Genomic DNA, 57,671 nt, shown 5'->3' with positions numbered 1-57,671 from the left:
GCTAGTGACTATGATTATACAATTAGACCGAAAGCGGGAACGAATCTTACAGTGAAATTAAGTGAAGTGACATTGCCAATTGTGAAATAAATAGTTACGGATAAAGAGCTTACTGCATAGTAAGCTCTTTACATTTTGAGATAGGGAATTTAATGTGAATTTTTATTGGTGGATACAAAAATGCTTACAATAAATAAAAAAATTGCATTTATGATCAATAAACTACTAAAGGCAAGCCCAGCAAAACCTCCAGCAAATCCATCTCCTACTTTTTCACCAATTACGTGTAAAGCGGTGAAGAAAACAATGGGGGAAGAAAGAATGAAAATACCACTAGCTATTTTCCATATTCGTGGATATTTCTTTGCTATAATGAAAATCAGTATATTAAAAGAAATAAGAAGAAAAATAAACCCAATTAATGAATTCATCATATCCTCCTTTCAATATAAGTCTGAATTTTCATGTATTAATTTCGGGTGGAATATTATAAAATATAATTATATTTTATGGAAAGCGAGTGATATATTATGACAGTCAGCTCTTTCGAATTTTTATTAAAAATAAAGGTACAGGAAGATTAATTGAATGAAAATCTTCCGTACGTAAAAAACGGAGGAGAAAATAAATGTTTAGTTTTTATAGTACACTTTGCACGGAACTGTATGATTACACAAAGCCTGTCGGTTATTCTTTAAATGGTGATATTGAGTATTACGAAGAACGTTTAAAAAATTGCACCGGAAGAATTCTCGAAGCGGCAGTTGGATCAGGGCGTGTTATCATACCACTTCTTGAGGCTGGTTTTACAGTTGATGGGATTGACTATTCGCCTGAAATGCTAGAATCGTGCCGCATACGATGTGAAGAAAGAAGCTTACATCCTCATTTATATGAAGGAAGCTTACAACAATTTTCACTGCCACATAAATATGAGGCAATTATCATTCCAACTGGATCTTTTTGTTTAATTGAAAATCGAACGGATTCTATAAACGCATTGAAATGTTTTTATGAACATCTTAATCCAGGCGGGCGATTAATCGTAGATATTATGCTTCCGCATGACTGGAAGACTGGGGAAATTCATACATCGACTTTTTCTTTGCCGAGCGGAGACGGAATTACATTAGAAAATAAATCAATTGAAATAGATTGGCTGAACCAAGTTACTCTATCCTATTTAAAATATGAAAAATGGAGTAAAGGACAGTTAGTACAAACAGAACTACAACGCTTCGCGCTGCGCTGGTATGGAATAGAAGAGTTTAAACTTCTGTTAGAAAGTATAGGTTTCTCCAACATTACTTGCTCCGCTGAATATGTTTATGAAAAAGAACCGTCAAATGCAAATCAAATGTTTACTTTTGAAGCTGTGCGAAACAAAAAATAAAGAACTATGTATGAAAACAAGGGAGTCGATATTATATCGATTCCCTTGTTTTAGTTGTGAGGTTATCATAAATGCATTGTCCAAGCATTCTTCTACTAATTACATATACTATTTATGTTAAAGTCAGTCATTATTTTAAATAGGGCTGTTATTTTATTATAAATGATATTTTAGTGAAGGGAGAGGAATCAAATTGGAAAATGAAGAACAAGGTAGAATTGAAGATCAAGTGTATTCAAACCGGGTAGTAAGATCAGAATTTGATGCGAATTGGGAAACATGTATTTCAAAAAGTGGTTATGTAATTTATGTAGCAACGAGTAATAATGCTGAAGTAATAGTACTTCTGGCTGATGGTTCAAGTAAATTATTAATTTTTGAAAAAGGTGGAAAAGTAGCAGTAGGTGGCGGTGGAACAAGTCATTACAGTAAGCCGCATATTGTAAGAAATATATAAGGTAGAACATATTAATTGAGAAGAAGCTGGAAGACGGTTAGTCATTTAGAATGACTAACCGTTTTTATTTAAATCATTTTAAAAGAACTTGATTTGTTATAAATACTTTTAGATGACCAGAGAAATTAGGAGGGAATTGTACGGGTAAGAGTTTAAGAAATAATGTAGGTTTGGAAGTACCATATTAGTGACATAGAAAAAGCATTTCCTATTTCGGGAAATGCTTTTTCTATGTTATAGTATAATAGTGTTTTAAAACGATGTTATTTTAATATACTTCAAATTTTGTTGTGTATTATTTTTATATTAAATTAGAGGTGTAAGTATTTTTTTATATAAGGAGTCATAAATAGAGAAATGAAAAATATAGACTTTATACTAGAAAGTGACGAGGCATTAAAACCGTCTGAGCGATTAGTACTATTATTATTAGAGAAGCATAGAATGTTATATACGAACGATCTATTAGCATTATCTAATTTATCATATAAAACATTAACGGATTCATTAACGGCGCTAGTTTTAAAATCATATGTGTTAAAGGAAACGGGTAAGGGAAGAAGACAGAATTGTTATAGATTGGTATGATAAGACTTCTGAATTTAGAGAGTTTATAATAAGTTTTTTCAAATGTAATGAGAAATATTGTTTTTATTTTCAAATGAAAAACGTACTACAATGCGTGCTTTAATATTCGGATTTCATTTTTGTTAATGATAATTCTATTAGTGTTAAAAATAGAAAAATATAATACACTGCATAAAAAAGAAATGAAAAAACAATCCGTTTTAAAAAATGGATTGTTTTTTTATTGGAATAATATTATTTGATATGTTGAGAGTATGAATGATTATTCTACTTCACTTGTATACTTTTCAGGTAATAATTCCATTACGTTAGATTTTACAAGTTTACCATTATAAGAAAGTATAATATTCGTATTTTTTCCATAATCACTTATCAATTCTCGACACATACCACACGGAGCAACAACCCAACATTTTTCTATATCTTCATGAGGCTGTGGGTGAGCAACAGCTACAATGGTATCAAATTCATGATCGCCTTCTGAAATAGATTTTCCAATCGCCATAGCTTCACCACACACTGTTATTCTTCCAAGATTCGCTTCAACATAATTATTTTATTTTAACGGAAAATTTTAATATTTAAAATAAAAGATATGAATTAGTCTGATAATATTATTATGTAAACTTCTATTTTAACAGGAAAATAGCATAATCAATAGAACATATAGAAGAGTATGCTTAAATATTTGAAAGATAGGAGATTATTATGGGAATTTTACAATTAATAGTACAAGCTGTTATAAGTGGTAATAAGGAAGAAGTGGTGGGGTTTATAAAAACGAATCCAAGTGCTGTTAACGAATTTAGTGACGATGGCTGGACTCTCCTTCATTTAGCGTGTTATTTTGGACAAAAAGAGATAGCAAGTTTTCTTTTAGAAAGTGGAGCAGATATACATAATAGAGCAAAAAACGAAAATGAAAATACACCTTTGCAAGCTGCCATCGCGAATAAGCAAAGTGAACTTGTTGCTTTCTTAATTGAAAAAGGGTCGGATGTAAATGTTATACAAAGTGGTGGTTGGACAGGATTACATGAAGCAGCATTATTAGGAAGTGAAGAAATAGTTATGCTACTTCTTGAAAATGGAGCTAATAAAGCGATTAAGAAAAATGATGGAAAAACAGCGTATGATATTGCGTTAGAAAAAGGATATGATCAGCTTTTACATCATTTAAAACCGGAAGTGAACGTATGATAAATAAATGGAGCGTAGGCATATTTTTATTTAATGATGTAGAAGTGTTAGATTTTGCAGGACCATTTGAAGTTTTTTCTGTAACCGAAGCGGATAAAGAAAAACCATTTACTGTTTATACAGTTAGCCAAAATGGAGAAATGATTACAGCAAGAAACGGATTAAAGGTACAGCCGGATTATAGTATTGAAGATTTACCACCAGTTGATATTTTAATCATTCCAGGTGGTAAAGGCGTTAGGGAAAATGAAGTGAAAAATGAAACTATAATAAATTGGGTTCGACAGCAAATGAAAGAAGTAAAGCTAATGACTTCAGTTTGTACTGGAGCGCTATTACTCGCGAAAGCTGGTTTACTGGAAGGGTTACAAGCAACAACGCATTGGGCTAGTATTCAAACTTTCAAAAAAGATTTTCCCCGTGTAGAAGTAATGGAGAATGTAAAATTTGTAGATGAAGGACACATTATAACATCGGCAGGTATTTCAGCAGGTATAAACATGTCATTTCATATTGTGAAAAATTTGTTAGGTGTGGAGGTTGCTGAGGAAACAGCAAAAAGTATGGAATATGATATTGATTTACAAAATTAAAAAAGCCCGATTTGGGCTTTTTTATATTGAATGTATATAGGTAATTGCCTTTAGAGTTGATCTATGGTCCAACTTCTAATTCTGGATCAGTAATTCCAGTTTTATCGAATGTACGAAAATGCATCTTTTTTCTCCTTGAATTATGTGAAACCGAGGAGAAATTTCGTATGTAAAAAAACTCTTCTACAATAGTAGAAAAAGAATAACAGGAACTACTATTTTATGGCAGCATACATAAAAAAATTTAATGTAAATATGGAAATGTCGTCGAATGTTATCTTTAATTGGTTAATTTGTGAGATATTTTTGTGAAGGAGCTTATTTTATAAGAATAGAATTACAGTTAGTAAGAGATCATGCCGATGGTAGTGAAAATATATGTGTTAGGGGGATTTCATAATGAGGAAACTCAAGCGAATAAATGTTCCTAATATACAAGAACAACTATCACAGTCTAATGAGAACCGGGCAGTTAATAAGAAAAAACTAAGGCGATTTATATTCATGTTTATATTTATTGCGGCGGCTACTTTGTACGTTCAATTTATTTTAACGAAACAACAAGAAATAATCGTAGAAAAAAAGGATACAATAACGAATCAAAAAAAGCAATTGGTTTCTTTAAAGAAAGATAAGACATCTTTAAAGACTAACATAGAAAATTTAACAGATGATGAGGAAGAAATTTTAAAATTTGCGAGAAAAGAATATCAATTTTCTAAGTCAAATGAAACTATATTTGTGTTGCCGAAGTAGTGTCATAGAACAGTTAGCGATTGCTAGCTGTTTTTTCATGTATGGATGGCATGGTACAAGAAACAATCACATATTGTAAAAATGAAGAGTTTGAATTGTTTTCATAATTATGGAATATATACCGAAATAAATGTTGTTAAAATTCTGTCAATTGTATTATAATACAAGGTAAGCGGATACATTTCTTAATCAACGTTGAGTTTATCGCTCATACGACTATTAAGAAAACCGTTATCCCGTATTAGAAAGGAAGATAGCTGTGTACGCTTCAAATACAATTTATGTCGTAGGGGATGCGAAAGCACCTCAAAATAATCCTATTACCGAAAAGTTCAAAAGTTATTTTGTAGCATTTGTACTTGTTAAGGAAACAGGGGAAATTGTAGATGCAGATTGCTCAGCGACAATTGCATTAACATCAAAATTTGTTAAATATTTGTTTCTACATAAAAATATTAATGATCCACTATTGGTAACAGAAATAAAAAATAGATATTTTGGTTCGTCTCAAAAAGCACTCCTTGTAGCATTAAAAGATGCGCAGAAAAAATATAATCAAATCGCTGCTTTGTCTACCCATTCCTAGACGAAATCCAGCCGTAAGAATCTTCTTATGGCTGGATTTTTTTATTTCACATTAACCTTTTACATGAAAAGTAAGTGAAAGAGGAGATTTATTACTCCAAAAAAATTGGGAATTAAGGTTCCACTTTGTCAGAGAACGAAAGGATGAACAATATGAAAATTACCGATGTAAAAGTAAATCGTAGACGTGTTAATCTTCATACACCGTTTAAAACGGCGCTTCGTACCGTAACGGAAATAGAAAGTATAGATGTATATATTCATACAGATGAAGGAATTGTTGGCAAGGGTGCTGCAGCCGCAACACCAGTTATTACGGGTGATTTTGCTAATGGGATTGAAGCAGCAATTTTAGGGCCGATGCGTTCCTGTTTAATTGGTCAAGATATCATTCAGTTTCAACAGTTACTACAGCACATTCAAATGAGTTGTATTGGAAACCCAAGTGCGAAAGCGGCAGTAGATATCGCTTTATATGATGTGTATTGTCAATATCAAAACGTTCCACTTTACGCATTATTAGGCGGGAAGAAAGAAATTCACACAGACATTACGGTGAGTGTAGATGAGCCTTTCGTTATGGCAAAAGAGGCAAAGCATCATGTAGAAAAAGGATTTCAAACTTTAAAAATTAAAGTGGGGAAATCTGCTCATTTAGATTTAGAACGTATTGAAGCGATTCGAAATAGTGTACCCAAAAATACGACGTTACGATTAGATGCAAATCAAGGGTGGAATCCAAAAGAAGCGGTTACGATTATTAAAGAGATGGAAAATCGTAATTTAAATATCGAATTTATTGAACAACCTGTTCATGCGAAAGATTGGGATGGGTTAAAGTACGTCAGAGATCATGTACAAACGCCTATTATGGCAGATGAAAGTATATTTTCAGCAAGTGATGCATTGAAAATTGTTCAAGGAGGATATGCAGACTTAATCAATATTAAATTAATGAAATGTGGTGGCATACGTGAAGCGTGGCGTATTGCAGATATCGCTGAAACAGCGGGTGTAAAATGTATGGTCGGTAGTATGATGGAATCTTCCACTTCCGTTAGCGCTGTAGCCCATTTAGCTGCGGCACATCCTAATATTCATTACTTCGATCTAGATGCACCACTTTGGTTAATGGAAGAACCGGAAGGAATGACTTATTCAGGGTCAAAGGTAAACCTTCAATCGACAGTGAATAGTAAATCTTAGGAGAAGAGACTAGTAAACTATCTTTTAAGGGGGATATGTATGAAAAGAGTAGTAGGAACTGCATTTTTAACAACTTTATTTATATTTTCATCGTTTGCATCAACACATGCTGAAGAGAAGAAGGATAGTAAAGCATTTATCGATGTATCTGCGGCAACACTTTGGACTGCACCTGATTCATTACGGCCAATTGATGCACCGAGTGCTACAAATCCAGTTGATTTGTGGAAGTGGACGAAATCAATGACGCTTGATGAAAAGCTTTGGTTAACAAATGCAAATAAATTAGAAACGCAAGCGTTATTAGGTCAAGAAGTAACGGTTGTAGATAAAAAAGGAGACTGGGTGAAAGTGCTAGTCCATGGTCAGCCAACACCACGAAATGAAGAAGGTTATCCAGGTTGGATGCCTGAAAAACAGTTAACATATAATCAAGAATTTGCAGATAAAACAAACGAACCTTTCGTTTTAGTAACGAAACCGACAGCCATTTTATATATAAATCCTTCTGAAAAACATAAATCGCTTGAAGTGAGCTATAATACGCGACTGCCACTACTTAGTGAAGATACAATTTCATACCGTGTGTTGTTACCAAATGGGCAAAAAGCTTGGCTACGAAAAAATGATGGAACGGTTTATCGCTCTCAAAATGATATTCCAACCCCGGTGGCTGATGATTTAATAAACACAGGGAAAATGTTTTTAGGATTACCATATATATGGGCTGGTACAAGTGGTTTTGGATTTGATTGCTCTGGATTTACACATACAATTTATAAATCGCACGGTATTACTATTCCGCGAGATTCTGGTCCGCAATCGAGAAATGGAGTTGCGGTTGATAAAGAAAACTTACAAAAAGGAGATTTAATTTTCTTCGCACATGATCAAGGAAAAGGTAGTGTTCACCATGTTGCTATGTATATTGGTGATGGAAATATGATTCACTCACCGAGAGCTGAAAGATCGGTAGAGATTATACCGCTAAATACACCAGGATATATAGAAGAATACGCTGGTGCTCGTCGTTACTTACCTTAAAAAATAAAGGGGGTTTTCAAATGAAAAAAGTTGTTCGTTACTCATTAGTTAGTACACTCTTAGTTTCTTCATTTTTAGTTGGCTGCGCAAAAGAAAAAACAACAACAAAGCCGAAAGATGAGAAGAAAGTATTACAGTTACTAGAAACGGGTGAAATTCCGTCGTTACATTCAGGGAAAGTAACAGATGCGGTATCGTTTAACGTTTTGAATAACGTAATGGAAGGATTATTCCGTTTATCAAAAAATGATGAACTGATTGAAGCTGGAGCACAAAAATATGAAGTGAGTCAAGATGGAAAAACTTATACATTCCACTTGCGTGATGCGAAATGGTCTAATGGAGATCCAGTAACAGCACAAGATTACGTATACGCTTGGAAGCAGCTTATTAATCCGGATACAGCTTCCCAATATGCTTACATTGCGTACGATGTAAAAAATGCGGAGAAAATAAATAAGAAACAACTAGGGCTAGAGGAATTAGGAGTGAAAGCAAAGGATGATAAAACGTTCGTAGTAGAGTTAGAACATCCTGTACCGTATTTTACGAAACTACTTATTTTACCATCTTTCTATCCAATTAATGAAAAATATGCGAAAGAACAAGGTGATAAATACGGATTAGAAGCAAATAAAGCGGTATATAATGGGCCATTTACATTATCTGATTGGAAGCATGAAGCGAGTTTTACAATGAAGAAAAACGATAAGTATTGGGATAAAAAAGAAGTGAAGCTTGATGAAGTAAATTATCAAATCGTTAAAGAAATTTCAACCGCGGTAAATTTATATGAAACAGATAAAGTTGATAGAGCTGTCATTTCAACAGAATTCGTAGATAAATATAAAAATAATAAAGAACTAAAACAGTATACAGATCCGGTTATGTACTTCTTCCGATTCAATGAAAATGTACCGATTCTTAAAAATAAAAATGCAAGGCTCGCGCTAAGTACAGTGTTTGATAAGAAAGGGCTTGCAACTTCATTTTTAAATGATGGTTCGGTTGCTGCAAACTATTACGTGCCAAAAGGATTTTTAAAAGGTCCAGATAAAAAAGACTTTAGAAGTACGGCTGGTGAGTTTAATAAGACAGATGTAAAACAGGCGAAAGAATATTGGGAAAAGGCGAAGCTAGAAACAGGTACAAATGAAGTGACGCTTGAGTTATTAAACTATGACTTAGAAAACTTCAAAAAAGTAGGAGAATACATTAAAGAAGAGCTAGAGAAAAACTTACCAGGCTTAAAAGTAAATGTAAAATTACAACCACATACGCAAAAACTGGCGTTAGAGAAGAAGAAAGAATATGAAATGTCATTATCACGTTGGTTACCGGATTATCCAGATCCAATGACTTATTTAGAAGTATTCCTTTCTGGAAGCAGTGTAAACAATACAGAATATGCAAATCCGGAATATGACGCGTTAATTAAGAAGATTAAAACAGAATTAGGTAATGATGAAAAAGCTCGTTGGAAAGCAATGCAAGATGCGGAAAAAATGCTGCTAGATGATGCAGTAATAGCACCGGTATTCCAGCGCGGATTATCATACTTACAAAAACCATATGTGAAAGATTTGTATGTACATCAATTCGGTCCGGCAACAAGTTTAAAATGGGCAGATGTACAAAAATAAAAGTATGGAAAAACAGACTTCACATGTGTGATAGTCTGTTTTTCTTATTTAAAGTTAGAAAAATAGTACGTGGTATAATTTACTAGTCTATATAAAACGTTTGGATGGGAATGATATTTATGTTGGAAGAAAAGGAAGTAATATGTACAAATAGATTGTTCATGAGGAGACCAACTATAGAATATGTTGATCAATTTTATAACATATTAAAGAAAGAAGCTGTTGGCAAATGGCTTGCTAAATCAAGAGGAATGTCAAAAGAAGAAGCAAATAATTATATCAGGAAGCTTATATTACATTGGGAACAGTATAATTTTGGTGTATGGCTGTTATTCAATAGTGAAACAGGAAAGCTTTTAGGACATTGTGGTTTAAGAAAAGTGGATGAAACTGATGAAATAGAGATTATGTATCTACTTGATCCGGAGTATTGGGGAAATGGATATGCGTCAGAAGCAGCAGGGGCTTCTATTCAATATGCAAAAGAGACGATGGATGTAAAAAGAATAATTGCTAGGGTGAAAATAGCAAATGACAATTCGAAAAATCTTTTACGAAAGTTAGGTTTTACATATACTCATGATGTTGATTATAGTAGACGTACCTTATCTTATTTTGAATTTAATATAGCTCCTGATGAATTATAGACATTTTATATGTTTTTTCATGTCTTAATAATAAAATTATTAGTAAAATTCCAGTGTGAAATTTATGTAGAATCTTGTATAATTAACGTGTTTCTATGGAAACATTTTCTTGTGATATTTCTATAGGATTGAATAGAACAAGGAAAGAAATACATACATGTATATAATAGATAAATAGAATGGAACATGTATAGAGAAAAAGGAGAGAAATGATGGCGTGTCAAAAACAAGGGTTACAATTTAATAGCAATAGAAAGAGGAAGAGACGATGAAAATGAAGCATGCTTTTGGTCCGATAATTTTAGCGTGTGTGCTTTTTTTCATTATCATACTCATTCCATCAAAAAGTTTAGTATCACTTATTAGTGATAAGAAGGTAGAAGATGCGGCAACTTCCTTACAAAAAGAAAAATTACAAAGTGTTTTCTTACAGCAAAAAATGTTAGAGAATTCGCAGTATTTACCGATGTATGGTTCATCTGAATTTTTACGAATGGATGCATATCACCCGTCTAATTACTTTAAAGTAAATCCGGCAGGTTTTACACCATATTTAATGGGGATTGGCGGTACGCAAAGTTTAGCTCATATATTAAATATGACGTCTACAATGGATGAATTAGAAGGTAAAAAAGTAGTCTTTGCTTTATCACCACAATGGTTTACAAAGACTGGTGTATCACAAGGGGATTTTACTAACAATTTCTCCAAACAACAAGCATATCATTTTATTTTTAATGATGAGATAAGTGTTGAAATGAAGAAGCAAATTGCGAAACGACTATTAGACTATAAAGTTGTTCAAAAAGATGATATATTAAAAAATTCATTAGAAGGTATTGTATATAATGATACGAAACATAACGTAAAAGCAGGTTTAGTTAAACCACTCGCTTATATGCATCGTAATATTTTAGATCATAGAGATTTATTTAACTCCTTATTTAAGATTGAACCGATGAAAGAAAAAACAAATATGGGATTACGTTCAATTTCTTGGGTAGATGCACGTAAACATGCAGAAGAAGAAGGGAAATTGGAATCTACTACAAACACATTCGGAATTGAAAATCCGTATTACTATAAACATAATTTAAAGAAAAAATTAAAAGGGTTAAAAAACTTTAGAGCAAATGAATCGTATGAAGAATCACCTGAATATGATGACTTACAAATTGTTTTAAATATTTTTAAAGAGAAAAATGTCAAGCCACTCTTTATTTCTGTACCTGTAAACGGACCGTGGTATGATTACGCTGGTTTCCCTAAAGAGCGCCGTGAAGTATATTATAAAAAAGTTCGGGAACAAGTTGAGAATGCAGGATACCCAGTAGTTGATTTCTCTGGCCATGAATATGATAAATATTTCTTAAAAGATACAATTCATTTAGGTTGGAAAGGCTGGATTTATTTTGATGAAGCAGTGCAAAACTTTTATACTGAAAAATAAGAGTGGAGAAAAAGGAACGGCTATAAGCTGTTCCTTTTTTAGTATAGAGTATTTTGATGTGGGCAATTCGGGAAGGCATGTATATCTTGAATTTGTCTAAAATCATAATGCTTCATTGCGAACTGCGCTTGATAAAGGTATTCATACACATATAATTGACCATCATGTGCTGAACATAATACACCAGAAGTTCCTTGGCCGTTCATGAAGGAAATGCCGATAGGGCGTCCGATTAAGTATTGTATTTTTTGTTGCCAATGCATAGGGGAATCACTCCTTTTTGAGATAATATACGAAATCAATGAGTGAAAGGTTGCTTATCCATTTAAATGTTAAACTGAAGGACTTTCTTGTCATTTTTAAAGATTAGTCAATTTTAATAAATAAAAACCGCTAACATTCGTAATGAATTTTTAGCGGTTTTTTTATTTTAGGCAAGATTTTTACGTTTTTTTGTCCATTTTTTAATGACGAAGTATAAAAGAATAAGTATGACGCCGCCAATTGCGAACAATTTCACATACGGTCCAGCAACATCGTTAATATTCTCCCAATTCTCACCTAGTTTTTCACCTAAATAAATGAAAATGATAGACCAAGGGATGATTGCGAGTGCTGTTAATGTAGTGAAACGTAGGAATGACATTTTTGTAATACCAGCAGGAATTGAAATTGCATGGCGTACTACCGGAATAAAGCGTGCTGTAAAAATTACGCCAGTTCCGTAACGGTTAAACCAATCTTCAGCTGCATCTATTTGTTTTTTATGAATGAAAATATATTTTCCATATCGTTCTAATATAGGACGTCCACCGTATCGTCCAAGCCAATAAATAAAGATTTGGGCAATAACACCACCAATTGTCCCAAATATAACTGCGCCTACAAATGAGATACTACCGTTGAATACTAAGTAACCTGCATAAGCAAGGACGATTTCACTTGGAATAATCTCAATCATAAGTCCAAGCATAATGCCCCAATAACCTAACCCTTCAAAAAACGTTAATACTGAGTGAATAAAACTACTTAACATTGTTGCACCTTCTAATTTATGGATTTTTGAATATATGCCCCTTTATTTAACAATATAAAAGGTTCACCATATGTAGATTATACCTTATTTGTATAGGGGATTGCTATTTCAATTCTTTTATGTCTCTATAGTAAAGCATATAAGCTCCGTTTTCATGAAGAAAAAATGAAAAGATTATTAAGAATTTCTCATATATAAATGATAATGTAATGGGCTTTTTATTTACAAAGTGAGAAGAGTAATGTATGCAAAATAAGAATCCAATTTATGGACTATTTTATATTTGGGATAGAGATATGATTCGGTTGATAAAAACAAAAGTATTTCAAAGGTTGGCTTATAGGTTCAAAAATATAAAAATAATTCAAGGAGAATAAAAACATAAATATTCTCTTATCACCTAGACAGGTACTTCACTTTCAAATAACGAATTATAATGTTAATAAAATTTTTATAGAAAATTAACATGATGAAGGTGAAAATATGAAAAAAGCATTATTAGAAAAGGCCTCATATCTACATAAAGAAGAAGTAGAACAATTAAATAAAGCTATATTAGTTTCCGAGAAAGCACATGAAGGACAATTCCGTGTTTCCGGTGAGCCGTATATTACTCATCCATTTGCAGTTACAGAAATTTTGTTAGATTGTAAGGCAGATATTATAACTTTAGTTGCAGCATTACTACATGATGTGGTGGAGGATACAGATTATACAATTGACTATATACGTGATATATTCGGTAAAAAAGTTGCAGATATTGTAGAAGGATTAACTAAAATTGATAAAAAACAAATCCCTAATAAAGAAGAGTATGAAGCAATAAATTTAAAGAAGTTATTATTAGCTACGCAAGGAGATATACGAGTAGCTATTATAAAAGTGATAGATCGTCTACATAACATGAGAACTTTACAGGTGAAAGCTGTAAAGAAACAAGTTCCTTATGCAAATGAAACACTCAAAATTTTCGCTCCGATTTGTAAAAGACTAGGGCTATTACATATCCAACACGAGTTAGAAGATTTAGGTTTTTATTATCTTAACCATTCTAAATATAAGGGAATGAAAATTCTTTTACAAAATTATGTTAAGTTATTAGAGGGTTTGTCTCAAAATATCATGCAAGATATAAATAATTTTCTAAATCCATCTTTAATATTTGAAGTTAACTATGAATTAAGCCCTATTTATACAGCTTATTCTCGTCTCCAAGATATTCAGGACATTACAGCAGTGTCAAAAATAATTATCACGGCCTCAAATAATTTAGACTGTTATAAAATATTAGGAGTTATACATCAACTATACCAACCAATTCCATATCAATTTGAAGATAATATAGCAATTGAAAGTGATGTATTAAACAAATACTTAAAGACTAAAGTGGTGATCAATAACCATGAAATAGTGATATGTATTGAAACAAAAATAAATCAGGAGATACGAGATAAAGGAGTATTTCATGTACTTACAAAAAGTATAACTGAAAAGGAGATGCAAAATATAATTCATAAATTGATGGATCATTTTATTAAGACAAATGATCTAGTAACTCAAGATGCGATTGAATTTTATGATTTAGTATCATATGAACTATTCCAAGATAATATTGTTGCATTTACTCCTAAGTTAGATTCCGTGAACTTACCGCAAGGTGCTACTGTAATTGATTTTGCTTTCGCATTAAATCCTGAGATTGCTAAGTATATGTCAGGTGCTAAAGTTAATGGTATAAATAAATCGATAATAACGAATGTTTCACATCTAGATATAGTTGAACTTTTGGTAACTGAAAACATTAGTAATGTGAGACAGGGTTGGTTAAGTTTTGCTAATAGCTCAAGAGCTCAAATCGAAATTTATAAAGAGTTACAAAGATGAAGGAATTAAATTTATCCCGCTTTAATGGGCAGTAAGACCCCCACCTCAAAATGCAGCGAAAGCAAAGAATTTAGGTGGGGGGATCAACTGTCCATAAAAGTCCGATTGGTGAGGGCTAATAATCAGTGGGGGATGAAGAAAACCCCCACTGATTAAAGTTTCACTTTATCGAGAAAACTTGTTCGAAATATAATAGAATGAAATGATCATTTTTGAATCAATAATAGGCGATTATGGTTTTTTATAATTAATATCTAGAGAAACAAGCATCAACCTGTTCTAAGTATGTAACAGGTTGATGCTTGTTTTCGTTATAAAAAAATAGAAGCATTTCTGCTCCTATTTTTTAAGGCTTCACATCTAAATTTTGTAAAAATAAAGTTGCTGTTACGTAACGTTTTGCTAACATTTGTACATAAGCGGTATGGACAGATAATGTGGCAATAATAATCGCGTTACGAATCGCTTCACGTTGCTCGTTATTAATTTGATCGAACTTACTTGCGATTTTATCAGCTTTTTCTTTTACGATGTTTTCAATTGTATGAACTGTATCTGTTGCATTTAGTTGTAAGCAGTTCCCTTGATTGAGTTCTTCAAATAGAGAAGAGTATGCTCCATATAAATGAACAGGATTGATTAAGTCATCACTCCGATCGGCTGGGTCATTTACGATAAGGCGTAATAGCTTACGAATGGATTCAAAATCAAGTGCTGTTTTTAAATCTTCGACAATGAATAGTAAGGCAGCTTGTTCAATTGAATATTTTTTCCCTTTTTGAGGAGAGCCAATCATTTCTTTAATATCTCGTTTTACCCAGTTTTGCATGGCTGTGACTGAGAAACTTGTATTTTCAATTTGATTTCCAAGCGCAACGATTTCATTTAATGAAAAACCGACGTCTGTATCGTCAATTTTAATCAGTTTTTCAAAAATAGGTGAAAGTGCGGTAGTAATAAAAGCAGTTACGCTTTGTCCGCTTTCAATATCTTTTTTATGTGACTTTGCCCACGCTTCTTGTAAAATACCGAGAGGCTTTTTCGTATTCCATCCTCTTAATGATAGAAGAAGGGTAGCCATTTCGTTTCGTGTGAGATGAAATGTTTCCATCTTTTCACCTCCAAAAATAATAAAAAGTTCTTATGAACCTATAATATGTTTTGTTTCATTTAAAGTCAATTCTGTTTTGCTTAATTTTTCCTTTGTCACCAAACTATCGTAAGTAAATAATGCTTGCATATTTCGACAAAAGTTCATATAATAAGTTCATAAGAACCTTTAAAATGTTTTTAAAAACAAATCTATCATTCTGAATTTACTAGAAAGGTAGATTTCACATATATCTATATAAAAGGAGAATGGATATAATATGTTGAAAAAACTTGTAGCAGTCATGACGGCATTCATGGTTATCTTTGGAGCTAGTAGCTTCATGTTTGTAGATCACGCAGCAGCGAAGAGTTACAAATCTGGTAAAAAATCATACACACCAAGTTCTGGTCAAAAGTCAAAAGTTGATTTGAACAAAAAAGATAATAACGTGAATTCACAAAAAACAACAACAGATTCAAAAACAAAAGCAACAAACACAGCACCAAAAAGTAATAAAGGAAGCTTTATGAAAGGTTTATTACTAGGTGGTCTTGGTGGTTTACTAATGGGTAGCTTATTTGCAAATATGGGAGCTCTTGGTTCTGTATTAGCGTTTATGGTAAATATGTTAGTAATGGCTGGTATCGTAATGTTAGCAGTTCGTGCATTTAAATACTTCAAAGATCAACGTAAGAAAAAGGAAGATGAAGTAGCATGGAAACAATAAAAATTTCTGAACAAGAACTTATCAATGCACTTTGCGTATATATTGCTGAAAAAAGACAAGTCGGTCCAGAAGAAGTTCTAGTTGAACTAATGTATGACGATGACTACGGTTTCTCTGCTGAAGTAGAGGTAAATGGTCGCAAACAAATTTTAATTCAAGCGAACTTAATCGAAGCATTACGCTTATTGCTTGACAGAGAATATAATGTCAATTCATTCGCAGCAAGATTACAACTTGAATTAGACGATGAAGAAGGCATTTACGCATTAGCGAAATTTAATAACTCAGAAGAGTAGAAAAAAGAGCTGTTGAGAGTAATCTCAACAGCTCTTTTTAGTATGTGCATATGCCAGGGAATAATCACGCCAAATTTCATTCATTTTTCGTCTACCAACATCAATCATCGGATTAAATTGAATGGCAGCTTGTTGTCGTACGGTATGTACATGTTGCATCGCCTGTTGCAAGTGTTGTTCAACCGAATGAGATTTTGCATTTGCTTGTTGTACAATTGAATATCCAGCAACAGTTCCTTGTGCCATTGCGATTTTCCCGCTTTCAATACCAGTTATATTACCGGCAACAAATAAACCGGGAAGAGGGGTTTCCATCGCTTCGGAATGAAGAGGAACATGCCCACCTAATTCCGGAATGTAACGGAAAGGACAACCAGCTACAGCTGCTAACTCAGCAAGAGGGTATAAGCCGCCGGCAATACAAACGAAGTCTGCCTCATATATTTGTTCCGATCCAGTTAAGATGTTTCCTTTCGTATCAATATTAGCAACGCGTACACCTTCAACTTGATCTGTACCGATAATTTCAAGAGCTGCTTTTCGAAGGTGAAGGGGTGTACCATTTATTTTCATACCGCTATTTGGATAGAAGTTTAATCCAGCTTGTTTCGCCCAATTATATTTCATCAATCGACTACCTATACGTAATAAAGGTGATGGAGCAAGGTGAGCAGCATGTAATAGAGAGTTTAAAACTTCTTCTGGTTCACCAGCTCTTTGACTTAATTCACTTTTTTCAGGAAGTACGATATGTTCCACTTTAATTCCCGCTAATTGTAATTCATTTAAAATAGCGAATGACAAAATGTTAGCACCAATAATTACTCCTTTTCGCCCAACTTGAACGCGATGTACATTTGTCATTACTTGGGCTGCCCCGATTGACATAACTCCTGGAAGTGTCCAACCAGGAAGGGGAATAGAGTACTCAGCAGCACCAGTAGCAAGTAAAACGAACGGTGCTTCTAACGTACCGATATTTGTATGTACGTACCAAGAACTTTCATCTTTATCTAAATTATAGACGGAAACACCACATCGAATATCAATTGAAAGTGATTTTGCTTCTTCGTGAAGGCGTTTTGACTCTTCTATACCATTCCACCATTCTCCAGTAGGTTCTTGATGTAATTGTCCGAGCAACCTTCCGCCAGGCTTCATAAATTCATCAATAACAAGTACATTTAGTCCAAAACGAGCACAAGAGATGGAGGCTGATAAACCTGCTGGTCCAGCTCCGATAATGATGACATCGTTCATCGCTTTTTCACCATCTCTCTGACGATATTGGGATGCTGTTTGCCGCTATCAACTACCATATCTTTTTCAACAACAGTTAAGCATGCTCGTACGTTCGTTTGATTGTCTACTGTGACGCGGCATTCAGAACAATGTCCAATATTACAGTAAATACCTCGTGGCGTTCCACTATCTTCATGCACTCTTAAAGTTCTTATTCCGTTTGCAAGTAAAGCAGCCGCAATCGTTTCATGTTCATATGCTTCATATTGTTGTCCGTTAAATTGGAAAGTGATGCGCTTACTACTATTTAAACTCCCTAAAATAGGATGATGTGTAATTCTATTCATTGATTTTCACCTACCGCTCCAAAGGTAACTGCTCGCACAGGTGGTTGATATTTTAATGGGATTTCATTAGTAGTTACGTCAGGGTTTGCACTTTCAATCATTCGATCTATCATCATTCTACATGTGCGGCCACCGCAAAATCCCATGCCAGCACGTGTTCTTAGTTTTAATTCTCTTGCCGAGCATTTATATTCAGCAATTGTCGATTGAAGTTGACCGTATGTAACTTCTTCACATCGACAAACAATCAAGTGATCTTTATTCGTCATATGAATTCCTCCTCTAGTTCGGTTTGCACAAATTATCATGCAAAAACTATGCCAATATAAAGGAGGAAATGGTTATTGTAACCCAAGTTTTTTTAAACGATTATATAAAGTAGCCCTCGTAACACCAAGCTGTTTCGCGCATTCTAATTTATTCCCATTCAAAATACGTAATGCTCTCTCGATTACTTTTTTCTCATGTTCATCCATCTCTTCTTGTAAAGAGAGGATTGTATGATTGTTGCTGAGTAATAGGGAATGAGTCATATGATTGTCTAACGTTTCAGTTGTATGAAATGGTAAATATTCTTGTTTTATAATACCGTCAGTCGCAAATACGACAAGTCTTTCAACAACGTTACGAAGCTCGCGAATATTACCTGGCCAATTGTAATGAAGCAGTTCATGCATAATGCTTGAAGGTAAGTCACGGATTGGTCTGTTGTAGTTGATTGAAAAATCGTTTAAGAAAGAGTAGGTTAATTCAATAATATCTTCGCGTCTCTCGCGCAGCGGTGGAATATGCAAGCTAACTACATTTAGGCGGTAGTATAAATCTTCTCGGAATGTGCCTTTTCTCATTTCTTCTTGTAAATCACGGTTTGTAGCAGCGATAATACGGAAGTCAATATTAATCTCTTTCTCGCCACCAACTCGGTAATATTTTCGTTCTTGTAGTACACGCAAAAGCTTTACTTGCATATCAAGCGGCATTTCTCCTATTTCATCAAGGAATAATGTACCGCCCTGTGCGAGCTCTATTTTTCCTTTTTTCCCTTTACTATTTGCACCAGAAAACGCCCCGCGTTCATACCCGAATAATTCACTTTCAAATAACGCTTCTGGAATGGCGCCGCAGTTAATTGAAATGAAAGGTGCCTTAGCTGCCTCACTAGCTTCATGTATCGCCTTTGCAAAAACTTCTTTTCCAACTCCACTTTCTCCAAGTATTAAAACAGTTGATTTCACTGAACAAACCTTTCTAGCTAATTGTATTGTTCTTTGTATAACAGGGCTCTTTCCATTCATTGCAAGGAAAGGATCTGATTCATCTTTATATTTTGCGACTTCTTGTTCTAATCGGTGCATTTCATGTGACATATTGAATAGTTTTTCGTTTAAAGCAACTTGATTTGTAACATCAGTTTCTGAAACGACAGCCCCTATAATTTCATCGTTACAATACACTGGGTTTGAATTTATTAATACGAACAAATCTGGGCGAGGCTGATGGAACTGAGCGATTATGCTTTTTCCGTCATGTAATGATTGCAAAATTTCCAAATCTTTATAGTCAAAAAATCGAGTGATAGGTTGTCCAATAATTTCATTATGATTGACTGAAAAAATCTTTTCAGCGCCATCTGTCCAAGTACGAACATGTTCTTTCTCATCGATGACTGTAACGGAAGAATCAGTTGTTTGTATTACGGCGTTATAAAAAGATTGCAGTTCATTGTACGACTTAACAAGAAACGGAATGATTTGCTGAGTCGTTATACAGCATAGCGGCTCTTTATTTTCGTTCATTATGATAACGACTATTTCATTGGAAAACGCGTCAATTAAAGCGGTGAATGAGTCATCTTCATATATTACTGCGCAGTTATATTCTTCTGTAGTAGAAGGGCGGTAATAATACTTTTCGTGAACTTGCTGGGTATGTTGCAAGCTGTATGTATGATCAATTGATAAAGTTTTTAGAAATTCTTTTATTGTGGGAAATGAGAATGCCATATTGTCCTCCTGTTATGTATAAAAATTTTGACAGTGATAAAAAAATAATACACCTATTTACGATAAATTTAAAATATTTTTACAAATAAAAATATTATTTATAAAAAGTGTATATATGTACAGTTGGCACGTCAATTGCATAAAAGAAAGTGAGGGATGAAAAAGAAAGAAGGGAGGGGTGCTACGTGAGGCACTGTGACGTTTTAATAATAGGCGGTGGTATTATAGGCTGTTCTATCGCTTATTACACATCAAAATACGGAAGAGACGTAACAATCATTGAAAAAGGAGAATTTGTCAGTGGGACGTCTTCACGGTGTGACGGGAATATTTTGGCTATTGATAAAGACCCAGGATTTGATAGTCAAATGTCGTTAGTAAGTCAAAAATTAGTTACTGATTTAAGTGAAGAGTTAGAGCACTCATTTGAATATAGGGCGCCAGGAAGTATTCTCGTATGTGAGTCAGACGAAGAAATGGAAGCAGCGCAGCAATGGGTGAATCGTCAAAAAGAAGCTGGTTTACCGTTTCGAATGCTCGATAGGCAAGATATAAGAGAGGAATCGCCATTTTTTGCGGACGATTTATTAGGCGGGTTAGAATGCGCAACGGATTCGACTGTAAATCCATATCTTCTTGCTTTTTCACTTCTTGCAGAATCGAAGAAGTTTGGTACGAAAGCTTTTAATCATACAGAAGTAAAAGAAATGAAAAGAGATATAGACGGTTCCTTTGTTGTAGAAACGACTAACGGGACGTTTACTGCGAAGCAAGTGGTGAACGCAGCTGGTGTGTGGGCTCCGAAAATCGGAGAAATGTTGGATGTAAATATCCCAATTGAACCGAGAAAAGGGCATATTATTGTAGCTTCAAGGCAACAACACGTTGGTTGCCGTAAAGTAATGGAATTTGGTTATTTAATTTCTAAATTTGGCGGAAAACGAAAAGTGGATGCTTTAACTGAGAAATATGGGGTTGCTCTTGTATTTGAGCCGACAGAAAGCCAAAATTTTTTAATTGGTAGTAGTAGAGAGTTTGTAGGTTTTCATACGAAGATAAACAACGAAGTTATTAAATGTATTGCAAACAGAGCAATTCGTTTTTATCCGAAAATGGCGGATATGATGGTGATTCGTTCATATGCTGGATTACGCCCGTGGACAGAAGACCATTTGCCAATCATTTCACGTGTGGAACATATCCCGAACTACTTTATAGCAGCGGGGCATGAAGGGGATGGCATTAGCCTTGCAGCGGTTACTGGAAAAGTGATTGAAGAGTTATTAAATGAAAAAGAAACAATCATTCCAATTGAACCACTTCGTTTGAGTCGTTTTACAGAAAGGGTGTTAAACGGATGAGGTCACAAAGAGTCTTTACGACGATTGATACACATACGGGCGGGAATCCAACGAGGACATTGATAAGCGGACTTCCAAAGTTAATTGGAGAGACGATGGCAGAGAAGATGTTACATATGAAAAAGGAGTATGACTGGATTCGCAAATTGTTAATGAATGAACCGCGTGGTCATGATGTAATGTCAGGCGCATTATTAACAGATCCATGTCATCCTGAAGCTGATATTGGTGTTATTTACATAGAGACAGGTGGATATTTACCGATGTGTGGTCACGATACAATTGGTGTATGTACAGCTTTAATTGAATCAGGTTTAATTCCGGTAGTTGAACCGATTACTTCGTTAAAGTTAGACACACCAGCTGGCTTAGTTGAAGTGGATATCTTTGTTCAAGATGGAAAAGCGAAAGAAGTCTCCTTCTGTAACATACCAGCTTTTTTACTTAAACATATCACTGTACAAGTCGAAGGAATTGGAACTGTAGAGGCCGATATTGCGTATGGAGGGAATTTTTATGCCATTATCGATGCGAAATCAGTAGGTTTAGAGTTAGTACCAGAAAACGCATCTACAATCATCGATAAGGCAATTCATATTAGAAATATCATAAATGAGAAATTTGAAATCGTTCATCCAGAGTATTCGTTTATTAGAGGATTAACCCATGTTGAATTTTATACAGATCCTACTCATGAAAGTGCGCATGTGAAAAATACAGTTGTCGTTCCGCCAGGAGGAATTGATCGTTCTCCTTGTGGTACAGGAACATCAGCGAAATTAGCGGTATTATACGCTAATCAAAAAATCGAGATTAATGAAGAGTTTATTCACGAGAGTATCGTTGGCTCTCTATTTAAAGGGTGCGTCATTCATACGACAAATGTTGAAAATATGGAAGCTGTCGTAACAAAAATTACAGGTTCAGCTTGGCTTATGGGAATGCATAGATTTTTTTACAATGAAAAGGATCCACTTAAAGAAGGCTTTTTGCTAATTCCGCCGATGGAACATGAAACGGAGGATGTAAAATGAACATTCAAAAAATGTATACAGCAGTAGACGTACATGTAAATGGTGAAGCATTTCGTGTAATAAAAGATGTACCATGCAAATATTACTACAGTTTAGAACATTTAAATGAACAATTTTCAGGTGAATTAGCAGAAGAAATGAAGCTTTTATTAAATGAACCACGTGGTTTTATCGGTTTAAATGGATGTATCGTCGTTCCTTCTATTTATGCGGAAGTCGATGCAGCTGTATTATTTTTTAATCATGAAGGATCCATCCCTCTTCATTATGGAGGCATTGTCGCAGTCATTACGATGTTACTAGAAAGCGGTTATTTAAAAAAGAGAGATACGAATCAATACAAAATTGAAACGTTATCTGGCATATTTTCAGTCCATGCGTATGTAGAGAATGATGAAGTTGTATCTGTTTCATTTGAAAGTAAATTATGTTATATGATTGAGAAAAATTTGCAAATTGGTAATATAAGTTACTCCCTTATACAGGCAGATAAAGTATATGCAGTTGTAGAAAAGGATGCATATTCACCAGAAATCAGCATTGAAAACATCTCTAAATTAAAAAAATGGGGTGAAGTTACACTTCAAGCTATACAAAAACAGTCATTAATAAAAAGACTTATTTTAGTAGAATCTATGCAAACAGAAAAGAACCATATAAAGTCGATTACATTTCATGAAGATAACTTTATCGTACGTTCGCCTGGTTTTGTTTCTACTATTGTATCTTATGTTCATACATTATTTAAAAATGATTATATAGCGGATAAACCTTTTAAAAATGAAAGTATTTTTAATAGCTTTATAACAGTGGAACAAGTGAAGAAAGAAGAACTAGGCTACATTTTCCGATTTGAAAGTAGAGGATTTATTACAGGAATGCAGACGTTTCTATTAGACTCTACAGATCCGTTTCCGACAGGATTTTTATTAAAATAAAATAGTAAAGGGAGAGATAATTATGAAAAACATTAAAGGGGCATTTCCAGTATTAATCACACCGATGGATGAGTTTCAAGAAATTAATTGGAATGGTGTAAAACAAAACGTAAACTACTTTATTGAGCAAACAGTAGCTGGGATTATTATTAATGGAAGTACAGGAGAGTTCGTTAGTTTATCAAAAGAAGAACGATTTAAAATGGTAGAAACAGTATTAAAAGAAGTAGATGGCCGTATTCCAGTTATTGTTGGAACTGCAGCAGAAACGACGAAAGAAACGATTGAATATACGAAACATGCAGAAGCGCATGGAGCAGATTGTGCATTAATTATAAACTCGTACTATTGTAAACCGAAAGAAGAGGAAATTTATTTTCACTTTAAAGAAATCTCAAACGCTGTAAATATACCAATTATGTTATATAATAACCCGTTTACATCCGGTGTTGATATGAGTACGGAGCTCATGCTACGTATTGGAAAAGAATGTGAAAATGTTACACATATTAAAGAATCAAGCGGGGATATTCGAAAAGCTAGAGATTTAGTAAGACAAGGAGAAGGTGCTTTTCAAGTCTTCTGTGGGTCTGAAGATTTAGTTATGGAATCTTATTTAGTTGGTGCGACGGGATGGGTTTCAGTGGCAGGAAATATTGTACCAGGACTTGTTACGAAAATGTATAAGCATTTCCAAAACGGTGAATTAGAAAAAGCTTGGGAAATAAACGATGCGATTTTACCACTTTGTGAGTTTCTTGAAGGATCAGGAAAATATGTACAAATCGTTAAACGCTCAATGGAATTACACGGGCAAGCTGGGGGACCTTCTCGTTATCCAAGACTCGGATTAACTGAAGAAGAAGATCAAAAACTTCAAACGATTATTTCAAAAATTGCAGCTCATGCAGCTGTTTAAATAAGGAGGAGATCATATATGTTAACGACAAACATTGAGCTGAGACCAAAAGTGAAAGCGTTTTTAAATGAAGAAATTAAAATGTTTATTAATGGTGAATTTGTTCCTTCCATTAGCGGGAAGACATTTGAGACATACAATCCAGCAACAGAAGATGTTCTAGCTGTCGTATGCGAAGCGCAAGAAGAGGATATTGATGTAGCAGTAAAAGCGGCAAGATCTGCATTTGAATCAGGACCTTGGGCAGAAATGACTACTGCTGAAAGAGCGCATCTTATTTATAAATTAGCAGACTTAATTGAAGAGCATGGAGAAGAATTAGCACAGTTAGAAGCATTAGATAACGGGAAACCATATCAAGTTGCACTGGATGATGATATTGCAGCGACTGTAGAAAATTATCGTTATTATGCGGGATGGGCTACAAAAATTATCGGGCAAACTATTCCGATTTCAAAAGATTACTTAAATTACACACGCCATGAACCTGTTGGGGTTGTAGGTCAAATTATTCCTTGGAATTTTCCACTCGTTATGTCTTCTTGGAAAATGGGAGCAGCATTAGCAACAGGTTGTACAATCGTATTAAAACCAGCAGAACAAACGCCTTTATCGCTATTATATACAGCGAAACTCTTTAAAGAAGCAGGTTTTCCAAACGGTGTCGTAAACTTTGTGCCAGGTTTCGGCCCTGAAGCGGGAGCTGCAATCGTAAACCATCATGATATTGATAAGGTAGCCTTCACAGGTTCAACTGTTACAGGGAAATATATTATGCGTCAATCTGCAGAAACAATTAAACATGTAACGTTAGAACTTGGTGGTAAATCTCCAAATATCATTTTAGAAGACGCTGATTTAGAAGAAGCGATTAACGGTGCATTCCAAGGCATTATGTATAATCATGGACAAAATTGTAGTGCTGGTTCTCGCGTGTTCGTTCACCGAAAACATTACGAAACAGTCGTAAATGAACTAGTAAAAATGGCGAATAACGTGAAACTTGGAGCAGGTATGGAGAAGGAAACGGAAATGGGTCCACTTGTATCTAAAAAGCAACAAGAGCGTGTGCTACATTACATTGAACAAGGAAAAGCAGAAGGCGCTACTGTTGCTGCTGGTGGTGAACGGGCATTTGAAAAAGGATATTTTGTACAGCCAACAGTATTCACAAATGTTACTGATGATATGACAATTGTAAAAGAAGAAATTTTTGGACCAGTTGTCGTTGTACTTCCATTTGATTCAACAGAAGAGGTCATCGAAAGAGCAAATCGCTCTTCATACGGACTTGCTGCAGGCGTATGGACACAAAATATTAAAACAGGACATCAAGTTGCCAATAAATTAAAGGCAGGAACAGTATGGATCAATGATTATAACTTAGAAAATGCAGCTGCACCATTTGGTGGCTTTAAACAATCTGGTATCGGACGTGAGTTAGGTTCATATGCGCTTGATAACTATACAGAAGTGAAATGTGTTTGGGTAAATATAAAGTAATAGAGAATCTAACTGTTATTAAATAGAGGGATGAAATAATGAGAGATACGGACAACTGTAAGGTTTAATAATAGTTGTCCGTTTTCTTATATATAAAATAGTTTTCAAAAGAATGTTAAGGGGGATTTGGATGGAGCAATTAGTAGAGTGGTTAGTAGGGCAAGTATGGAGTATTGGGTTAGTTGTTTTCGCATTGGGGGCAGGTGTGTATTTTACAATTGCAACTCGTTTTCTACAAATTCGTTATTTTAAAGAAATGATTAAACTATTATTTGAAGGGAAGAGCTCGGAGACGGGAATTTCATCCTTTCAAGCATTTTGTTTAGCGTTATCTGGTAGGGTTGGAATAGGTAATATTGCAGGGGTCGCGACAGCTATTGCTTTTGGCGGACCTGGAGCTGTATTTTGGATGTGGGTAATGGCACTTTTAGGTGCAGCGAGCGCATTTGTTGAATCAACATTATCTCAAGTATATAAAAGTAAAGTCGGAAATGAATACCGCGGTGGTACACCATATTTCATTGAAAAAGGCCTGAAAATGAAATGGTTTGCTGTCATTGTAGCGGTCGTTGTAACACTTTCATATGGTGTTTTACTACCAGGTATTCAATCTAGTAGTATCGCAGTTGGTTTTGAAAACTCTAATGGCATTAGCAAATATATAACTGGTATATTGTTAGTCGTACTATTAGCGGCGATCATTTTTGGTGGCGTAAAGAGAATTGCTGGCGTTTCGCAAATGCTTGTTCCATTTATGGCAATAGGTTATGTAATTGTTACATGTATCGTATTACTTGCGAATGTAACAGAAATTCCAAGTATGTTCGCTTTAATTTTCTCTAGTGCTTTTGGTGTAAATGAAATGTTTGGCGGAATCGTCGGCGCAGCAATCGCATGGGGAGTAAAACGCGCTGTATTTTCAAATGTTGCTGGCGTTGGAGAAGCGACGTATAGCTCCGCTGCCGCTGAAGTATCCCATCCTGCAAAACAAGGGTTAGTTCAAGCATTTTCTGTATATATCGATACAATTGTTGTTTGTACAGCGACAGCTCTTATGATTTTAATAACAGGTATGTATAATGTTATACCTGAAGGGAAAAGCGCTATTGTAAAAAATATAGGGAATGTGGATGCAGGTCCGATCTATACACAACAAGCAGTTGAAACTGTTATAACAGGGTTTGGTCCATTATTCATTTCAATCGCAATCTTCTTCTTCGCATTTACAACATTACTCGCATATTACTATATCGCTGAAACGACACTTACTTATTTAGATCGCGATCTTAAACATAGATGGTTAAAACCAGTTTTAAAAATTGGATTTTTAATTATGGTTTACATCGGTAGCGTAGAATCAGCGTCTCTTTTATGGAATCTTGGAGATTTAGGAATTGGTAGTATGGCATGGTTAAATCTAATCGCGATTCTACTACTAAGTAAAATTGCATTAAAAGTGTTAAAAGATTATGAAGCACAGAAAAAAGAAGGAAAAGATCCCGTGTTTGATCCTAGAAATGTAGGAATTGAAGGATTAACATTTTGGGAAGAAAGAAGTAAAGAGATTGAAAGGAAAAACTATAAGGAACAATCAGTAGTGGATGATAGTCTGAAATTGTAGTTAAAATAAACTGAATATTCGTTCTTTTAATGGAGTATATTGCCTTCTTTTCATCACATACTACAATAGGTACACATAATTTGAATGGGGGTAATAATAAGATGGAACACGAACAACATAGTTCAGTAAATGATGTTCTACATCATTATAAAGAAGGGATTGGTAGTTTTACAAACCAAATTCCTGAAATTGCTGAAACATATAATGCATTCACGCAAGCTTGTTTTCAAGAGGGTTCTTTAACAAAAAGAGAAAAACAACTTATTGCATTAGGAATTAGTCTAGCAACGCAAGACGAATATTGTACTATTTATCATACAAAAGGTTGTCTTGATCAAGGATGCTCAGATAAAGAAATTCTGGAAGCATGTGGTGTATCAGCAGCATTTGCTGGTGGAGCTGCAATGAGTCAAGCTGTAACTTTAGTGCAGGAATGTTTAACAGAACTGAAAAATCAAAATCATTGAATGTAAAAAAACGTTTTAAACTTTATGTTTAAAACGTTTTTTATGTGAAATTAAATTTGTACTCACTTTAATATTCTATGTCTTTATAAATTGATTTCTCTACATCAGAAAGAACTTTGTATTTGCTCTAACCAATTATAGATTCTAATAATTTCATCTTAGTATTTCATTGTTCCTTCGTTTAAAATTGGTACAATGAAACAAAAGGGGGATTAGTAATGCAAAATGTAGGAATTGAAGAGATTAAGGAAATAGAAGATGATGTGGAAGAGCTTTCTAAACTTTTGAAAACGGTTGTAGATGATGGGGCGTCAATTGGTTTTTTACCTCCATTGGAACTAAAAGAATCCGCGAAGTATTGGGAAACTGTATTAGCACCAGAAGTAATCTTATATGTTGCTAAAATAAATAATGAAGTGGCAGGGAGTATTCAATTACATTTAGTTACAAAGCCTAATGGGATTCATAGAGCCGAAATTTGCAAATTAATGACTCATCCAAACTTTAGACGTAATGGCATTGGACGTTTACTTATGCAAAAAGCAGAGGAGCGAGCAAAGCAAGAAAATAGGTCTCTTTTAGTGCTAGATACGAGAGAAGGAGACCCTTCTAATAGATTGTATAAATCATTAGAGTATCAAGAAGTTGGAAATATACCAGAATACGCAATTTCTCCGAGTGGTGAGTTAGGTGCAACGGTAATTTATTATAAAATGATTTAGTTTTTTGTTTGAAAAGGGGAATAATTCCAAGTGGAACGTTTGTTATTATGTTTGTGTGTTGATTTATAAAAAATATTGATAATTTAAAACAATGTTTGATAAACTTTGTAACTTCATCTGGAACGTTCAATTAAAGGGCTAGTTTGTAGGGGGATAACAGGTTTTTTAGAGTCATTATTTAACGTATTATCCAAAAGAAGTCTCCTTCCTCAAGCGTGTTAGCTCGGCTGTCTGCCCTATGACAAATTCGTTAGCTGTCAAAAGTAGCGATGAACCGAGAAGCCCCCACTTCGGGGTAAGTTCGTAAGTGATACTCAGTGGGTGGTAGTTCACATAGGAATTTTGAAGTCTTTTGGTGAATAGTAAATGTTAATCTAAAAGATGGAGGTTCCTGTAATGTTGAAACTGTTTCAATATAACTGGCAAGTTCGTAATGATTGGTTTACATGGTGCGAAGACATCTCAGCCGAAGAACTGGTAAAGAAACGGGTCGGTGGGTTCGGCAGTATACTACATACTCTATTTCATATTGTAGATGTGGAATATATGTGGATCTTAGGGTTGCGTGGTGAATCAGTGCCTGAGGAGCCATCGTTTGAAGAGTATGCTAGCTTACAAAAAGTGAAAAATCTTTCAGCTCAATACCACGGGAAAGTGAAGCCATTTGTGACATCTTGGACAAATGAAATGGATTCTCGAAAACTTTCAAAAGCTGACTTCAATGAAGAGCCAATCAGCTCAAGAGACGCACCAATTAGGCACCGAGTCATTGAATGTACACACGGAGAGTTAATACGTCATGTCATTGTCCACGAAATCCACCATATCGGCCAGTTATCTATATGGGCACGAGAGGTAGGAAAGGAGCCAGTTTCCGCAAATCTGAGAGGGAGAGGGCTATTTGATAACTAGACTAACTTTGCCAATTTCGTAATTTATTTATAAACGAATAGTTTAATTGAGTATATTTAACACCGCCTATATTTCTCTAGCGGTGTTATTTGAATGTATCAATAAAATTTATTTAATGTACTAATTGAATTTGAGAAAGTTTTTAGAGGGTTCATTTCGTTATGCTCTTCGACTTATAATGGATGTAGAGAAGATGACTAGCTGACTATAGTTATTTTCGCTTTATTATGGGAAAGGGGATGACGAAATGAAAACGAAAGGTTTACAGAAGGTGAAAAAAGTTATATTAAGTGGTGGCATATTACTAACGGGATTGTTAACTTTTGGTTTTTCAGAAAAAGCTTCCGCTCATGGATATGTTGAATCACCAGCGAGCCGCTCTTATTTATGTAAGCAAGGGGTAAATGTAAATTGCGGTCCGATTCAATATGAACCGCAAAGTGTAGAAGGAATAGGTGGATTCCCTCTATTAGGACCTTCTGATGGACAAATCGCAGGAGCTGGCCATTTTCCTGCTTTAGACGTTCAAACAGTAGATAGGTGGAAGAAAGTTACGTTAAACGGCGGGACGAATACATTTAAGTGGAAACTAACCGCACCTCATAGTACGAAAGAATGGAAATATTATATTACGAAAAAAGATTGGAATCCAAATAAACCATTATCACGATCTGATTTAGATTTAGTACCATTCTATGTGAAAAATGACGGAGGGGCTAAACCAGGAACTTCCGTAACACATGAAGCAAATGTTCCTACTGATAGAAATGGATATCACCTTATTTTAGCTGTATGGGAAATTGCAGATACGGGGAATGCATTTTATCAAGTTATAGATGTTAACCTTGTAAATAACGGTTTGGCATCGAATTTCGCGCAAAATCATGTAGTGCAAGTTCCTACACTATTTTAAATAAAAAATACATTTTGATCATCTAATTCATTTTAGATGATCTTTTTTACGAAAAACGATGAAAAATATAGAAGAAAGTGCAATTATTTATAAAAAATTCGGCTTTAAATATTGTCATATTTGCTTCTTTAAGATATCCTTTTCATGAAGAGGTGGAAAACATGGAAAAAGTACTAGTTTTCGGGCATAAAAACCCAGATACAGATGCAATTTGTTCTGCAATTGCTTATGCAGAATTGAAAAAAGAATTAGGAATGAATGCTGAGCCTGTACGTTTAGGCGAAATCAGCGGTGAAACTCAATTTGCGTTAGACCATTTTAAAGTAGAAGGACCGCGTTTTGTTGAGACAGTTGCAAGCGAAGTGGACAACGTTATTTTAGTTGATCATAACGAGCGTCAACAAAGTGCTAACGATATCGAATCTGTTCGTGTGTTAGAAGTTATTGACCATCACCGTATTGCTAACTTTGAAACAAGCGATCCTATTTACTACCGTTGTGAGCCAGTTGGCTGTACAGCTACAATCTTAAACAAAATGTACAAAGAAAACGGCGTTACAATTCGTAAAGAAGTTGCAGGTTTAATGTTATCTGCAATCATTTCAGATTCTTTACTATTCAAATCTCCAACTTGCACAGAGCAAGACGTAGCAGCAGCTCGTGAATTAGCAGAAATCGCTGGTGTAGATGCTGATAGCTACGGCTTAGAAATGTTAAAAGCTGGTGCTGACTTAAGCGGAAAAACAATGGAGCAATTAATCTCTCTTGACGCTAAAGAATTCCAAATGGGTAATGCGAAAGTTGAAATCGCACAAGTAAACGCTGTTGATACAAACGACGTTCTTGTACACCAAGCGGAACTTGAAAAAGTTATCTCTGCAGTAGTAGAAGAAAAAGGTTTAGACCTATTCTTATTCGTTGTAACTGATATCTTAACTAACGATTCTGTCGGTCTTGCGATCGGTAAAGCAGCAAACGTTGTTGAGAAAGCATACAACGTATCTCTAGAAAACAACACTGCTACTTTAAAAGGTGTTGTATCTCGTAAAAAACAAATCGTACCAGTATTAACAGAAGCATTCCAAGCTTAATAGTATTGAGCACGGTTTAACAAAAAGGACAAGTAGTCAGATTGGCTACTTGTCCTTTTTTATCTCGAAAAAACAGAAAATTAAAAACGGGAGGATTGTGTATGCTTAATGATTTAGAAAGTAAATTACAGTCACTTTTAGAGCGAAATATTACTTCTGTTTCAGAATTAGAGCGTTGGCTTTTGGAGGAATTGCATGTAAACGCTGAAATAGAAGAGGAGATAACAAGTAGTTTAATCGCCATGTATAGAGATACAAATGACAGAAATATACGTGATTTACATATGTATAATCAAAATACAATTCAACCACTTTTAAAAAGATACAATGCAAAATTTGACCAGAAATTTAGAGAGTGTTCATTTTCAAATTTATTAGATGACCAGAAATATGGATTTATGAAAAAAGCAAGAGTAGTAAAAAGTAAAATGTTTAATGAAAAGAACCTTGCTCTTTCCATTAAAGAGCAAGAGCTTATTACGAAATATAGAAAAATAATGTCTAACATATCTATTAATTGGGAAGGTGAGCAAAAGACGTATGCATACGTAAAAGCAAAGCTAGATAACCCCAATAGAGCTATTCGCGAAAAAGCTTGGCATGCTTTATGTGAAGCAAGAAGTGCAGTGAAAATAGAAATAGATTGTATTATGAATGAACTCGTACAACTGCGGAATGAGATAGCTTTACATGCAGGATGTAATAATTATAGTGAATATGATTTTAAACAAAAAAATAGGGATTATAGTATGGAAGAGTGTTATAAACTTCATGAATCTATAGAAAAATATGTTGTACCAATTTTGAAGCAGTTAGGAAGTCTTTCTAAAAAGAATCTCGGTGTAAAAACGTATCACCCTTGGGATCTAACGCCTTGTAATTTACCAAAAGCCCCATTTCAAAATACCGTTGATTTATTGGATGGGGTGGAAGAAATGTTTCGGAAGACTGATTTATATTTTTATGAGAAATTTCTTCATATAAGGAAAGCTGGATTCATTGACGTAGAAGAACGTGAAAATAAGGCGCCAGGAGCCGCTTGTTTTACCTTGCCTCATAGTAAAGAGGTTTTTGTGTATTCTAATTTTAGTCCATCATTTTATGCAATTAATGCACTCATACATGAAGTAGGGCATGCGTTTCATTTTTATAGACAATTTAACAATGATAGTAGCATGCAGGAAAGATATCTTCGTGAAGAAGTGGCTGAGCTTTATTCCCTTAGCCTTGAGTTGCTAGTAATGGATAAGCTGAATATCTTTTATAAGCAAGAGGATGAATATAAAGAAGTGCAGTGCGTACAATTATATCGTGCCTTGTCTTTATTAATGTCGTCAATTGCAGGAGATGTATTTCAGCACTGGCTCTATACAAATCCAAACCAGACACCAGAAGAACGTGATAAGAAATACGCTGAAATATGCAAAAGGTATCAATATTCATCAGTCGAAATTACAGGATTAGAGAATGAAATCGGTGCAAGCTGGTTAGAGTCATTTCACTATATTCAGTTTCCTTTTTATCAAATTGAATACGCCATTGCACAAATAGGAGCAATGCAATTGTTTCAAATTTATCGGAAAGATCCAGAAAAAGCGATTGCTTTCTTTAAAGAGGGAGCGAGTACAGATTGGAATTTAACTATACAAGAAATATATGAAAAAACAGGTGTCACGTTTGATTTTTCGGAAGAAAGGATTGAAAGTACTGCAAGTGTTATTTTGGATCTGATTAGCGAATTAAAATAAGGATAGTATTAGCTATCCTTATAACTGTTTATTCGTAGATTTTTTCTTGTTTATATAAAATGTAATAATAGCCGCAATGATGAAAATAGGTATGGCATACGCTTGCCCAACAAACAATTTCCAGCCAATATGATTATAACCTTCAGATGCTGGAGCAATCATAGCGATTATGCAAACAATAATATAGAGTACTAGTGCAGGGATTATATTTTTCAATTGTTCACCTCCTTTTCATAAAATCATCACATGTATATTTATATAATACATTATAGTTTGAGGAAAGATATATGTTTTTCTAACATTTATGTAAATAAAAGGGTTTATTTTAAGTGGAATAGAATAGGTGTATGTAGAATGATATAGGGGTGTTACATAGAATGAACAATATATTAAATCGAATAAAGAAAGATGTAAATATAGAATTATTGAATACGCTATGGCCTGGTTTTAATAGGACTGCATTTGCATTATATAATGATGAACATGTGTATGTATTTCATCATCCAATATTATTGAAAGATGATGGTGAGTATGCCGTTTTAAAGCGGGATGAACAATTTAAGGCTGATACATTTATCTTATTAAAAGATTATCCGACTGCCATCGTGAATATGAATAGGTATAGCGATTATGAAAGTTTACTTGCAGTTGTGGTGCATGAACTTTTTCATTGCTATCAATATTTGAATAAAGAAAGTAGATTTCCAAATGAATCTTTAGGATTTCAATATCCTATAACAGAAGAAAATATAGAATTGCGAAATAAAGAGCGCATTTGTTTATATAATGCTGTGCACTGTAAGTCACAAGCTGAGAAAAATAATTATATTAAGCAATTTATCGAATTAAGAGAACAAAGAACTCATTTTATAAAAGAAGAGTTTATAACTTATGAGTGTATGGTTGAAAGTATAGAGGGGCCTGCTTGGTATGTTGAAATGAACGCCCGCATTGCAGTATGTATAAATGATGAAAGTGAAACATTACGAAAATATAGCGGACTTATTTTAGATACATATGATACTAATTATAACATTAGGAAGAGCTGCTATAGCTCAGGAATGCTTTTATGTTTATTATTAGATGAAATCCATCCTGAATGGAAAACGAACTTCTTTAATAGTGATAAATCGTTATATGCTTTTTTAAAACAGAATATTAATGTTGTTTTAAGTTTAAATAATGAATTTGTAATAAGCAAAGAAACGAAGCAAATCCTTCGTTTTGTTCAAAACGAAAGAGACAAGGAATTTAAACAATTTTATAAGGAAAAAGGATATCATTTGTATATTGTAGGGAGTATACAATTAAATTCGTTTAATCCAATGAATGTAAAATTAAACAAAAATAAAGCGTTACATAAAACCTTTTTAAGTGTACGTATACATAATAAAACATATATGATAAATCAACCTGTTTTAGCATCTTTTGAAGAAGATTTTAAAAATATGACACAAGTTCATATTATAATGAATGAAAAGCCGATAGAAACAAATAATGGTTGGAACGTAGTGGGTATTGGTGATATAGAAGCTGAGTATGAAGAAGAAGGGAATTCTATATTTTTATATTTAAAAAGTTAGAAGTGAGGTAAGAAATAAAGATGAAAAGGTTATGCATAATTCCATGCGGAAAAAAGAAAATTTGGGATAAGTATCCGGATTACGGACCGATGGAGGCAAAAGATGTATATATTAGCCCGTTCGGAAAAGCATGTCAGGCGTATGCAACTATGTTTTTTGAGAATTGGGTTATATTATCAGCGAAGCATGGATTTTTAAGACCAAATGATATTGTACTAGAAAACTATGATCTTGCCTTTGATTCAAAGAGCGATGAAATTATTAGCATGGAACAATTAAAACAACAAATAATTGAAAAAGACTTGCTTCAGTTTGATGAAGTAGTGTTACTTGCAGGGAAGAAGCATAAAAAAGTAGTGACACAATTCTATCCAGGAGAAATCATTACGTACCCGTTAGCAGGGTGTAAAGGAATTGGGTATATGTTGCAGAGATTGAAGCGGGCAGTGGAGGCGCAGAAGGAAGTATAGGGATAAATTAGTAATATAGATTCAAATTATACCAAATGAATACATTTAAAATAGACTAGTAAACAAGCCTTTTTCGTTATTAAACATAGAATATGATGAACGCTATAGAGGGGAGAGTCATATTCATGTGTAATAATTGTGGTTGTAGACGTAAACGTGACTGTGATTGTGATGATTGCCGTCGTAATCGTAAACGTGACGACGATGATGATAAATGTCGTAAGTGGTAATGTTTTTAAAAGAGTACTTTGAAGTAAAGTACTCTTTTTTTGTATGAACCTTTTAAATTCCATCTTGCACAGATTTTTTTACAATTTCCCACGTGTCTTGTTTTTTAATCTGTATAGCTACATTAGTTCCGGTAGATTCCGTATAAAAGATATATCCATTGTTTTCATCCACATATGTTAATGGTTCACCTATGCAATCTCGTGAACAAGAAGTATTAATTAGCTCGATTAATGATAGTTGGCTCGGATCGGTTTTACTTGAATCTATAATAGTATCAAGGTCTGTTTTACGATAACCTTGTAAGTTCACATGGAAATGCTGTTCAATTTCTCCTGTAATACTCGTATTCATTACTTCAGCAGAATGTTTCTTTTCTTGAAGAAATCCGTTTTCATAAAGTAATTTTGTATATCCAAGCCATCCAATTAAAACTAGCATAATAAACAAACTACATATTTTAAGTGTTCGAAGCCGTTTACTAACAATTGTTTCTGAGTATTTCATTCAGTTTAATCCTCCATTGTTTTTAATTTAAGGTATGCCTAGATCCATATTTTTAGAAGAAAGATAGAAGTTAACGAGGCCTTGAACCCAAAAAAGAAAGCATCCGAAGTTAGATGCTTTCTTTTTTGCGTATTATTCACTATCTGTTCGTTACTTGTTTCATAAGTGGTCTTATTTCTTTAACGGGTGGTTTTTTATCATAAGCATCAACGTAAGAGAAATAGTAATTTAAGTTTCTGAGAAGGCCTTTTCCTATTTTGGCGCTTAAGAATGGAAATACTTGTCCAGTATAATCGTCGAGAGATTTACAGTAGTATTTTTCATCTAAATAAATACTGTATTTACATGTTAGTTCTACTAGTGAGTTCCCTTCATCATCAATTACTTCCTTAGAATCAATAATGTCTATTAATGCGAATTTTTCATTTAGATAAACTTTCTTTTTTTTCTCGTGTTTATTTGTGAGTATAAATACGAGACCAATGGCGTTAATCAAAAGATTTCCTCCTATAAAAAACGGATATTAATAAAATATATCGATATACGTTAAATGTAAAGAGGGGAGGTGAAATTTCATTCATAGAAAGTTTAATAAGCCGATTTGTGTTTTCAAATCGGCTTATTATTATTGAAATACTTGCGGGAATTGCTTTACGATTGCGTTTGTTATCATATCAGCCATTTCTAATGCTTCTTTTTCAATTTTATCGTATAGTTTTACGCTTGCTTCAAAATCTTTATTTAGGAAAGCAAGTGCTTCTGCTTTTGTTAAGGCTAAATGTTCATAAAACATTTTTCTAAATTCTTCTTTTTCTATATATGGGTTGATGCTAGTAAGAAACGCCACAATTTCATCTCCGTTAGCGTACCATTTCTTCTCTATAGCGGCAGCTGCATTTTGATCACCAGCTTTTGCGGCTTTAACAAGATCTGCTGCAATGACTAAGTGGTCTTTAATTAAAGCACTATATTTTTTTACAGCATCCTCACCATAGAATGGTTCAAGTGACAGTCCCATATGTGTTGCATTTTGAAGAAGTCGCCCGACTGTAACGTTTACGTCTGGTAAATTAAAGACAATGCTAATAATAGCTAATCTAGTCCAAGCAACGTGTTGTTCCCATAAAGAACGCATATAACCTTTTAAAAAGTTCTCGTTTTTACTAATTCGGTAATTACGTACAGATGTATCAAAGTGTACATAAGGGTTATGATAGGGAGAATAATACGATTGCCAATAAGTATACATAAACAGTAACACTCCTTTGAACATGTATAACTCAAAGTATGATGGGAATTTATTTTTAGTTACGTGTCCTAGATTAATTTCAAAAATTGATATGGAAAAGATGAAGAATTTCATTGTGGTATATATAAATAAAATGAATATAAAAATAAATGAGGCTCTGCAAGGGAAGTTGCAGAGCCTCAAAAGGGTATTGCCGAGATGTCGGACTCGACTACGTAATACTATCATAAAATTCTTTTAAAAAAACCTGGTAAATGTGTCCAAATGCAAGTGGATCTTTAATAAAGTCAAAAAGATCCGCTTCCCGCAGCAGATCCCTTTAACTAGATAATGTTGATGAGCAAAAACTCATCTGGAGTACTTTTATAGTAACAAGTGAAAATGATTTTGTGTATTGAGAAAAAAAGAATTGAATAATTAAATGTTTAGCTTTTATATTTTAGTTTTTGTGATTATCACCATTTGTTGTAAGTAGAGTATGGTTATAAAATGGAGAAAAGATTTACAAATACATCCAAAAATGTACTGGGATATATAATAATAATAAAAGACCTACTTTTGAAAGCAGGTCAACTTATGGGGTTTATCCAACTGAATATTTCATATGATATCAACTGTATTGTAGTAAGTCTATAAGGTTTATATTGAGAAAATTATTATGAATGATATATTTCACACACGTATTAACGTTTAAAAAGTTGAGAAATAACATGAAATAGCTTTTTATAAGAGAAAAATGGCTGGTACTTATAATACGATTCATATTTCCACGCATCATGATTTGAAAACTGAAGTTGGTTAGGTACTGTTTTCTCTTGGATAGAACTAATATTCTGCTGCTTCATATATTAACCTCCTGAATTCATATGTATAAGATTAGTAGTATTCAAGGAAGATTAATAAAATGTATATTTATTTTGTAATTCATTTTATATGTGCTTTATTTATGTTTTAATGGCTATTTATAAACATAAATAGCCATTAAAACACCGTTGCTAAACAATCTTTAAAACGTAGAGAAACGTAAAATAATGAAAAGCAAGCTGTTAGTCATGTATTCATCACTTTCAAGACGCTTAAGTGATGATATAATAGGAATAGATGAAAGATATAGAAAAGCAGGTGACTCTTTTTTGTTTACAAAAGCACAAGAACTTTTAGCGTCTTATTTCGGTTATTCGTCATTCCGAAGAGGACAAGATGAAACAATTAAAAATGTATTAGATGGGAAAGATACAGTTTGTATTATGCCTACGGGCGGTGGTAAGTCAATTTGTTATCAAATTCCCGCATTAGTATTCGAAGGAACGACATTAGTTATTTCACCTTTGATTTCACTTATGAAAGACCAAGTAGATACATTAGTACAAAACGGTATTTCAGCTACTTATATTAATAGTTCTATTTCTATTACAGAAGCAAATCAACGAATTCAATTAGCGAAACAAGGTCATTATAAGTTACTTTATGTGGCGCCTGAGCGTCTTGATTCAATGGAGTTTGTTGACCAACTTATCGATATGAAAATCCCGATGATTGCAATTGATGAGGCGCACTGTATTTCGCAGTGGGGACATGATTTCCGTCCAAGTTATTTACATATACATCGCATATTAGATTATCTTCCAAAAAAGCCACTCGTATTAGCATTAACTGCTACGGCAACACCACAAGTTCGTGAAGATATTTGCAACACGCTTGGAATTAATCAAGAAAATACGATTATGACAACGTTTGAGCGCGAGAACTTATCATTTTCTGTTATTAAAGGACAAGATCGTCATGCATATTTAGCGGATTATATTCGTCAAAATCAAAAAGAATCTGGGATTATATATGCAGCTACTAGAAAAGTAGTTGATCAATTGTATGAGGATTTAATGAAAGCGGGCGTTTCGGTATCAAAATACCATGCTGGTATGAGTGATACCGATCGAAATGAGCAGCAAGAACTCTTTTTACGTGATGAAGTGAGTGTAATGGTAGCGACATCTGCATTCGGGATGGGGATTGATAAATCGAATATACGTTACGTTATCCATTATCAACTGCCAAAAAACATGGAAAGTTATTACCAAGAAGCAGGACGTGCCGGACGTGACGGTTTAGATAGTGCATGTATATTGCTATATTCTTCTCAAGACGTGCAAGTACAGCGCTTTTTAATTGATCAGTCGACTGGAGAATCTCGTTTTTCAAATGAACTTGAAAAGCTGCAAAATATGACTGACTACTGTCATACAGAACAATGTTTACAATCATTTATTTTGCAATACTTTGGAGAAGAGCCGAAAGAAGATTGTGGGCGCTGCGGTAATTGTACGGACGACCGCGAAAGTATCGATGTGACGAGAGAATCACAAATGGTTCTATCTTGTATGATTAGAACGAACCAACGATTCGGTAAACAAATGATTGCACAAGTGCTAACTGGATCTAAAAATAAGAAAGTTATTGAATTTAATTTTCATACTTTACCAACATACGGATTACTATCAAATCGTAGCGTAAAAGAAGTTAGTGAATTTATTGAGTTTTTAATTTCAGATGAGTTAATCGCAGTTGAACATGGTACGTATCCAACATTAAAAGTAACGGAAAAAGGGAAAGAAGTGTTACTTGGTAAAGTGAATGTTTTACGTAAAGAACGAGTAGAGACAAGACAAATTGTTCAAGATCATCCTTTATTTGAAGTACTTCGTGAAGTACGTAAAGAAATTGCGCAAGGAGAAGGTGTACCTCCATTCGTTATTTTCTCTGACCAAACGTTGAAAGATATGTGTGCAAAAATGCCGCAAAGTGACTCTGAACTTTTAACTGTAAAAGGGATTGGCGAACATAAACTTGTGAAGTATGGTTCTCACTTCTTACAAGCAGTTCAGCACTTTATAGAGGAAAACCCAAACTATGTTGAAACAGTTAAAACAGAAGTGGTGACAGAGCGGAAAAAATCAGGGAAAGCTTCAGCAAATTCTCATTTAGAAACGTATGAGATGTATAAACAAGCTATTGATCTAGATGAAATTGCAAAAGAACGTGGCTTATCAAGACAAACGGTTGAAAATCATTTAATTCGTTGTTTTGAAGATGGAATGGAAGTAGATTGGAACAGTTTTGTTCCTGCAGAATATGAATCACTGATTGAAAAGGCCGTGCAGAATGCAGAAGGTGGTCTGAAATCGATTAAGGAACAACTCCCAAATGAAGTGAGTTACTTTATGATTCGTGCTTATTTACAAATTAGAAAATAGAGACATATAAAGGAGATAGGGATATATGCATCACGTTTTCGTGTATGGCACGTTAAGAAAAGAGCAAACGAATGCTCATTTTATGCAAGGTGTAATATGCATCGCAGACGAAGCATGGACGTATGGAAAATTATTTGATACAAACGAAGGGTATCCGGCAATGATTTGTTCAAATAAAGATAAAGTATATGGAGAAGTTTACGAAGTAAATGATGATATTCTGCAAAAATTAGATGAACTGGAAGAATACACAGGTAATGCAGAGAGTGACCTATATGATCGAATCACTGAAACGATTTATTTAGGTGATAGAGAAATACGTGCATTTGTGTATGTTGCTCAAAATAAAGAAATGCTGATGGAAGTTATCGTTTCTGGGGATTGGGTGGAGTATAAACAAGGAAAATAATGGAAGTTATAGAGCAGATAGTGGGAGCGTCCATTATCTGCTTTTTGACTTGATACTTCCAAAATTCTGATTATTTCGTTAAAATGTAAATAATGGGAATACATAATTTTTTTCATAGGTGTCAGAAATTTAGTTTCTCACCTGTAGAAGAAAAATCTATGGCAGAAGGAGAATAATAATGAACGAATTAGATGTGAGAAAATTTTACGAAAAACAATTCGAACTTTCGAATTACGATATCAATACAGAAAGTTGGTTAGAGCAAGTTGCTACAGAAGTTAAAGAACAAATTGGCTATCCATTTCAGTCGATGTTAGAACTAGGAGCAGGAAATGGCGGATTTGCAAGGGCGATGTCAAAGTTACATGTAAAGATGACTACTGTTGAGCTTGTACCAGAGTTAGTTATGTTTGCAAAAGAGCATTCAACTAGTGATATTGTTATTCATTGCGCTGATTTTTATAAAATAAATTTTGAAGAAAAGTTTGATATTGTTAGTTATTTAGATGGATTTGGTGTAGGAATAGATGATGAACAATTGATTCTATTAAAACGGATTAAAAATTGGATGAAGGATGAAGGATGTGCACTTATTGATATTTATCAACCATTGTATTGGAAAAAGGTAAGTGGACAGGAAATGACATTAAGTGCAGCTATGCGAAAATATGAATATGATAGTATAAATGAAAGAATGTTAGATCATTGGTGGCATCCTAATAATCCAAATGATATAGTTACACAGTCTTTACGTTGTTATACGGTAGATGAGATTAGCAATCTATGTGCTGAAGCTGGTCTAAGTATTGTAGGGATCTTTCCAGGAGGAGCATATGATTTTGAAAAACGGAAATATAAAGAGCAAGCATCTTTAAATGAATGTTTCTCATATCGTATAAAAATAAAAAAGAGTAGGGATTAATTCCTTACTCTTTTTTACTTTTATAGTGTGAATAATTGACTGTCTTTCGTATGTAATTATCGTTCTTTTTTTATCCTTATGGATCTTAGTACAATCCCGATGCCAAGAAATAAAACATTGGCAACGACACCATTAATAGGATTTAACCAAAAATCACTACTATTTGTAAGAGTAATAATACCGGTTATAGTTATTAAAACAGTAGGTACGGCGTCTTCAAGTGCATGCATGAACACACATGGCCACACTGATTTTGTAAGTCTATATATTTCGACATACATAATAGACCAAGAAACCATAAGTATGCATCCTGATAAAAGCATATTTAACCTAGAAATAGATTCAAAATATTCATTTGGTAAAAAAACTAAATAATAAGCGGCATGCCAAAGAGCCCAAATTAAACCAGAAACTAAATAAATTAGCCAATCGTTTAACTTTAATTCAATAAGCTTTGGGGTTAAATAACCGCGCCAAGAGAACTCTTCGAAAATATTTTTAATAAAATTACCTATAATAGACATGAGTATGAGTGAACATAATGAGGACATCTCAAAGTTAGATATGTTAACGACTCCGAAAAATAGAGCTAAGCTTATAGTTATTAGTGTAACGAATGGATAAATAAGTATTGCTACGAAATACCATTTAAAGTTTCCTTTAAAATTTGGTTTGATACCAAAATTATGCCAATCTCGGCTAAGAATTTTAAGTAATATGCTGACGAAGAAAGGAAGTATAAGCCATAAGCCCATGCCTAAAGAATTTCCTTTAGGCTGATCTGTTAGAAGAGAATCAAGAAATACACCGATCCAACCACTTGCTAGCACAATTAACACAAAAATAATTAAATGTAACTTTACATGTTTTCTATTGGTTGTAGTCATTTCGAATAAACTCCTTTTTATTTTTGGTATTTACCTATTAACTCTTCTCATTATTTTATAAGTGAAAGGAGGAAATCGATAGAAAGATAGATGAGAGTTTAGTAAGTTAGTGTATATATCGTTATTATTAATAGAAAGTAATAGCTTTTGTACGCATTATTTTATTATATGTAAAGTGTTGTAATTTAGATGTTTTATATTCTTATAATGTAAAAATAACGATAAGATTTCAAAATTAGAAAGATGAAAAGTGAGTTTTTTCGGAAAATTTAAATTGAAACTATTGACTTTATGAATGGATTTTTAATACAATTGTATCTCGACTGAAAAATTAGAACGGACAGGAGGGAATCATCAAATGAACAACATTTTTGAAGAAGAGTTACAAAAAATGAAAGATACGTTAAGTACAATGGATGATCAATTAGAACAGCTCGAAAACATTCCGGTTTATTATGGAGAAGATTTTAAAGAACAAATTCTAGAAAGTATGAGAGAATCTAATAGACAAAACTTACGTATTGGAGTGCAAGAACCGTACTTTGGAAGATTAGATTTTCAGGAGGATGGCAAGGAAGATATTATGCCAATCTACATCGGTAAAGTAGGTGTTTCACATAAAGATACAATGAAACCAATTGTAATTGATTGGCGGGCACCTGTCGCAAGTATGTTTTATTCATTTACCGGTGGGGAGGAATTAGCGTTTTATGAATCACCAGACGGATTAGTAGAAGGTGATGTGTATTTAAAACGAAACATCTCTATTCGAAAAAGAGAACTAGAACGTGTTGTTGATACATATGTAAAAGGAAATGAAGATGTTTCGCATGCCGATGATTTTCTTCTATATCGATTAGGTGAGAATAAAGATAATAAACTAAAGGATATTGTTTCGACAATACAATCGGAGCAAAATGATATTATTCGTGCGGAAAGAAACTTACCATTATTAATTCAAGGGGTTGCAGGGAGCGGAAAAACAACGATTGCTTTACATCGCCTTGCTTTTTTAATTTATGAATACCGTGAGCAATTAGAAGCTGAGAGAATGATTGTATTTGCTCCGAATAGTCTTTTTTTAGACTATATTTCGAGTGTGCTTCCGGAATTAGGTGTAGGGAATATTAGTCAAACAACATTTGCAGATTGGGCATTACGTACGTTAGATGATTCGGTGAAACTAAAACAAACAGAAGAAAAGTTGAAAGAAGCATTTTCTATTAATCGTGATGAAGAAAAGGTTATGCTCGGTAAATTGAAAGGCACGCTGGAATTTAAGTCCTTTATTGAAGAGAGAATGGTCCAATTTGAAAAAGAATTCGTACCAACAAGTGATTTTGAAGCATGGGACAAAGCTATTATTCCAGTAGAAGACATAAAAAAATGGATGCAAGTTGAATATAAACATTATCCATTAAAGAAAAGAAGAGAAAGATTAGTCGGCCGAATGAAGCGCTGGATTGAAATTGAACTGAAAAAGTATGGAGAAACAAACGAGAAGAAATTACTAAAAAAAGAAGCGACAAAGAGATTGAACACATATATGAAGTTTTGGCCGAAAATGAGCGCACTTTCACTATATAGCTCAATATTGAAAAGTAAAGAAATACTCGAAGTATTACCTGAAGAACTTGTGAAAGAAACTGAAAAGAATTGTCGTAAAAAAGAAGTGTATGTAGAAGATCTACCTGCTTTAATTTACATACATCACCGCATAACAGGTATTGAAATCGGACAGAAATTCCATCACGTCGTTATTGATGAAGCACAAGATTTCTCACCATTTCAAGTGTATGTATTAAAAGAAATTACACTAGGTAATTCTTTCACTATATTAGGTGATTTATCTCAAGCAATTTATGATTATCAAGGAATTGAAGATTGGGGTGCTTTTAAGGAAGTATTCCAAGAAACAGGTTATTATGAACTGACGAGAAGTTATCGCTCTACAAAAGAAATTATTGAATTTGCGAACGAGATTATTAAAAATGCAGAAATTCCAGTTGGGCTCGCAACACCAGTTTTTCGTAGTGGTGAAGATGTTAAAGTAATCCATACAGAAGATCAATTTAATGAGATTATGAAGACGTTAAAGCATCTACAAAATGAAGTTGTGAAAACAATTGCGGTAATAGGAAGAACAGACGATGAATGCCGCGATATATATGAGAAATTAACAAATGTAGGACTGGCTGTAAACGTCATAGAAGCAGATCAAAGTAAATATGAAGGTGGTATTTCAGTAGTACCTGTATACTTGGCGAAAGGGCTAGAATTTGATGCGGTTCTACTAATTGATGTTGATGAAGAACATTACAAAAATACAAAACACGATGCGAAGTTATTGTATGTCGGATGTACAAGATCACTCCATGATTTATGGATTTTCCATAGCGGAGAAGCATCGCCTTTAATAAAAGGATTAAAATAAATATGAAAAACAAGAGGGTTTTCTAGTAACAAAAAGAAGAACCTCTTGTTTTTCTATATAAAGACTTGGAGAGAAACTAACTATGATTACAAAGGTAATAACAAAAAGAAATTGGGAAATTGCAAAGATAAATGGAGAAATTAATGAAACTTCACTAAAAGAAGAGGGATTTATTCATTGTTCATTTTTAAAACAAGCTTTAGAAGTTGCTGAAAAACATTTTAGTCATGAAGAAGATGTTTTATTACTGACAATTGATCCATCCTTAATAAAAGCAGAAATAAAATATGAACTTGCTTCTAACGGTCAAGAATATCCGCATGTATATGGAGTAATTCATATTGAGGCAATTGTAAATGTTACCCCATTTATTAAAGAAAATGGAGAGTTTATATTACAAGAGGTACAAAATTAAGATTGTTATAAGCATTTAAATAGCCAGAAAAGCACAAATTATATAAGTTTGTGCTTTTTTATTATCTATTTTTTGTAAATACGTATTGTTTTTATCACATTAATACTGTACGATACATAGTATAAAACATATACTGTATGACATATAGTAATGAAAATGAGGTGAGTGAATGGATGCTTTATTAAATTCGTTAATTACTGAACTAAGAAGAGGTACATTAACATTAGCGGTTTTAAGCCAGTTAAGAACACCGCAGTATGGGTATTCACTTGTCCAATTATTGGAACAATCAGGGATTACAATCGATCAAAGTACGTTATATCCACTACTTCGCCGATTAGAAAAGCAGGAGCTAGTAACGAGTAGTTGGGATAAAACGGAGAGTAGACCTCGTAAGTATTACGTTTTAAGTGAATACGGATTAGAGATATTTTTGCAGCTGAAGAAAGAATGGATAAAGGATTCGAAAGAACTTTATAACTTATTAAAGGAGGAGGACAAAAATGAACTTGATTGATATGTATGTCGAGGAAGTAGCGAAGAGATTACCTGAAAAAAATCGTGAAGATATTACTCTTGAACTACGGTCAACAATCGAGGATATGTTACCTGATAATTATAATGAAGACGATGAAAAAAGAGTTCTTGAAAAATTGGGAAGTCCAGTTTCGTTGGCTAATGGATATTTGGATAGACCGATGCATTTAATTGGACCACGTTATTTTGATGTATATACGACATTATTAAAAATGATCATACCAATTGCGGCTGTTATCGCTCTCATTGCAATGGTTGCAGAAAATTTTGTTGGATATAATGGTGAGCAAGCGGTATTAAACGTTATTTTAAATGTGATAGGTAAAGGAATTGGGGAAATTATCGAAGTAGGCCTCCATGTGTTTTTCTGGTTGACACTTGTATTTGCAATTTTAGAAAGAACTGATAAAGACAAAGGTACCCAACCGTTGACGACAAGTTTAAAAAAATGGACGCCTGATGATTTAAAAAATACTTCGTATGTTCCAAAGAAAAAGTCGATCTCAAAGTTCGAAGTATTTGGCGGGTTAATGTGGACGGCAATATGGGCAACACTATATTTTTATGCAAACCATCTTGTAGGTGTATATCATGGTACAGAAGACGGACTGAAGTTTGTCGCGCCAACTTTTAATCAAGATGTGTTACTTCAGTATTGGCCAATCGTTGTAATTATAATTGTTTTTGAAATAGGTATATCTCTTTATAAGTTAGTACAGGGACAATGGACGAAAAAGTTGGCAATTGGGAATGCTTTTCTTCAAATAGCTGGAACAATAGTATTCATTGTAATTGTAGTAAATCCACATTTATTTAACGAAGGATTTATTACGTATGTGGCAAATGTGTTTACTACTTCTCCAGAGGAATTTAAAAAGTGGTTAATTGGTGGAGGTATTATCATTTACATTTTATCTGCTGTCTTAAATATATTTGATGGTTTCCGAAAAGCTCGTATTCGTATATAGGAGTGAAATTAGAGGAAAGGAAGAAAGTGATGATAAGGGAAGCAAGGAAACAAGATGTAACATACATGTTAGATATTTATAATGATGCTATATTGTATACAACGGCCGTATATACGTATAAACCTGTAACCCTTGAAAATAGAATAGACTGGTATGAACAAAAAAAGGCTGAAGGTTATCCAATTTTAGTATACGAATTAGATAATAAAGTAGTAGGGTATGCGACATTCGGGCCATTTAGAGCTTGGCCTGCCTATAAATATTCAATTGAGCATTCTGTGTATGTTCATAAGGAATATAGAAAAAATGGGATAGGAACTTCTTTAATGAAAGCATTGATCACAGTTGCAAGAGATAGGGAATATATGACCTTAATTGCTGGAATTGATGCAGAAAATAAGAAAAGCATTGCCTTACATGAAAACTATGGATTTGTTCATGCGGGGACAATTAAGAAGGCTGGTTATAAGTTTAAAAGATGGTTAGATTTAGCTTTTTATCAATTGGAGCTTAGTGGTCCTAAAAAGCCTACTGAAGAGTAAATGTTTACATTATGCGAATTATGTATTTTAGAAAGGTAGCATGGAGAAATTTCATGCTATCTTTTTTATTGTATGTATAAATAACATGTAACAAAAAAAGGTTTTTAATATTCTATATCGAATTTTTAGAAGATGATAAAACTATATAAAAAGAGGTATGAATATATACAAAAAGTATAGTGTAGGTATGCTAGGGGTGAGTAATTGAAACGAAACTTAAAAACTTCAACAATCATTATATTGATTTTAAAAATTATTGCTTTGGAAGTTGGAATTGCGATTTACGATCATAATTTGTCATTAAATACAATTTACTTTGCAGCAATCCTTATTTGTATTGTATTGCTTTTTGGCACACGTGTTTCTGAAGAGAAAGAAAGTACATCGAAAGAGAGACGAAGAAAAACAGCTCTTATATTTTGGCCATCTATTTTATTGTCTATCGCTTGCTTTGCCGTTATTAGTTATATAAGAATAGGCTATGTTTCTGTACCAGGTATAATTGGCTTTTCATGCTTTGTTACTTATGGTGGATTCGTGTTTATTAGTATTTTAAAAAGGAAAAGTAAAAATTAAAGGTAGCTTATTAAGTTGAAAGGAAGAAATATATGAAACACATTGAAAATGGTACGCGCGCTGAAGGAGAATACATTAAAAACAAATTAATTCAATATAACATGTCTATTTTAACAGATGAAGCAAAACAGCCGATGGAGCAAGTAAGTTTCGTAGTGAAAGATGAGGATGGAAAAATATTTGGTGGAGTAACAGGAACGATGTATTTTTATCATCTTCATATAGATTTTTTATGGGTTGATGAAACAGTTCGTCATGATGGTTATGGCAGTCAACTGTTACATAAAATCGAAGACATCGCGAAGAAAAAAGGTTGTAGATTAATATTATTAGATTCATTTAGTTTTCAAGCACCAGAATTTTATAAAAAGCACGGCTACCAAGAATACGGTGTTGTTGAAGATCATCCTAAAGGACATAGTCAACACTTTTTAGAGAAGAGGTTATAGGAATCGTATTCGTGCTCTAGAAGAAAAGTGGATTTTAAAAGCATCACCAATAAGGTGATGCTTTTTTTGTTTATAGCAACTACTTAATCTGATGCAATTATGGAAACAAATAGTACGATTCGTATAACTATGATTTTCTTTTTTATTTGAAATGAGTTACTGTCTTTGTAGAAGACACTTGTAGTATAGGTTTTTCTAACAAATGCTGTTTAATTTTTAAGAGCAGAAGAGCAATAAGACGAGCTCTGAATACAAAAATAAAAAAGGAGGTGTAAAGAAATGGGTTATATCGTAGATATTTCAAAATGGAACGGTAACATTAACTGGGATGTAGCCGCTCCACAACTAGATTTCGTAATCGCTAGGGTACAAGATGGATCAAATTATGTAGATCCTTTATATAAAAATTATGTCCAAGCAATGAAAACTAGAAATATTCCATTTGGTAACTATGCATTCTGTCGCTTTATTTCAATTGCTGATGCGAAGAAGGAAGCGCAAGATTTTTGGAATCGCGGTGATAAGAGTGCTACAGTTTGGGCTGCTGACGTAGAAGTGAAAACAATGGATGATATGAGAGCTGGTACGCAAGCTTTTATCGATGAGTTACGCCGACTAGGTGCTAAGAAAATTGGCTTATATGTTGGGCATCATGTATATGAGCCTTTCGGTATGGCGAACGTAAAAAGTGATTTTGTATGGATTCCTAGGTATGGTGGTAACAAGCCATCATATCCTTGTGACATTTGGCAATACACTGAGACTGGTAATGTACCTGGTATCGGTAAATGTGATTTAAATCAATTGATAGGAAATAAGCCGCTTTCTTGGTTTACTGGGACAGTACCTATACAAGAAAATGTACAAGCACAAGTCTCTAAACAAAATATTATCCAATCGGGTGCTTTTTCACCATATGAGGCTCCAGAAGCTATGAGGGCTTTAACATCGGTAAAAATGACTGCGACCTTCATTTTGCAATCAGATGGCTTGACGTATTTTATTTCCGATCCAACAAGCGACGCACAATTAAACGGTATGAAAGGTTGGCTTGATCGTAAAGGTTGGTGGTATGAAATTAAATGAAGATAAAAGCCGTTCTATTGGGCGGCTTTTATCATTAGTCAACTTAATATATTACGTGCTATTTTTAATATAGAAGTAATAGGAAAGGATGAGAGAGTGGCTGTATATATTGCAATTGTAAAATCGATATTATAAATTAATCTTATGTAGGTTTTCATAACAAGCTGGATTCTATAGTTTTAAATTGAAGGAAGTAAGACAAAATAAATATAATGATCAGTTTGATGGGAGAAAGAAAATGTACACGTATAAATTGCAACATGAACAACCAATCTGCGTAGGTAAAATAAAAAAACTTTATGACTCTGTCGGTTGGTGGCCAGAAAGAAAAGAAATCGATATTCAAAATATGTTAAAGAATAGTATAGCGATTGGAGTATGGGAAGAAAATGAATTAATCGGATTTGCTAGAGTTGTTTCTGATGGTGTTTTTCGAGCATACATAGAAGATGTTGTTGTGCATGAGAGTGTAAGAAATAAAGGTGTTGGGGAGAAGATGTTAACAATATTACTTCAGGAGATTTCTCATGTTCATATTGTTAGTCTATTTTGCGGAGAGAAATTAATTAAGTTTTATGGTGAACAGCAATTTCAAGCGACGAAACAAATTGTAATGCATCGTAATCAAATTGTGAAAGAATAAGAGGTGCACATGAGAATGAATGCAACTAGAACATATTGTTTATCAAAAAGAAAAGCGACAGAAGATTCTCCAGATGGTTGGAATGCAACATGTATGAGGCTTAATAATAAAATATTTGCAATAATAAACCATGAAGAAGGAGAAAAAGCTGCGATTACATTAAAATGTGATCCAGAACTTGCACTAAGATTAAGAGAAGAGTATCCAGAAGCAATCATTCCGGGGTATCATATGAATAAAAAACATTGGAATACAGTGTATATACATATAGATGTAGACCAAGAGCAAATTAATAAGATGATTGATTGGTCATATGATTTAGTTCTACAATCATTTTCAAAGAAAAAGCAGCAAGAGTTATTAGATTAGTATGTATAAGGGGTGGGCGTATTGAAAGACACGATCAAAGGTACATATGATAAATTAGCGAGTACATATAAAGAAAATCTAGACTCGGCAAATCCATATAACAGTTATTATGAAAGGCCAGCGATGATAGAGATGATTCCAAAGAATTTAGAAGGGAAGAGCATACTAGATGCTGGATGTGCAGCTGGATGGTATACTTCTCAATTTATAGAAAGAGGAGCAAACGTTACTGCAATTGACGTAAGTTCTGAAATGGTAAAAGCTGCAAAGGAAAGTATGGGTGATAATGCAACGTTTCTTTGTCATGACCTGCAAGAAGTATTACCATTTGCAGATAATACTTTTGATATTATTGTAAGTTCGTTAACGCTTCATTACTTAGAAAATTGGAATAAAGTATTTAAGGAGTTTCGCCGAGTATTAAAGCCTGGTGGAGAATTTATATACTCCATTCATCATCCTTTTATGGACTTTACAAAGTTTACTAGTGAAAATTATTTCGAAAAACAATTATTAGTAGATACTTGGGTTAAACCAAATATTACAATAGAAGTTAGCTTTTTTAGAAGGGCACTCCAAGACATAGTTAATGAAACAACAAATTATTTCGTGTTAGAAAAAATGGTGGAACCGAGGCCAGTTGAAAAGATGAGAGAAGTAAATGAAAAATCATATCATTATCTAAATACAAATCCACATTTTCTTATTATGAAAGCCATTAAAAAATAGGTAGTAAAATAATTATATTTTACTACCTATTTACAATTTTAAATTACATATTAGGAGATCTTGAAATGAAAACGAAGCGAAATAGACTATTGTATGCACTGTTTACTATCTTTGTAATTATTTTAGGTCTTAGCTCAAGAAAGTTAGCTTTTGCGTTACCTCATCTATTAAACGAGTACTTAGGCGATGCTTTATGGGCATTGATGATTTTTACTGGATTCGGATTTTTATTTCCTAAAATAGAAACGAAGAAATTGGCTTTTATTAGTTTGCTATTTTGCTACGGGATTGAAGTGAGCCAATTGTATCATGCTGAATGGATAGATAGTATTCGTGCAACGACTTTAGGTGGACTTGTATTAGGTTACGGATTTTTGTGGAGTGATTTAGTTGCTTATACAATTGGTGTTGGAGTAGGATTTCTTATTGAGTTTATATTACGGGAGAAATAAGAGATTTGGAAAAGGGGTATTCGTATATGAAGGATATATTAGAAATTGTGAATTTTTGGTTTCGAGATAAAGATGTCACAATTACTAAACTACAATCAAACGTAACGAAGGTTCTTTGTAAGAATAAAGCATATATTCTAAAGGAAAAGGGATCAATAGAACACCATTTAGTTGAACTAAATGTATTAGAACAACTTGATGAAAAAGGGGTTAAAGTACAAAGACTAGTGAATACGAGTAATAACGAAAGGTATGTATTTTATAAAGAGAAATATTATTGTGTGTATGAATACATTGCTGGAAATGTGCTTGAAATAAAAGATACAGAAAATCTGAAACAGCTTGGATGCACAATTGGAGAAATAATAGCGTATTTACATCAAGCACTTAATTCAATGGATAGTGAAAACGGGTACGTAAAACGAGATTTATACAAGGTAGTATATGGTTGGGCTTTACCTATCTTAAAAAAGAATGAACATGTTCATCGGGATGTAATTCGAAAAATGAATCAAGTACATACAGATTTCAAGAAAAAGGTCCACCCATTACGAAAACAAATCATTCATCGCGATATGCACTTATCGAATGTAATCTTTAAAGATAATGAATTTCAAGGGTTTATAGATTTTGAACTTTTAGAAAGGAATGTTAGAGTATTTGATTTATGCTATTGTTGTACGAGTATTTTGAGTGAGTTATATAGTGATGAAGAATTAAGAGGGAAGTGGCAACATATCATCAGCAAAATCTTTGAAGGATACAATAAACAATGCACTTTAACGAGAGAAGAGCTACAAGCGATTTGGTATGTTATGCTTTCTATTCAAATTATCTTTATTACTTATTTTGTTCAGATAAAAGATTTACTAAAATTAAATGAAGAGATGTTCTTTTGGATTTTTGCAAATAAAGAAGTTATTGAAGAATCAATAGAAAGGTTAGTACGAAAATGAAAAAAATAATATTAATAGGTTCTGGTGGTTCAGGAAAATCTACATTAGCAAGGCAATTAGGAAATAAATTAAATATTAAAGTACATCATCTTGATGCGTTATTTTGGAAACCGAATTGGGAGGGTGTATCGAAAGAAGAGCAAAGAAAGGTTCAAAATGAATTAGTTAAAGAAGATGAGTGGATTATTGATGGGAATTATGGCGGGACAATGAACATAAGAATTAACGCAGCTGATACAATTATCTTTCTTGATATTCATAGAACAATATGTGTTTATCGTGCTTTTAAAAGGGTTGTACAATATCGGAATAAAACAAGACCGGATATGGGGGCTGGATGTGAGGAAAGGTTTGACTTGCAATTTTTCAAATGGATATGGGAATATCCTAAAACGAAACGACCTTCAATTTTAAAGAGGCTAAATCAATTGAGTAAGGATAAAGAAGTTATTATTTTAAAATCCTCAAATGAAGTAAGACTATTTTTAGAGAAGTATGATACCATAAATAGTTAGATTTTAAAAAGAAGTAACATGGGGGGATCGGATTGAATAGATTCATTGGCCCGGTTGATTCTAATATGGTGAAAATTCCAGAAGGAAAAGTAGTATTAAGAGATGATCGAATTAAAAAAGAATGGCAAGTCCAAGTTAAACCATTTCTTCTAGCAAAGTATGTTGTGACGACGGAATTATATGATGCGATTGCGAATCATAAACTAAATTTATTCAAAGATAATAATAAACCTGTTGTAAATATTTCATGGAATGATGCCATTATATTTTGTAATTTACTTTCAAAAAAAGCGGGATTAAAAGAATATTATTCTATTAGTGATGATAGTCTAATTGTTAGTTGTAATTTAGCTTCAAATGGATACCGATTACCTTCTGAAGCAGAGTGGCAATATGCGTGTAAAGCAAATACGACGGGATATACATATGGGACACTTGAGAAAATAGCATGGTATAATGAGAATTCTAATGGACAAATTCATGACGTTGGCCAAAAAGAACCAAATGCATGGGGACTATATGATATGTTAGGAAACATTTGGGAATGGTGCTATGATTTGTATGATGAAAAGGTATATGGATCGTACCGAATTTTCCGAGGCGGTAGTTGGGCTGAAGAAGCTAGAGGTTGTGGGGCGACTTGTCGCCGGCGTAGTCATCCTACATTTCATATAGATGATCTTGGATTTAGGCTTGCAAGGTCAATTTAATAAAAGCATGGTATATAACAAAGTGTTTGGAGAGTATTTATATTCTTAACATAATAGACAAGATTTGACGTAAGGAGTGTTCATAATGGCACGTGTTTTATTCATTAATACTGGATCAGAAGGACATATAAATCCAACATTGCAAGTCGTAGAAGAATTAGTTTCACGTGGGGAAGAGGTAATTTATTTTTCAATAGAATCTTTTAGAGAGCGTATTGAAAAGACAGGTGCTACTGTACGAACAATTGACGAGCAAAAGTTTATAAAAGCTTTTCTTTCCGGTGGTCGAAATTATTTATTAGAAAGAATTAACGGCCTTTTGCATACAGTGGATGTTGTGATACCTAGTGTTCTAGAGCAAATTGAAGGGGAACATTTTGATTATATTATTCACGATTCGATGTTTGGCTGTGGCCATATAATTTCTCAAATTCTAAAGCTTCCAGCAATAAATTCTTCTACATCTTTTGCACAGGATGAAAAAGCATTTGAACAAATGTTAGCCCACGTGTCTAAAAATATCCCAGTAGAAGATCAAGATAGGATATATAATGATTTTGAAAGCTTAACTAAGGGAATTGCGGAAAAATACGGAGTTAAAATAAACTCGCCGTATGAAGTTTTCTGTAATCCAGCGCCACTTACTATTGTGTATACAATAAAGGAGTTCCAACCTTTTGGAGATATGTTTGATGAAACATTTAAGTTTGTGGGTCCATCTATCTCTACACAAGTGAAAAATGAAGAGTTTGATTTTACTGCAATTGAAGAAAAAAGCCCGATTTACATTTCACTAGGTACTGTTTTTAATGAATCGCTTGATTTTTATAAACTATGTATGAAGGCGTTTGAGAATAGTGATTATACGATTGTGATGTCTATTGGCAATAAAACGAAAATAAGTGATTTAGGTAAAATTCCTAAAAACTTCATTGTGAAAAATTATGTACCACAAACAAAACTACTTACATATACAAAGTTATTTATTACACATGGCGGGATGAACAGTACACATGAAGGACTATATAAAGGGATTCCGCTTATTGTAATTCCGCAAAGTGCAGATCAGCCAGTTATCGCAAAGCAAGTGGAGAATCTTGGAGCTGGGGTTAAGTTGTCAATGAAGGAACTAACTGAAGAACAACTACGTGAAAGTGTAGAACTCATATTAAATAATCCTTCATTTAAAGAAGCTGCTTTGAATTTGAAGGAGTCTTTCCGAAAATCCGGTGGGTATAAACAAGCTGTTGATGAAATTTCTACATTTGTAGGTCAGTAATCAGTATAAAATTACACATGAAAGAAGTGCCTATATTAAATGATATAGGCACTTTTCTATTATTTGAAAAAAAGGATGAATATCAATTTTGATAAAAGCACCTGAAATCCCCAGTATGTACCATTACTTAGGGTATAATTTTACATGTTAGTAATGATGTCACTGTTTCTGCACAACTTCTACACATATTTAGATGATTTCTATGTCATGATATATTCAGTAAGTGAAATGTTTCACAAAAATGAAATGTTTCTTTACCACGGTGTATATTTACGTATACACTGATACAAGATTGTCTCTTGTTATTCTTTTACATCGAAGCCCACATTACACTACAAAGTATAACAAGAAGGGGACAGGAACATGAATAATCAATTTTTAAAACAACTACAAAATATGAAAATGAACAAAAAAAGTCTAGGAGTTGTTGCATTAACTGCCGGAATTATTGGCTCGACACTTATTCCTCAAAATGCATACGCGCACGGTTTTGTTGAAAAGCCTGGCAGCCGATCTGCGTTATGTAGTCCAACTTATGGCGCACTAAATGTAAACTGCGGAAGTGTTATGTATGAACCGCAAAGCTTAGAAGCACCAAAAGGATTCCCGCAAGGTGGCCCAGTTGATGGACAAATCGCTTCTGCAGGCGGAAAATTTGGCGGTATTTTAGATCAGCAAACTGAAAATCGTTGGTTTAAAAATACAATCACAGGCGGAGAAAATAGTTTTACTTGGAAATATACAGCGCCTCACTTAACGAGTAAATGGCATTACTATATTACCAAAAAAGGATGGAATCCAAATAAATCGCTTACAAGAGCAGATTTTGAACCAATTGGAACTGTACAACATGATGGTTCTGCAGCCTCAAATCATTTAACTCACAAAGTTAATGTACCTACTGATAGAAGTGGATACCATGTGATTTTAGCAGTATGGGATGTAGCTGATACAGCAAATGCATTCTATAATGTAATTGATGTTAATCTTATCAATGATGTGAAACCAGATATAGAAGCTCCAAGTAGTCCAAATGGAATTCAGGCACAAAAAGTAACAGCGAATAGTATAGAACTAACATGGACCCCTTCTACGGATAATGTAGGGGTAAAAGGGTATCAAATCTTCCGTAACGGAGAGATGATTGACACAGTACCAGGAACTCATTTTATTGATAAAAAATTAAAACCAAGTACAGAATATTCGTATACTGTAAAAGCAATTGACGCAGCTGGAAATGTTTCGAAAGAAAGTACAGCACTTACAGTGAAAACAACAGTTGAGGCTCCTGATACAGAAGCACCAACACAACCAAAAGGATTACATAGTATGGGAACGACAGTGTCAAGTGTAGACTTAATGTGGAGTCCATCTGACGATAATATTGGTGTAGACCATTACGATATTTATAGAGAAAAAGAAGGAGCAATGAAAAAGATTGCAACATCCAATATGACTTCTTATATGGATAAAAATTTACTCTCCAATACTACTTATAAATATGTAGTGAAAGCAGTTGATGTAGCTGGAAATGAATCTGTACAGAGTGATATTTTCACAATCACTACTAAAAATGAAAGCGTTTCATATGAAGAGTGGGGTGCGAAGAAAGCATACGAAAAGGGAGATAGAGTACTACACGAAGGAACAGTATATGAAGCAGTCCAGGGTTATCAAGGAAATGGGGATCCAAACTGGATTTATGCCTTATCATTATGGAAAACAGTGTAAGCTTTATCTAGGTATAAACTAAGAGATGTTGGGCTTTGATGCAAAAGGAAATCTTGAGAATTCACTTTTCTATAATAAAAAGGGTAATATATGAATTCATATACTACCCTTTTTATTATGATAATACTTTCGTCATAAGAACGTGCGGAATACCATCTTCCATAAATACATCAGAAGAAGTTTGATAACCTAATTTTTTATAAAATCCTTCAGCATGTGTTTGACCGTGTAGTTTTACTTTTGTAGCTTCTTTGTCACGAGCAATTTCTTCTAACGCGTTGATTATTTCTTTGCCTAATCCGTATTTACGATAGTCTTTTAATATACAAATACGTTCTAATTTTCCTGCGCCGTC

65 protein-coding genes and 1 pseudogene (2 of these 66 only partly in view) are annotated in these 57,671 nt (G+C 33.7%); 50 read left to right on the top strand and 16 right to left on the bottom strand.

Going from position 1 to position 57,671, the window contains the following annotated elements; all coding sequences use genetic code 11:
- A protein-coding gene (locus tag MR115_RS02690) for a Xaa-Pro dipeptidyl-peptidase (RefSeq protein ID WP_242239747.1) crosses the window boundary here: on the top strand, positions 1-90 show its final stretch. It extends 1,707 nt beyond the left edge of the window; 90 of the gene's 1,797 nt are visible here — the last part of the coding sequence; its start codon lies off the left edge, out of view; it ends in the stop codon at positions 88-90.
- 59 nt (positions 91-149) lie between these two features.
- On the opposite strand, the gene MR115_RS02685 is transcribed toward MR115_RS02690, so the two are convergent.
- Positions 150-434, bottom strand: a complete 285-nt coding sequence (locus MR115_RS02685) for a hypothetical protein (RefSeq protein ID WP_304657877.1) — start codon at positions 432-434, stop codon at positions 150-152.
- 194 nt (positions 435-628) lie between these two features.
- On the opposite strand from MR115_RS02685, the gene MR115_RS02680 reads away from it, so the two are divergent.
- The 3 genes from MR115_RS02680 (at position 629) to MR115_RS02670 (ending at position 2,438) form a co-directional block, all read left to right on the top strand.
- Complete coding sequence (locus MR115_RS02680; RefSeq protein ID WP_242239744.1) at positions 629-1,393, top strand: class I SAM-dependent methyltransferase; 765 nt, start codon at positions 629-631, stop codon at positions 1,391-1,393.
- A 193-nt stretch (positions 1,394-1,586) separates the two neighbouring features.
- The gene (locus tag MR115_RS02675) at positions 1,587-1,850 is read left to right on the top strand and encodes a hypothetical protein (RefSeq protein WP_097863467.1); all 264 of its coding nucleotides are present in this window, start codon (positions 1,587-1,589) and stop codon (positions 1,848-1,850) included.
- A gap of 357 nt (positions 1,851-2,207) precedes the next feature.
- A complete protein-coding gene (locus MR115_RS02670; protein WP_000789031.1) occupies positions 2,208-2,438 on the top strand; it encodes a hypothetical protein in 231 nt (76 codons plus the stop codon).
- 262 nt (positions 2,439-2,700) lie between these two features.
- On the opposite strand, the pseudogene MR115_RS02665 reads toward MR115_RS02670, so the two are convergent.
- A pseudogene (locus MR115_RS02665) lies at positions 2,701-2,988 on the bottom strand (cytidine deaminase); the annotation flags it as partial.
- A 158-nt stretch (positions 2,989-3,146) separates the two neighbouring features.
- On the opposite strand from MR115_RS02665, the gene MR115_RS02660 reads away from it, so the two are divergent.
- The 9 genes from MR115_RS02660 to dltD all read left to right on the top strand — a co-directional run bounded on the left by MR115_RS02660 (position 3,147) and on the right by dltD (position 11,562).
- Complete coding sequence (locus tag MR115_RS02660) at positions 3,147-3,638, top strand: ankyrin repeat domain-containing protein (RefSeq protein ID WP_242239743.1); 492 nt, start codon at positions 3,147-3,149, stop codon at positions 3,636-3,638.
- On the top strand, positions 3,635-4,231 hold the full coding sequence (locus tag MR115_RS02655) for a DJ-1/PfpI family protein (RefSeq protein ID WP_242239742.1): 597 nt from the start codon (positions 3,635-3,637) through the stop codon (positions 4,229-4,231). The genes MR115_RS02660 and MR115_RS02655 overlap by 4 nt, the downstream gene beginning before the upstream one ends.
- Positions 4,232-4,630: 399 nt before the next feature.
- A complete protein-coding gene (locus tag MR115_RS02650; RefSeq protein WP_097818102.1) occupies positions 4,631-4,987 on the top strand; it encodes an FtsB family cell division protein in 357 nt (118 codons plus the stop codon).
- Positions 4,988-5,246: 259 nt separating this feature from the next.
- The gene (locus tag MR115_RS02645) at positions 5,247-5,573 is read left to right on the top strand and encodes a DUF3870 domain-containing protein (RefSeq protein ID WP_242239741.1); all 327 of its coding nucleotides are present in this window, start codon (positions 5,247-5,249) and stop codon (positions 5,571-5,573) included.
- A gap of 143 nt (positions 5,574-5,716) precedes the next feature.
- Complete coding sequence (locus tag MR115_RS02640) at positions 5,717-6,778, top strand: dipeptide epimerase (protein WP_242239740.1); 1,062 nt, start codon at positions 5,717-5,719, stop codon at positions 6,776-6,778.
- A 39-nt stretch (positions 6,779-6,817) separates the two neighbouring features.
- Positions 6,818-7,822 (top strand): C40 family peptidase, encoded by a 1,005-nt coding sequence (locus MR115_RS02635; protein ID WP_242239739.1) that lies wholly within the window; start codon positions 6,818-6,820, stop codon positions 7,820-7,822.
- Between the two features lie 20 nt (positions 7,823-7,842).
- Positions 7,843-9,465 carry a peptide ABC transporter substrate-binding protein gene (locus MR115_RS02630; RefSeq protein WP_242239738.1) on the top strand — a complete coding sequence of 541 codons (1,623 nt, stop codon included), beginning with the start codon at positions 7,843-7,845 and terminating at the stop codon, positions 9,463-9,465.
- A gap of 119 nt (positions 9,466-9,584) precedes the next feature.
- Entirely contained in the window at positions 9,585-10,112 is a 528-nt protein-coding gene (locus MR115_RS02625) for a GNAT family N-acetyltransferase (protein ID WP_242239737.1), read from the top strand.
- 268 nt (positions 10,113-10,380) lie between these two features.
- Positions 10,381-11,562 (top strand): D-alanyl-lipoteichoic acid biosynthesis protein DltD, encoded by a 1,182-nt coding sequence (dltD, locus tag MR115_RS02620; RefSeq protein WP_242239736.1) that lies wholly within the window; start codon positions 10,381-10,383, stop codon positions 11,560-11,562.
- Between the two features lie 38 nt (positions 11,563-11,600).
- Here the strand turns inward: dltD and MR115_RS02615 are convergent, their stop codons facing one another.
- On the bottom strand, positions 11,601-11,825 hold the full coding sequence (locus MR115_RS02615; protein WP_061679707.1) for a hypothetical protein: 225 nt from the start codon (positions 11,823-11,825) through the stop codon (positions 11,601-11,603).
- A gap of 167 nt (positions 11,826-11,992) precedes the next feature.
- On the bottom strand, positions 11,993-12,598 hold the full coding sequence (gene uptA, locus MR115_RS02610; RefSeq protein WP_242239735.1) for an undecaprenyl phosphate transporter UptA: 606 nt from the start codon (positions 12,596-12,598) through the stop codon (positions 11,993-11,995).
- 483 nt (positions 12,599-13,081) lie between these two features.
- Here uptA and MR115_RS02605 point away from each other — a divergent pair, with 483 nt between their 5' ends.
- Positions 13,082-14,482, top strand: coding sequence for an HD domain-containing protein (locus tag MR115_RS02605; protein ID WP_242239734.1), 1,401 nt, complete (start codon positions 13,082-13,084; stop codon positions 14,480-14,482).
- Positions 14,483-14,828: 346 nt separating this feature from the next.
- Here the strand turns inward: MR115_RS02605 and MR115_RS02600 are convergent, their stop codons facing one another.
- A complete protein-coding gene (locus MR115_RS02600) occupies positions 14,829-15,593 on the bottom strand; it encodes a DUF1836 domain-containing protein (protein ID WP_000447227.1) in 765 nt (254 codons plus the stop codon).
- Positions 15,594-15,852: 259 nt separating this feature from the next.
- On the opposite strand from MR115_RS02600, the gene MR115_RS02595 reads away from it, so the two are divergent.
- Positions 15,853-16,302: a hypothetical protein gene (locus MR115_RS02595; protein ID WP_063259931.1), complete on the top strand. Its 450-nt coding sequence runs from the start codon at positions 15,853-15,855 to the stop codon at positions 16,300-16,302.
- Complete coding sequence (locus tag MR115_RS02590) at positions 16,290-16,598, top strand: YxcD family protein (protein ID WP_061679711.1); 309 nt, start codon at positions 16,290-16,292, stop codon at positions 16,596-16,598. Before MR115_RS02595 ends, MR115_RS02590 begins: the two co-directional genes overlap by 13 nt.
- Before the next feature lie 24 nt (positions 16,599-16,622).
- Here MR115_RS02590 and MR115_RS02585 read toward each other — a convergent pair whose 3' ends face one another.
- The 4 genes from MR115_RS02585 to MR115_RS02570 form a co-directional block, all read right to left on the bottom strand.
- Positions 16,623-17,858, bottom strand: coding sequence for an NAD(P)/FAD-dependent oxidoreductase (locus MR115_RS02585; protein ID WP_242239733.1), 1,236 nt, complete (start codon positions 17,856-17,858; stop codon positions 16,623-16,625).
- Positions 17,855-18,187 (bottom strand): (2Fe-2S)-binding protein, encoded by a 333-nt coding sequence (locus MR115_RS02580; RefSeq protein ID WP_132132472.1) that lies wholly within the window; start codon positions 18,185-18,187, stop codon positions 17,855-17,857. The genes MR115_RS02585 and MR115_RS02580 overlap by 4 nt, the downstream gene beginning before the upstream one ends.
- Positions 18,184-18,456, bottom strand: coding sequence for a (2Fe-2S)-binding protein (locus MR115_RS02575; protein WP_048525929.1), 273 nt, complete (start codon positions 18,454-18,456; stop codon positions 18,184-18,186). The genes MR115_RS02580 and MR115_RS02575 overlap by 4 nt, the downstream gene beginning before the upstream one ends.
- A gap of 72 nt (positions 18,457-18,528) precedes the next feature.
- On the bottom strand, positions 18,529-20,190 hold the full coding sequence (locus tag MR115_RS02570) for a sigma-54 interaction domain-containing protein (protein WP_242239732.1): 1,662 nt from the start codon (positions 20,188-20,190) through the stop codon (positions 18,529-18,531).
- A gap of 185 nt (positions 20,191-20,375) precedes the next feature.
- Here MR115_RS02570 and MR115_RS02565 point away from each other — a divergent pair, with 185 nt between their 5' ends.
- The 12 genes from MR115_RS02565 (at position 20,376) to MR115_RS02510 (ending at position 33,419) form a co-directional block, all read left to right on the top strand.
- Positions 20,376-21,551 (top strand): NAD(P)/FAD-dependent oxidoreductase, encoded by a 1,176-nt coding sequence (locus tag MR115_RS02565; protein WP_242239730.1) that lies wholly within the window; start codon positions 20,376-20,378, stop codon positions 21,549-21,551.
- The gene (locus MR115_RS02560) at positions 21,548-22,585 is read left to right on the top strand and encodes a proline racemase family protein (protein WP_071723467.1); all 1,038 of its coding nucleotides are present in this window, start codon (positions 21,548-21,550) and stop codon (positions 22,583-22,585) included. The genes MR115_RS02565 and MR115_RS02560 overlap by 4 nt, the downstream gene beginning before the upstream one ends.
- Positions 22,582-23,523: a proline racemase family protein gene (locus tag MR115_RS02555; protein WP_242239728.1), complete on the top strand. Its 942-nt coding sequence runs from the start codon at positions 22,582-22,584 to the stop codon at positions 23,521-23,523. Before MR115_RS02560 ends, MR115_RS02555 begins: the two co-directional genes overlap by 4 nt.
- A 22-nt stretch (positions 23,524-23,545) precedes the next feature.
- Positions 23,546-24,442, top strand: coding sequence for a 4-hydroxy-tetrahydrodipicolinate synthase (gene dapA / locus MR115_RS02550; protein WP_242239726.1), 897 nt, complete (start codon positions 23,546-23,548; stop codon positions 24,440-24,442).
- 18 nt (positions 24,443-24,460) lie between these two features.
- Positions 24,461-25,945: an aldehyde dehydrogenase family protein gene (locus MR115_RS02545; RefSeq protein WP_242239723.1), complete on the top strand. Its 1,485-nt coding sequence runs from the start codon at positions 24,461-24,463 to the stop codon at positions 25,943-25,945.
- 130 nt (positions 25,946-26,075) lie between these two features.
- Positions 26,076-27,566, top strand: coding sequence for an alanine/glycine:cation symporter family protein (locus MR115_RS02540; RefSeq protein ID WP_242239721.1), 1,491 nt, complete (start codon positions 26,076-26,078; stop codon positions 27,564-27,566).
- Positions 27,567-27,595: 29 nt separating this feature from the next.
- Complete coding sequence (locus MR115_RS02535) at positions 27,596-28,033, top strand: carboxymuconolactone decarboxylase (protein ID WP_242239720.1); 438 nt, start codon at positions 27,596-27,598, stop codon at positions 28,031-28,033.
- Positions 28,034-28,251: 218 nt separating this feature from the next.
- Positions 28,252-28,755: a GNAT family N-acetyltransferase gene (locus tag MR115_RS02530; protein ID WP_242239715.1), complete on the top strand. Its 504-nt coding sequence runs from the start codon at positions 28,252-28,254 to the stop codon at positions 28,753-28,755.
- A 396-nt stretch (positions 28,756-29,151) separates the two neighbouring features.
- On the top strand, positions 29,152-29,667 hold the full coding sequence (locus tag MR115_RS02525) for a DinB family protein (protein WP_242239713.1): 516 nt from the start codon (positions 29,152-29,154) through the stop codon (positions 29,665-29,667).
- 247 nt (positions 29,668-29,914) lie between these two features.
- Positions 29,915-30,580, top strand: coding sequence for a lytic polysaccharide monooxygenase (locus MR115_RS02520; protein ID WP_242239711.1), 666 nt, complete (start codon positions 29,915-29,917; stop codon positions 30,578-30,580).
- Between the two features lie 161 nt (positions 30,581-30,741).
- Positions 30,742-31,671: a manganese-dependent inorganic pyrophosphatase gene (gene ppaC / locus MR115_RS02515; protein ID WP_000416841.1), complete on the top strand. Its 930-nt coding sequence runs from the start codon at positions 30,742-30,744 to the stop codon at positions 31,669-31,671.
- 101 nt (positions 31,672-31,772) lie between these two features.
- A complete protein-coding gene (locus MR115_RS02510) occupies positions 31,773-33,419 on the top strand; it encodes a M3 family oligoendopeptidase (protein WP_242239710.1) in 1,647 nt (548 codons plus the stop codon).
- An 18-nt stretch (positions 33,420-33,437) separates the two neighbouring features.
- On the opposite strand, the gene MR115_RS02505 is transcribed toward MR115_RS02510, so the two are convergent.
- Positions 33,438-33,635 carry a DUF4017 family protein gene (locus tag MR115_RS02505; RefSeq protein WP_046954126.1) on the bottom strand — a complete coding sequence of 66 codons (198 nt, stop codon included), beginning with the start codon at positions 33,633-33,635 and terminating at the stop codon, positions 33,438-33,440.
- Positions 33,636-33,796: 161 nt separating this feature from the next.
- Here MR115_RS02505 and MR115_RS02500 point away from each other — a divergent pair, with 161 nt between their 5' ends.
- Together MR115_RS02500 and MR115_RS02495 are read left to right on the top strand one after the other, a co-directional pair.
- On the top strand, positions 33,797-35,002 hold the full coding sequence (locus MR115_RS02500) for a peptide ABC transporter permease (protein WP_242239708.1): 1,206 nt from the start codon (positions 33,797-33,799) through the stop codon (positions 35,000-35,002).
- A 20-nt stretch (positions 35,003-35,022) separates the two neighbouring features.
- Complete coding sequence (locus MR115_RS02495) at positions 35,023-35,472, top strand: DUF6884 domain-containing protein (RefSeq protein ID WP_242239707.1); 450 nt, start codon at positions 35,023-35,025, stop codon at positions 35,470-35,472.
- A gap of 282 nt (positions 35,473-35,754) precedes the next feature.
- Here the strand turns inward: MR115_RS02495 and MR115_RS02490 are convergent, their stop codons facing one another.
- The 4 genes from MR115_RS02490 to MR115_RS02475 all read right to left on the bottom strand — a co-directional run bounded on the left by MR115_RS02490 (position 35,755) and on the right by MR115_RS02475 (position 38,301).
- Complete coding sequence (locus MR115_RS02490; protein WP_242239706.1) at positions 35,755-36,207, bottom strand: hypothetical protein; 453 nt, start codon at positions 36,205-36,207, stop codon at positions 35,755-35,757.
- A 139-nt stretch (positions 36,208-36,346) separates the two neighbouring features.
- Positions 36,347-36,703: a hypothetical protein gene (locus MR115_RS02485; protein ID WP_000606238.1), complete on the bottom strand. Its 357-nt coding sequence runs from the start codon at positions 36,701-36,703 to the stop codon at positions 36,347-36,349.
- A gap of 129 nt (positions 36,704-36,832) precedes the next feature.
- Entirely contained in the window at positions 36,833-37,456 is a 624-nt protein-coding gene (locus tag MR115_RS02480) for an acetylglutamate kinase (RefSeq protein ID WP_166703759.1), read from the bottom strand.
- 683 nt (positions 37,457-38,139) lie between these two features.
- Positions 38,140-38,301 (bottom strand): hypothetical protein, encoded by a 162-nt coding sequence (locus MR115_RS02475; protein WP_242239705.1) that lies wholly within the window; start codon positions 38,299-38,301, stop codon positions 38,140-38,142.
- A 288-nt stretch (positions 38,302-38,589) separates the two neighbouring features.
- Between MR115_RS02475 and recQ the strand changes: the two genes are divergently transcribed.
- The 3 genes from recQ to MR115_RS02460 all read left to right on the top strand — a co-directional run bounded on the left by recQ (position 38,590) and on the right by MR115_RS02460 (position 42,038).
- Positions 38,590-40,707: a DNA helicase RecQ gene (gene recQ / locus MR115_RS02470; protein WP_242239704.1), complete on the top strand. Its 2,118-nt coding sequence runs from the start codon at positions 38,590-38,592 to the stop codon at positions 40,705-40,707.
- 25 nt (positions 40,708-40,732) lie between these two features.
- On the top strand, positions 40,733-41,116 hold the full coding sequence (locus tag MR115_RS02465) for a gamma-glutamylcyclotransferase family protein (RefSeq protein WP_242239703.1): 384 nt from the start codon (positions 40,733-40,735) through the stop codon (positions 41,114-41,116).
- A 178-nt stretch (positions 41,117-41,294) separates the two neighbouring features.
- Entirely contained in the window at positions 41,295-42,038 is a 744-nt protein-coding gene (locus MR115_RS02460) for a class I SAM-dependent methyltransferase (RefSeq protein WP_242239702.1), read from the top strand.
- 56 nt (positions 42,039-42,094) lie between these two features.
- Here MR115_RS02460 and MR115_RS02455 read toward each other — a convergent pair whose 3' ends face one another.
- On the bottom strand, positions 42,095-42,925 hold the full coding sequence (locus tag MR115_RS02455) for a CPBP family glutamic-type intramembrane protease (protein WP_242239700.1): 831 nt from the start codon (positions 42,923-42,925) through the stop codon (positions 42,095-42,097).
- Positions 42,926-43,283: 358 nt separating this feature from the next.
- On the opposite strand from MR115_RS02455, the gene MR115_RS02450 reads away from it, so the two are divergent.
- The 17 genes from MR115_RS02450 to MR115_RS02370 all read left to right on the top strand — a co-directional run bounded on the left by MR115_RS02450 (position 43,284) and on the right by MR115_RS02370 (position 57,316).
- Positions 43,284-45,359: a HelD family protein gene (locus tag MR115_RS02450; protein WP_242239698.1), complete on the top strand. Its 2,076-nt coding sequence runs from the start codon at positions 43,284-43,286 to the stop codon at positions 45,357-45,359.
- A gap of 82 nt (positions 45,360-45,441) precedes the next feature.
- A complete protein-coding gene (locus MR115_RS02445; protein ID WP_242239696.1) occupies positions 45,442-45,774 on the top strand; it encodes a DUF952 domain-containing protein in 333 nt (110 codons plus the stop codon).
- Between the two features lie 169 nt (positions 45,775-45,943).
- Complete coding sequence (locus MR115_RS02440) at positions 45,944-46,291, top strand: PadR family transcriptional regulator (protein WP_060486712.1); 348 nt, start codon at positions 45,944-45,946, stop codon at positions 46,289-46,291.
- A complete protein-coding gene (locus MR115_RS02435; RefSeq protein WP_242239694.1) occupies positions 46,278-47,279 on the top strand; it encodes an HAAS signaling domain-containing protein in 1,002 nt (333 codons plus the stop codon). Before MR115_RS02440 ends, MR115_RS02435 begins: the two co-directional genes overlap by 14 nt.
- A 29-nt stretch (positions 47,280-47,308) precedes the next feature.
- Positions 47,309-47,821 carry a GNAT family N-acetyltransferase gene (locus MR115_RS02430; protein ID WP_242239692.1) on the top strand — a complete coding sequence of 171 codons (513 nt, stop codon included), beginning with the start codon at positions 47,309-47,311 and terminating at the stop codon, positions 47,819-47,821.
- 204 nt (positions 47,822-48,025) lie between these two features.
- Entirely contained in the window at positions 48,026-48,397 is a 372-nt protein-coding gene (locus MR115_RS02425; protein ID WP_242239690.1) for a hypothetical protein, read from the top strand.
- A gap of 32 nt (positions 48,398-48,429) precedes the next feature.
- Positions 48,430-48,846, top strand: coding sequence for a GNAT family N-acetyltransferase (locus MR115_RS02420; RefSeq protein WP_242239688.1), 417 nt, complete (start codon positions 48,430-48,432; stop codon positions 48,844-48,846).
- Between the two features lie 279 nt (positions 48,847-49,125).
- A complete protein-coding gene (locus tag MR115_RS02415) occupies positions 49,126-49,932 on the top strand; it encodes a GH25 family lysozyme (protein ID WP_242239685.1) in 807 nt (268 codons plus the stop codon).
- A 238-nt stretch (positions 49,933-50,170) separates the two neighbouring features.
- Positions 50,171-50,575, top strand: a complete 405-nt coding sequence (locus MR115_RS02410; RefSeq protein ID WP_098884902.1) for a GNAT family N-acetyltransferase — start codon at positions 50,171-50,173, stop codon at positions 50,573-50,575.
- A gap of 15 nt (positions 50,576-50,590) precedes the next feature.
- Positions 50,591-50,944, top strand: a complete 354-nt coding sequence (locus MR115_RS02405; RefSeq protein WP_242239683.1) for an MmcQ/YjbR family DNA-binding protein — start codon at positions 50,591-50,593, stop codon at positions 50,942-50,944.
- Between the two features lie 21 nt (positions 50,945-50,965).
- Positions 50,966-51,673 carry a class I SAM-dependent methyltransferase gene (locus MR115_RS02400; RefSeq protein WP_097863497.1) on the top strand — a complete coding sequence of 236 codons (708 nt, stop codon included), beginning with the start codon at positions 50,966-50,968 and terminating at the stop codon, positions 51,671-51,673.
- 65 nt (positions 51,674-51,738) lie between these two features.
- Complete coding sequence (locus tag MR115_RS02395) at positions 51,739-52,125, top strand: ribosomal maturation YjgA family protein (RefSeq protein WP_242239682.1); 387 nt, start codon at positions 51,739-51,741, stop codon at positions 52,123-52,125.
- A 26-nt stretch (positions 52,126-52,151) separates the two neighbouring features.
- Positions 52,152-53,081: a phosphotransferase enzyme family protein gene (locus tag MR115_RS02390; protein ID WP_242239679.1), complete on the top strand. Its 930-nt coding sequence runs from the start codon at positions 52,152-52,154 to the stop codon at positions 53,079-53,081.
- Positions 53,078-53,596, top strand: a complete 519-nt coding sequence (locus MR115_RS02385; RefSeq protein WP_097818060.1) for a DNA topology modulation protein — start codon at positions 53,078-53,080, stop codon at positions 53,594-53,596. The genes MR115_RS02390 and MR115_RS02385 overlap by 4 nt, the downstream gene beginning before the upstream one ends.
- Before the next feature lie 32 nt (positions 53,597-53,628).
- Entirely contained in the window at positions 53,629-54,306 is a 678-nt protein-coding gene (locus MR115_RS02380) for a formylglycine-generating enzyme family protein (RefSeq protein WP_242239677.1), read from the top strand.
- A gap of 85 nt (positions 54,307-54,391) precedes the next feature.
- Positions 54,392-55,585 carry a macrolide family glycosyltransferase gene (locus MR115_RS02375; RefSeq protein ID WP_242239675.1) on the top strand — a complete coding sequence of 398 codons (1,194 nt, stop codon included), beginning with the start codon at positions 54,392-54,394 and terminating at the stop codon, positions 55,583-55,585.
- A 363-nt stretch (positions 55,586-55,948) separates the two neighbouring features.
- On the top strand, positions 55,949-57,316 hold the full coding sequence (locus MR115_RS02370) for a lytic polysaccharide monooxygenase (protein WP_242239673.1): 1,368 nt from the start codon (positions 55,949-55,951) through the stop codon (positions 57,314-57,316).
- A 115-nt stretch (positions 57,317-57,431) separates the two neighbouring features.
- On the opposite strand, the gene MR115_RS02365 is transcribed toward MR115_RS02370, so the two are convergent.
- On the bottom strand, positions 57,432-57,671 hold the 3' portion of the coding sequence (locus tag MR115_RS02365; RefSeq protein WP_242239671.1) for a GNAT family N-acetyltransferase. The gene runs 195 nt beyond the window's last position; the window shows 240 of its 435 coding nt (coding positions 196-435); the start codon falls outside the window, past its right edge; it ends in the stop codon at positions 57,432-57,434.

It is taken from the genome of Bacillus cereus group sp. BfR-BA-01309, assembly GCF_022664315.1.
GTDB classification, from domain to species: Bacteria; Bacillota; Bacilli; order Bacillales; family Bacillaceae_G; genus Bacillus_A; species Bacillus_A mobilis.
This window is presented reverse-complemented; position numbering and strand designations above follow the sequence as displayed.

Coding starts and splice junctions, on each gene's coding strand:
- MR115_RS02555 (WP_242239728.1), top strand. CDS start 22,582: ATGAACATTCAAAAAATGTATACAGCAGTAGACGTACATGTAAATGGT.
- MR115_RS02590 (WP_061679711.1), top strand. CDS start 16,290: ATGGAAACAATAAAAATTTCTGAACAAGAACTTATCAATGCACTTTGC.
- MR115_RS02595 (WP_063259931.1), top strand. CDS start 15,853: ATGTTGAAAAAACTTGTAGCAGTCATGACGGCATTCATGGTTATCTTT.
- MR115_RS02525 (WP_242239713.1), top strand. CDS start 29,152: ATGTTGAAACTGTTTCAATATAACTGGCAAGTTCGTAATGATTGGTTT.
- MR115_RS02540 (WP_242239721.1), top strand. CDS start 26,076: ATGGAGCAATTAGTAGAGTGGTTAGTAGGGCAAGTATGGAGTATTGGG.
- MR115_RS02545 (WP_242239723.1), top strand. CDS start 24,461: ATGTTAACGACAAACATTGAGCTGAGACCAAAAGTGAAAGCGTTTTTA.
- MR115_RS02685 (WP_304657877.1), bottom strand. CDS start 434: ATGATGAATTCATTAATTGGGTTTATTTTTCTTCTTATTTCTTTTAAT.
- MR115_RS02580 (WP_132132472.1), bottom strand. CDS start 18,187: ATGAATAGAATTACACATCATCCTATTTTAGGGAGTTTAAATAGTAGT.
- MR115_RS02520 (WP_242239711.1), top strand. CDS start 29,915: ATGAAAACGAAAGGTTTACAGAAGGTGAAAAAAGTTATATTAAGTGGT.
- MR115_RS02375 (WP_242239675.1), top strand. CDS start 54,392: ATGGCACGTGTTTTATTCATTAATACTGGATCAGAAGGACATATAAAT.
- MR115_RS02385 (WP_097818060.1), top strand. CDS start 53,078: ATGAAAAAAATAATATTAATAGGTTCTGGTGGTTCAGGAAAATCTACA.
- ppaC (WP_000416841.1), top strand. CDS start 30,742: ATGGAAAAAGTACTAGTTTTCGGGCATAAAAACCCAGATACAGATGCA.
- MR115_RS02465 (WP_242239703.1), top strand. CDS start 40,733: ATGCATCACGTTTTCGTGTATGGCACGTTAAGAAAAGAGCAAACGAAT.
- uptA (WP_242239735.1), bottom strand. CDS start 12,598: ATGTTAAGTAGTTTTATTCACTCAGTATTAACGTTTTTTGAAGGGTTA.
- MR115_RS02670 (WP_000789031.1), top strand. CDS start 2,208: ATGAAAAATATAGACTTTATACTAGAAAGTGACGAGGCATTAAAACCG.
- MR115_RS02420 (WP_242239688.1), top strand. CDS start 48,430: ATGAAACACATTGAAAATGGTACGCGCGCTGAAGGAGAATACATTAAA.
- MR115_RS02575 (WP_048525929.1), bottom strand. CDS start 18,456: ATGACGAATAAAGATCACTTGATTGTTTGTCGATGTGAAGAAGTTACA.
- MR115_RS02455 (WP_242239700.1), bottom strand. CDS start 42,925: ATGACTACAACCAATAGAAAACATGTAAAGTTACATTTAATTATTTTT.
- MR115_RS02440 (WP_060486712.1), top strand. CDS start 45,944: ATGGATGCTTTATTAAATTCGTTAATTACTGAACTAAGAAGAGGTACA.
- MR115_RS02640 (WP_242239740.1), top strand. CDS start 5,717: ATGAACAATATGAAAATTACCGATGTAAAAGTAAATCGTAGACGTGTT.
- MR115_RS02405 (WP_242239683.1), top strand. CDS start 50,591: ATGAATGCAACTAGAACATATTGTTTATCAAAAAGAAAAGCGACAGAA.
- MR115_RS02530 (WP_242239715.1), top strand. CDS start 28,252: ATGCAAAATGTAGGAATTGAAGAGATTAAGGAAATAGAAGATGATGTG.
- MR115_RS02495 (WP_242239707.1), top strand. CDS start 35,023: ATGAAAAGGTTATGCATAATTCCATGCGGAAAAAAGAAAATTTGGGAT.
- MR115_RS02475 (WP_242239705.1), bottom strand. CDS start 38,301: ATGAAGCAGCAGAATATTAGTTCTATCCAAGAGAAAACAGTACCTAAC.
- MR115_RS02570 (WP_242239732.1), bottom strand. CDS start 20,190: ATGGCATTCTCATTTCCCACAATAAAAGAATTTCTAAAAACTTTATCA.
- MR115_RS02635 (WP_242239739.1), top strand. CDS start 6,818: ATGAAAAGAGTAGTAGGAACTGCATTTTTAACAACTTTATTTATATTT.
- MR115_RS02680 (WP_242239744.1), top strand. CDS start 629: ATGTTTAGTTTTTATAGTACACTTTGCACGGAACTGTATGATTACACA.
- MR115_RS02625 (WP_242239737.1), top strand. CDS start 9,585: ATGTTGGAAGAAAAGGAAGTAATATGTACAAATAGATTGTTCATGAGG.
- MR115_RS02460 (WP_242239702.1), top strand. CDS start 41,295: ATGAACGAATTAGATGTGAGAAAATTTTACGAAAAACAATTCGAACTT.
- MR115_RS02435 (WP_242239694.1), top strand. CDS start 46,278: ATGAACTTGATTGATATGTATGTCGAGGAAGTAGCGAAGAGATTACCT.
- MR115_RS02535 (WP_242239720.1), top strand. CDS start 27,596: ATGGAGTATATTGCCTTCTTTTCATCACATACTACAATAGGTACACAT.
- MR115_RS02615 (WP_061679707.1), bottom strand. CDS start 11,825: ATGCATTGGCAACAAAAAATACAATACTTAATCGGACGCCCTATCGGC.
- MR115_RS02600 (WP_000447227.1), bottom strand. CDS start 15,593: ATGGAAACATTTCATCTCACACGAAACGAAATGGCTACCCTTCTTCTA.
- MR115_RS02500 (WP_242239708.1), top strand. CDS start 33,797: ATGAACAATATATTAAATCGAATAAAGAAAGATGTAAATATAGAATTA.
- MR115_RS02605 (WP_242239734.1), top strand. CDS start 13,082: ATGAAAAAAGCATTATTAGAAAAGGCCTCATATCTACATAAAGAAGAA.
- MR115_RS02445 (WP_242239696.1), top strand. CDS start 45,442: ATGATTACAAAGGTAATAACAAAAAGAAATTGGGAAATTGCAAAGATA.
- MR115_RS02430 (WP_242239692.1), top strand. CDS start 47,309: ATGATAAGGGAAGCAAGGAAACAAGATGTAACATACATGTTAGATATT.
- MR115_RS02480 (WP_166703759.1), bottom strand. CDS start 37,456: ATGTATACTTATTGGCAATCGTATTATTCTCCCTATCATAACCCTTAT.
- MR115_RS02585 (WP_242239733.1), bottom strand. CDS start 17,858: ATGAACGATGTCATCATTATCGGAGCTGGACCAGCAGGTTTATCAGCC.
- MR115_RS02630 (WP_242239738.1), top strand. CDS start 7,843: ATGAAAAAAGTTGTTCGTTACTCATTAGTTAGTACACTCTTAGTTTCT.
- MR115_RS02450 (WP_242239698.1), top strand. CDS start 43,284: ATGAACAACATTTTTGAAGAAGAGTTACAAAAAATGAAAGATACGTTA.
- dltD (WP_242239736.1), top strand. CDS start 10,381: ATGAAAATGAAGCATGCTTTTGGTCCGATAATTTTAGCGTGTGTGCTT.
- MR115_RS02510 (WP_242239710.1), top strand. CDS start 31,773: ATGCTTAATGATTTAGAAAGTAAATTACAGTCACTTTTAGAGCGAAAT.
- MR115_RS02560 (WP_071723467.1), top strand. CDS start 21,548: ATGAGGTCACAAAGAGTCTTTACGACGATTGATACACATACGGGCGGG.
- MR115_RS02415 (WP_242239685.1), top strand. CDS start 49,126: ATGGGTTATATCGTAGATATTTCAAAATGGAACGGTAACATTAACTGG.
- dapA (WP_242239726.1), top strand. CDS start 23,546: ATGAAAAACATTAAAGGGGCATTTCCAGTATTAATCACACCGATGGAT.
- MR115_RS02390 (WP_242239679.1), top strand. CDS start 52,152: ATGAAGGATATATTAGAAATTGTGAATTTTTGGTTTCGAGATAAAGAT.
- MR115_RS02660 (WP_242239743.1), top strand. CDS start 3,147: ATGGGAATTTTACAATTAATAGTACAAGCTGTTATAAGTGGTAATAAG.
- MR115_RS02650 (WP_097818102.1), top strand. CDS start 4,631: ATGAGGAAACTCAAGCGAATAAATGTTCCTAATATACAAGAACAACTA.
- MR115_RS02410 (WP_098884902.1), top strand. CDS start 50,171: ATGTACACGTATAAATTGCAACATGAACAACCAATCTGCGTAGGTAAA.
- MR115_RS02370 (WP_242239673.1), top strand. CDS start 55,949: ATGAATAATCAATTTTTAAAACAACTACAAAATATGAAAATGAACAAA.
- MR115_RS02395 (WP_242239682.1), top strand. CDS start 51,739: ATGAAAACGAAGCGAAATAGACTATTGTATGCACTGTTTACTATCTTT.
- MR115_RS02490 (WP_242239706.1), bottom strand. CDS start 36,207: ATGAAATACTCAGAAACAATTGTTAGTAAACGGCTTCGAACACTTAAA.
- MR115_RS02655 (WP_242239742.1), top strand. CDS start 3,635: ATGATAAATAAATGGAGCGTAGGCATATTTTTATTTAATGATGTAGAA.